General features: G+C 71.9%; 52 protein-coding genes and 2 pseudogenes (1 of these 54 running past the window's edge). 24 read left to right on the top strand and 30 right to left on the bottom strand.

Going from position 1 to position 52859, the window contains the following annotated elements:
• Positions 1 to 203 (bottom strand): DUF2637 domain-containing protein (locus tag ACZ4YY_RS21030; protein WP_468292123.1); only part of this gene is annotated, 203 nt, incomplete at its 3' end.
• Between the two features lie 238 nt (positions 204 to 441).
• Here ACZ4YY_RS21030 and ACZ4YY_RS21025 point away from each other — a divergent pair.
• Positions 442 to 1353 carry an NAD-dependent protein deacetylase gene (locus ACZ4YY_RS21025; protein WP_468292120.1) on the top strand — a complete coding sequence of 304 codons (912 nt, stop codon included), beginning with the start codon at positions 442 to 444 and terminating at the stop codon, positions 1351 to 1353.
• 1107 nt (positions 1354 to 2460) lie between these two features.
• Complete coding sequence (locus ACZ4YY_RS21020) at positions 2461 to 3546, top strand: GNAT family N-acetyltransferase (RefSeq protein ID WP_468292117.1); 1086 nt, start codon at positions 2461 to 2463, stop codon at positions 3544 to 3546.
• Between the two features lie 40 nt (positions 3547 to 3586).
• Here ACZ4YY_RS21020 and ACZ4YY_RS21015 read toward each other — a convergent pair whose 3' ends face one another.
• Complete coding sequence (locus ACZ4YY_RS21015) at positions 3587 to 4258, bottom strand: hypothetical protein (RefSeq protein ID WP_468292114.1); 672 nt, start codon at positions 4256 to 4258, stop codon at positions 3587 to 3589.
• A 393-nt stretch (positions 4259 to 4651) separates the two neighbouring features.
• Here ACZ4YY_RS21015 and ACZ4YY_RS21010 point away from each other — a divergent pair.
• Positions 4652 to 4846, top strand: a pseudogene (locus ACZ4YY_RS21010) (ABC transporter substrate-binding protein); the annotation flags it as partial.
• A 208-nt stretch (positions 4847 to 5054) separates the two neighbouring features.
• Here ACZ4YY_RS21010 and ACZ4YY_RS21005 read toward each other — a convergent pair.
• The gene (locus tag ACZ4YY_RS21005; protein ID WP_468292111.1) at positions 5055 to 6035 is read right to left on the bottom strand and encodes a phage baseplate protein; all 981 of its coding nucleotides are present in this window, start codon (positions 6033 to 6035) and stop codon (positions 5055 to 5057) included.
• Between the two features lie 658 nt (positions 6036 to 6693).
• Here ACZ4YY_RS21005 and ACZ4YY_RS21000 point away from each other — a divergent pair.
• On the top strand, positions 6694 to 7668 hold the full coding sequence (locus ACZ4YY_RS21000) for a phage baseplate protein (protein ID WP_468292108.1): 975 nt from the start codon (positions 6694 to 6696) through the stop codon (positions 7666 to 7668).
• 198 nt (positions 7669 to 7866) lie between these two features.
• Here the strand turns inward: ACZ4YY_RS21000 and ACZ4YY_RS20995 are convergent, their stop codons facing one another.
• Positions 7867 to 9279, bottom strand: a complete 1413-nt coding sequence (locus tag ACZ4YY_RS20995; RefSeq protein ID WP_468292105.1) for an amino acid permease — start codon at positions 9277 to 9279, stop codon at positions 7867 to 7869.
• Positions 9280 to 9562: 283 nt separating this feature from the next.
• Here ACZ4YY_RS20995 and ACZ4YY_RS20990 point away from each other — a divergent pair, with 283 nt between their 5' ends.
• Complete coding sequence (locus tag ACZ4YY_RS20990) at positions 9563 to 10372, top strand: alpha/beta fold hydrolase (RefSeq protein WP_468292102.1); 810 nt, start codon at positions 9563 to 9565, stop codon at positions 10370 to 10372.
• A gap of 196 nt (positions 10373 to 10568) precedes the next feature.
• Here ACZ4YY_RS20990 and ACZ4YY_RS20985 read toward each other — a convergent pair whose 3' ends face one another.
• The 6 genes from ACZ4YY_RS20985 to ACZ4YY_RS20960 all read right to left on the bottom strand — a co-directional run bounded on the left by ACZ4YY_RS20985 (position 10569) and on the right by ACZ4YY_RS20960 (position 16153).
• On the bottom strand, positions 10569 to 11954 hold the full coding sequence (locus ACZ4YY_RS20985) for a DUF5933 domain-containing protein (protein WP_468292099.1): 1386 nt from the start codon (positions 11952 to 11954) through the stop codon (positions 10569 to 10571).
• Positions 11955 to 12478: 524 nt separating this feature from the next.
• Positions 12479 to 13060: a maltokinase N-terminal cap-like domain-containing protein gene (locus tag ACZ4YY_RS20980; protein WP_468292096.1), complete on the bottom strand. Its 582-nt coding sequence runs from the start codon at positions 13058 to 13060 to the stop codon at positions 12479 to 12481.
• Positions 13061 to 13138: 78 nt separating this feature from the next.
• A complete protein-coding gene (locus tag ACZ4YY_RS20975; protein WP_468292153.1) occupies positions 13139 to 13444 on the bottom strand; it encodes a GatB/YqeY domain-containing protein in 306 nt (101 codons plus the stop codon).
• Between the two features lie 157 nt (positions 13445 to 13601).
• Positions 13602 to 14219, bottom strand: coding sequence for a hypothetical protein (locus ACZ4YY_RS20970; RefSeq protein ID WP_468292093.1), 618 nt, complete (start codon positions 14217 to 14219; stop codon positions 13602 to 13604).
• Between the two features lie 63 nt (positions 14220 to 14282).
• Positions 14283 to 15200 (bottom strand): pyridoxamine 5'-phosphate oxidase family protein, encoded by a 918-nt coding sequence (locus tag ACZ4YY_RS20965; RefSeq protein WP_468292090.1) that lies wholly within the window; start codon positions 15198 to 15200, stop codon positions 14283 to 14285.
• Positions 15201 to 15544: 344 nt separating this feature from the next.
• Positions 15545 to 16153 carry an Rv1733c family protein gene (locus ACZ4YY_RS20960; RefSeq protein WP_468292087.1) on the bottom strand — a complete coding sequence of 203 codons (609 nt, stop codon included), beginning with the start codon at positions 16151 to 16153 and terminating at the stop codon, positions 15545 to 15547.
• 330 nt (positions 16154 to 16483) lie between these two features.
• Between ACZ4YY_RS20960 and ACZ4YY_RS20955 the strand changes: the two genes are divergently transcribed.
• A complete protein-coding gene (locus tag ACZ4YY_RS20955; protein WP_468292084.1) occupies positions 16484 to 16765 on the top strand; it encodes a hypothetical protein in 282 nt (93 codons plus the stop codon).
• A complete protein-coding gene (locus ACZ4YY_RS20950) occupies positions 16753 to 17415 on the top strand; it encodes a DUF4389 domain-containing protein (protein WP_468292081.1) in 663 nt (220 codons plus the stop codon). Before ACZ4YY_RS20955 ends, ACZ4YY_RS20950 begins: the two co-directional genes overlap by 13 nt.
• 245 nt (positions 17416 to 17660) lie before the next feature.
• Here the strand turns inward: ACZ4YY_RS20950 and ACZ4YY_RS20945 are convergent, their stop codons facing one another.
• From ACZ4YY_RS20945 to ACZ4YY_RS20930, 4 genes are all read right to left on the bottom strand, one after another.
• Entirely contained in the window at positions 17661 to 18731 is a 1071-nt protein-coding gene (locus ACZ4YY_RS20945; protein WP_468292078.1) for a zinc-dependent alcohol dehydrogenase family protein, read from the bottom strand.
• Positions 18732 to 18966: 235 nt separating this feature from the next.
• Positions 18967 to 19449, bottom strand: a complete 483-nt coding sequence (locus tag ACZ4YY_RS20940) for a hypothetical protein (protein WP_468292075.1) — start codon at positions 19447 to 19449, stop codon at positions 18967 to 18969.
• The gene (locus tag ACZ4YY_RS20935; RefSeq protein WP_468292073.1) at positions 19443 to 21299 is read right to left on the bottom strand and encodes a glycoside hydrolase family 15 protein; all 1857 of its coding nucleotides are present in this window, start codon (positions 21297 to 21299) and stop codon (positions 19443 to 19445) included. The genes ACZ4YY_RS20940 and ACZ4YY_RS20935 overlap by 7 nt, the downstream gene beginning before the upstream one ends.
• A gap of 165 nt (positions 21300 to 21464) precedes the next feature.
• Positions 21465 to 21902, bottom strand: a complete 438-nt coding sequence (locus ACZ4YY_RS20930) for a hypothetical protein (protein WP_468292070.1) — start codon at positions 21900 to 21902, stop codon at positions 21465 to 21467.
• An 89-nt stretch (positions 21903 to 21991) separates the two neighbouring features.
• Between ACZ4YY_RS20930 and ACZ4YY_RS20925 the strand changes: the two genes are divergently transcribed.
• Both ACZ4YY_RS20925 and ACZ4YY_RS20920 read left to right on the top strand, forming a co-directional pair.
• Positions 21992 to 22687: a helix-turn-helix transcriptional regulator gene (locus ACZ4YY_RS20925; protein WP_468292067.1), complete on the top strand. Its 696-nt coding sequence runs from the start codon at positions 21992 to 21994 to the stop codon at positions 22685 to 22687.
• Between the two features lie 223 nt (positions 22688 to 22910).
• A pseudogene (locus ACZ4YY_RS20920) lies at positions 22911 to 23036 on the top strand (pyridoxamine 5'-phosphate oxidase family protein); the annotation flags it as partial.
• A gap of 27 nt (positions 23037 to 23063) precedes the next feature.
• Here ACZ4YY_RS20920 and ACZ4YY_RS20915 read toward each other — a convergent pair.
• Complete coding sequence (locus ACZ4YY_RS20915) at positions 23064 to 23273, bottom strand: hypothetical protein (RefSeq protein WP_468292155.1); 210 nt, start codon at positions 23271 to 23273, stop codon at positions 23064 to 23066.
• A 776-nt stretch (positions 23274 to 24049) separates the two neighbouring features.
• Between ACZ4YY_RS20915 and chvE the strand changes: the two genes are divergently transcribed.
• A complete protein-coding gene (gene chvE / locus ACZ4YY_RS20910) occupies positions 24050 to 25126 on the top strand; it encodes a multiple monosaccharide ABC transporter substrate-binding protein (protein ID WP_468292065.1) in 1077 nt (358 codons plus the stop codon).
• Between the two features lie 298 nt (positions 25127 to 25424).
• On the opposite strand, the gene ACZ4YY_RS20905 is transcribed toward chvE, so the two are convergent.
• Positions 25425 to 26225 carry a thioesterase family protein gene (locus ACZ4YY_RS20905; protein ID WP_468292062.1) on the bottom strand — a complete coding sequence of 267 codons (801 nt, stop codon included), beginning with the start codon at positions 26223 to 26225 and terminating at the stop codon, positions 25425 to 25427.
• Between the two features lie 235 nt (positions 26226 to 26460).
• Positions 26461 to 26694 carry a twin-arginine translocase TatA/TatE family subunit gene (locus ACZ4YY_RS20900; RefSeq protein ID WP_468292060.1) on the bottom strand — a complete coding sequence of 78 codons (234 nt, stop codon included), beginning with the start codon at positions 26692 to 26694 and terminating at the stop codon, positions 26461 to 26463.
• A 148-nt stretch (positions 26695 to 26842) separates the two neighbouring features.
• Between ACZ4YY_RS20900 and ACZ4YY_RS20895 the strand changes: the two genes are divergently transcribed.
• The 3 genes from ACZ4YY_RS20895 to ACZ4YY_RS20885 all read left to right on the top strand — a co-directional run bounded on the left by ACZ4YY_RS20895 (position 26843) and on the right by ACZ4YY_RS20885 (position 29790).
• Positions 26843 to 27259 (top strand): BlaI/MecI/CopY family transcriptional regulator, encoded by a 417-nt coding sequence (locus ACZ4YY_RS20895; RefSeq protein WP_468292057.1) that lies wholly within the window; start codon positions 26843 to 26845, stop codon positions 27257 to 27259.
• A gap of 189 nt (positions 27260 to 27448) precedes the next feature.
• The gene (locus tag ACZ4YY_RS20890; protein ID WP_468292054.1) at positions 27449 to 28774 is read left to right on the top strand and encodes a hemolysin family protein; all 1326 of its coding nucleotides are present in this window, start codon (positions 27449 to 27451) and stop codon (positions 28772 to 28774) included.
• Positions 28771 to 29790, top strand: coding sequence for a hemolysin family protein (locus ACZ4YY_RS20885; RefSeq protein ID WP_468292051.1), 1020 nt, complete (start codon positions 28771 to 28773; stop codon positions 29788 to 29790). The genes ACZ4YY_RS20890 and ACZ4YY_RS20885 overlap by 4 nt, the downstream gene beginning before the upstream one ends.
• Positions 29791 to 30238: 448 nt before the next feature.
• Here ACZ4YY_RS20885 and ACZ4YY_RS20880 read toward each other — a convergent pair whose 3' ends face one another.
• Together ACZ4YY_RS20880 and ACZ4YY_RS20875 are read right to left on the bottom strand one after the other, a co-directional pair.
• Positions 30239 to 30808 (bottom strand): DM13 domain-containing protein, encoded by a 570-nt coding sequence (locus tag ACZ4YY_RS20880; RefSeq protein WP_468292048.1) that lies wholly within the window; start codon positions 30806 to 30808, stop codon positions 30239 to 30241.
• Positions 30809 to 30974: 166 nt separating this feature from the next.
• Positions 30975 to 31712: a flavodoxin family protein gene (locus ACZ4YY_RS20875; RefSeq protein WP_468292045.1), complete on the bottom strand. Its 738-nt coding sequence runs from the start codon at positions 31710 to 31712 to the stop codon at positions 30975 to 30977.
• Positions 31713 to 31937: 225 nt separating this feature from the next.
• Between ACZ4YY_RS20875 and ACZ4YY_RS20870 the strand changes: the two genes are divergently transcribed.
• Entirely contained in the window at positions 31938 to 32942 is a 1005-nt protein-coding gene (locus tag ACZ4YY_RS20870; RefSeq protein WP_468292042.1) for an NAD-dependent epimerase/dehydratase family protein, read from the top strand.
• Between the two features lie 5 nt (positions 32943 to 32947).
• On the opposite strand, the gene ACZ4YY_RS20865 is transcribed toward ACZ4YY_RS20870, so the two are convergent.
• Positions 32948 to 33756, bottom strand: a protein-coding gene (locus ACZ4YY_RS20865) for an IS5 family transposase (RefSeq protein WP_468292039.1) whose coding sequence is annotated in 2 segments (ribosomal slippage) — positions 32948 to 33408 and positions 33408 to 33756 — 810 coding nt in all. Because the reading frame shifts where the segments join, the coding sequence is not laid out codon by codon here.
• Between the two features lie 97 nt (positions 33757 to 33853).
• Positions 33854 to 35011: an FAD-dependent monooxygenase gene (locus ACZ4YY_RS20860; RefSeq protein WP_468292036.1), complete on the bottom strand. Its 1158-nt coding sequence runs from the start codon at positions 35009 to 35011 to the stop codon at positions 33854 to 33856.
• Positions 35012 to 35084: 73 nt separating this feature from the next.
• Between ACZ4YY_RS20860 and ACZ4YY_RS20855 the strand changes: the two genes are divergently transcribed.
• Positions 35085 to 35642, top strand: coding sequence for a TetR/AcrR family transcriptional regulator (locus ACZ4YY_RS20855; RefSeq protein ID WP_189594495.1), 558 nt, complete (start codon positions 35085 to 35087; stop codon positions 35640 to 35642).
• 202 nt (positions 35643 to 35844) lie between these two features.
• Here ACZ4YY_RS20855 and ACZ4YY_RS20850 read toward each other — a convergent pair whose 3' ends face one another.
• Positions 35845 to 36957 carry a sensor histidine kinase gene (locus ACZ4YY_RS20850; RefSeq protein ID WP_468292033.1) on the bottom strand — a complete coding sequence of 371 codons (1113 nt, stop codon included), beginning with the start codon at positions 36955 to 36957 and terminating at the stop codon, positions 35845 to 35847.
• Positions 36958 to 36959: 2 nt separating this feature from the next.
• Complete coding sequence (locus ACZ4YY_RS20845) at positions 36960 to 37715, bottom strand: response regulator transcription factor (protein ID WP_468292030.1); 756 nt, start codon at positions 37713 to 37715, stop codon at positions 36960 to 36962.
• Between the two features lie 126 nt (positions 37716 to 37841).
• Between ACZ4YY_RS20845 and ACZ4YY_RS20840 the strand changes: the two genes are divergently transcribed.
• Genes ACZ4YY_RS20840 through ACZ4YY_RS20830 form a run of 3 tightly spaced genes read left to right on the top strand, consistent with a single transcriptional unit; the run spans position 37842 to position 39984 of the window.
• Positions 37842 to 38555, top strand: coding sequence for a glycosyltransferase family 2 protein (locus ACZ4YY_RS20840; RefSeq protein ID WP_468292028.1), 714 nt, complete (start codon positions 37842 to 37844; stop codon positions 38553 to 38555).
• Positions 38552 to 39169 carry a TIGR04282 family arsenosugar biosynthesis glycosyltransferase gene (locus ACZ4YY_RS20835; protein WP_468292025.1) on the top strand — a complete coding sequence of 206 codons (618 nt, stop codon included), beginning with the start codon at positions 38552 to 38554 and terminating at the stop codon, positions 39167 to 39169. The genes ACZ4YY_RS20840 and ACZ4YY_RS20835 overlap by 4 nt, the downstream gene beginning before the upstream one ends.
• Positions 39166 to 39984 carry a class I SAM-dependent methyltransferase gene (locus tag ACZ4YY_RS20830; RefSeq protein ID WP_468292022.1) on the top strand — a complete coding sequence of 273 codons (819 nt, stop codon included), beginning with the start codon at positions 39166 to 39168 and terminating at the stop codon, positions 39982 to 39984. The genes ACZ4YY_RS20835 and ACZ4YY_RS20830 overlap by 4 nt, the downstream gene beginning before the upstream one ends.
• Positions 39985 to 40502: 518 nt before the next feature.
• On the opposite strand, the gene ACZ4YY_RS20825 is transcribed toward ACZ4YY_RS20830, so the two are convergent.
• On the bottom strand, positions 40503 to 41762 hold the full coding sequence (locus ACZ4YY_RS20825) for a molybdopterin-dependent oxidoreductase (RefSeq protein WP_468292019.1): 1260 nt from the start codon (positions 41760 to 41762) through the stop codon (positions 40503 to 40505).
• A 114-nt stretch (positions 41763 to 41876) separates the two neighbouring features.
• Here ACZ4YY_RS20825 and ACZ4YY_RS20820 point away from each other — a divergent pair, with 114 nt between their 5' ends.
• Entirely contained in the window at positions 41877 to 43346 is a 1470-nt protein-coding gene (locus ACZ4YY_RS20820; protein ID WP_468292017.1) for a hypothetical protein, read from the top strand.
• A 43-nt stretch (positions 43347 to 43389) separates the two neighbouring features.
• Here the strand turns inward: ACZ4YY_RS20820 and ACZ4YY_RS20815 are convergent, their stop codons facing one another.
• Both ACZ4YY_RS20815 and ACZ4YY_RS20810 read right to left on the bottom strand, forming a co-directional pair.
• Complete coding sequence (locus tag ACZ4YY_RS20815; protein ID WP_468292015.1) at positions 43390 to 44214, bottom strand: alpha/beta fold hydrolase; 825 nt, start codon at positions 44212 to 44214, stop codon at positions 43390 to 43392.
• Between the two features lie 32 nt (positions 44215 to 44246).
• Positions 44247 to 44855: a TetR/AcrR family transcriptional regulator gene (locus tag ACZ4YY_RS20810; RefSeq protein WP_468292012.1), complete on the bottom strand. Its 609-nt coding sequence runs from the start codon at positions 44853 to 44855 to the stop codon at positions 44247 to 44249.
• A 183-nt stretch (positions 44856 to 45038) separates the two neighbouring features.
• Here ACZ4YY_RS20810 and ACZ4YY_RS20805 point away from each other — a divergent pair, with 183 nt between their 5' ends.
• The 3 genes from ACZ4YY_RS20805 to ACZ4YY_RS20795 all read left to right on the top strand — a co-directional run bounded on the left by ACZ4YY_RS20805 (position 45039) and on the right by ACZ4YY_RS20795 (position 47370).
• On the top strand, positions 45039 to 45845 hold the full coding sequence (locus ACZ4YY_RS20805; RefSeq protein ID WP_468292009.1) for an alpha/beta fold hydrolase: 807 nt from the start codon (positions 45039 to 45041) through the stop codon (positions 45843 to 45845).
• An 80-nt stretch (positions 45846 to 45925) separates the two neighbouring features.
• A complete protein-coding gene (locus ACZ4YY_RS20800; protein ID WP_468292006.1) occupies positions 45926 to 46138 on the top strand; it encodes a DUF4287 domain-containing protein in 213 nt (70 codons plus the stop codon).
• A 404-nt stretch (positions 46139 to 46542) separates the two neighbouring features.
• Complete coding sequence (locus ACZ4YY_RS20795; RefSeq protein ID WP_468292003.1) at positions 46543 to 47370, top strand: MOSC domain-containing protein; 828 nt, start codon at positions 46543 to 46545, stop codon at positions 47368 to 47370.
• 76 nt (positions 47371 to 47446) lie between these two features.
• Here ACZ4YY_RS20795 and ACZ4YY_RS20790 read toward each other — a convergent pair whose 3' ends face one another.
• On the bottom strand, positions 47447 to 48331 hold the full coding sequence (locus ACZ4YY_RS20790) for an NAD(P)-dependent oxidoreductase (protein ID WP_468292000.1): 885 nt from the start codon (positions 48329 to 48331) through the stop codon (positions 47447 to 47449).
• Between the two features lie 49 nt (positions 48332 to 48380).
• On the opposite strand from ACZ4YY_RS20790, the gene ACZ4YY_RS20785 reads away from it, so the two are divergent.
• Positions 48381 to 48788, top strand: a complete 408-nt coding sequence (locus ACZ4YY_RS20785) for a MerR family transcriptional regulator (protein WP_468291997.1) — start codon at positions 48381 to 48383, stop codon at positions 48786 to 48788.
• 173 nt (positions 48789 to 48961) lie between these two features.
• The gene (locus tag ACZ4YY_RS20780; protein ID WP_468291994.1) at positions 48962 to 50422 is read left to right on the top strand and encodes a hypothetical protein; all 1461 of its coding nucleotides are present in this window, start codon (positions 48962 to 48964) and stop codon (positions 50420 to 50422) included.
• 14 nt (positions 50423 to 50436) lie between these two features.
• Here the strand turns inward: ACZ4YY_RS20780 and ACZ4YY_RS20775 are convergent, their stop codons facing one another.
• The 3 genes from ACZ4YY_RS20775 to ACZ4YY_RS20765 form a co-directional block, all read right to left on the bottom strand.
• Positions 50437 to 51480, bottom strand: a complete 1044-nt coding sequence (locus ACZ4YY_RS20775) for a hypothetical protein (protein WP_468291991.1) — start codon at positions 51478 to 51480, stop codon at positions 50437 to 50439.
• Positions 51481 to 51999: 519 nt separating this feature from the next.
• Positions 52000 to 52437, bottom strand: a complete 438-nt coding sequence (locus ACZ4YY_RS20770; RefSeq protein WP_468291988.1) for a DUF2809 domain-containing protein — start codon at positions 52435 to 52437, stop codon at positions 52000 to 52002.
• Positions 52438 to 52639: 202 nt separating this feature from the next.
• Positions 52640 to 52859, bottom strand: partial view of a hypothetical protein gene (locus tag ACZ4YY_RS20765; protein ID WP_468291985.1) — the 3' portion only. 122 nt of this gene lie beyond the right edge of the window; 220 of the gene's 342 nt are visible here — the last part of the coding sequence; its start codon lies off the right edge, out of view; its stop codon occupies positions 52640 to 52642.

Below are 52859 nucleotides of genomic sequence, written 5' to 3'. Positions count from 1 at the left end.
AGGACGCAGATGCCCGCGTCGATGCCGATCGGGAAGACGTAGGAGAAGTTCCCGAAGCCCTTCTGGATCGCCAGCTCGCGCACCGCCGCGTAGGAACCGGCGAAGCCGATGCCGGCGATGATCACGGCGCCGGTCACGATGACGCCGATGAGGACCCGATGTGTTCGGGTCAGCCGGGGTTTCTCGTTCTTCCCCGCAGCCACGTACCACTCCCCCGTTCCGAGCCTTACGACCGAGCAGCTCTCACACTGCCACGAGGAAGATCCGGTCGGGACAGCAGGGCGGGCCGCTCCTCAGATCATCGACGCGCATGGCGCACCTCCGGTTTCACGGACCTCGCCCGAGGCTGGTGCCGCGCCGAGGTCCGCACCTGCTCGAGGCCCCGCCGGAACGCATGTCGGTGCGCGCGCTCGCAGGCAGCCCGTTCCGTACCCTGACGGCATGCGCATGCGCCCCACCCTGAGCTGGACCCCCACTGAGGACCTGCCCCCGGGCACCACGGATCCGGAGCCGGTCGCCGCAGCCCTGAGGGCCGGCGGTGTGCTGGTGCTCAGCGGGGCGGGCCTCTCCACGGAGTCGGGCATCCCCGACTACCGGGGGCGGGGCGGCAGCCTGAGCCGGCACACTCCGATGACCTACCAGGACTTCACCGCCGACGCCCGGGCCCGACGCCGGTACTGGGCGCGCAGCCACCTCGGCTGGCGCACCTTCGGCCGCGCCCGCCCCAACGCCGGGCACCGGGCCGTGGCCGCGTTCGGGCGGCACGGTCTGCTCTCGGGTGTGATCACTCAGAACGTCGACGGTTTGCACCAGGCCGCTGGCAGTGAGGGTGTCGTGGAGCTCCACGGGAGCCTGGCCCGCGTCGTCTGTCTGTCCTGCGGCGCCCGCAGCCCACGCCGTGAACTCGCTCAGCGGCTGGAGGAGGCCAATCCCGGCTTCGAGCCGGTGGCCGCGGACATCAACCCGGACGGCGACGCCGACCTCACCGACGAGCAGGTCGGGGACTTCCAAGTGGTGCCCTGCGCGCTCTGCGGCGGCATCCTCAAACCGGACGTGGTGTTCTTCGGCGAATCCGTCCCGCCGCAGCGGGTCGAGCTCTGCCGCGAGCTGGTCCGTGAGGCGGACTCGCTGCTGGTCCTGGGCTCGTCGTTGACGGTGATGTCCGGGCTCCGGTTCGTACGCCAGGCGGCCGAGGCCGGCAAGCCGGTGCTGATCGTCAACCGGGACCCGACCCGGGGCGACAAACACGCCCTCACCCGGGTCGCGCTCCCCCTGGGCACAGCCCTCACCGACACGGCCGACCGGCTGGGCATCCCGGTCGACGGTCGGACGGGGGCCCGGATGCGCCGGTGAACTCCGTGGGTCGCCACCGGCGTTCGCCGGCCTTCCGCGTCGACGGAGAGCCGCAGCACCGAGCCGTCTCCACCGGTGAGCACCATCGCGGCCCTCGTGTCTCCGGGACCATGTTCACCCGGGCAACCCGCCGGTTCCTGGATGACCTCCCTGGACGCCGTGACCGAGCGGGAGGTCCGTGCCGCAGCTGTGTGTCCGACGAGCACCAGGCTGTGGGGGTGCACCGGTTCACCGGTCAGCCCCAGCCGCTGCGGAGGGGCACGCGTCTCTTCACCTTCGTCGGATACGACAAGCTTCGGTCGGCCACCTGAACCAGCGGGGTGCCTGCGGTACACCGGCCCGGACGTCGGCCAATGGGGCGCGAGGGGGTGTTTCGAAAGTCCCGCACAGCACCCACGGCGCCCGGCATGCCCTCTCGCCGCACCGGCCGAAAGCACGAGTACATCCAGTACGAGCGCTTTCGTCCGGCACGCCGAGAGCACGCGCCGGACACCTCGGGCACCGCACACAGGACTTTCGAAACACCCCCGAGGCCCGGGCCGGGCCGTGTCCGTGGTGCCGAACGCCCGTCCGCCCGGTGTCGGAGCCCCGCACCGGGAGCCGCCCCTGCGCCCCTGCGCCCGCCGCGCACACCCTCGACCGGAACTCGGCCGCCGGGACGTCGACGCCTGTGACGCGATCGGTTCACCCGTACATGTGAGTCTTCGGCTGAACGTTCATATGCAGCAGTTTCTCCGTTCAGGAACGCCGACGGGGCGTCTCACGGATCATGGACTGGCCATGATCCAGCGCGGATTCCCTCTCACCTCGTCGAGCCGTCCGACTTCGGGCACCACAGCCGTGTTCGCCACGGCGGAGAAAGCACGGCGTGCGGTCAGGCACCGATATGACCGTCCGATGATCACACGGAGGACGTCACATCCCGCCGCGGAGACGGATACGCGTCGGCCCGCTGGTGACGGTGACGACCACGACGGCGGCGGAAGAAACACCGCACCCGCGTCCGCCGAGGTGTCGACCGGCGTGGCCGCCCGTCGCCGCGGCCCTCCCCCTCCGCCGCACCTCCCGTAGCGAAGGACATGTCACCCTGCGAGACCAGGAGCTCCCATGACCACACCACGCATCGACGTCGTGCACCCCGACGACCTGACACCAGGGGACCTCGATCTGTGGAACGAGCTGCGCACCGCCACCGCGGACGTGGCCAACCCCTTCATGAGCGCGGAGTTCACCCGGGCGATCGGCCGCGTCCGCCCCGACACCCGGGTGGCGGTCCTGCACCGGAGGAGGGAGCCCGTCGGCTTCTTTCCCTACCAGCGCGGACGATGGGGGCACGGCCGGGCGGTCGGCCTGGGCGTGTCCGACTGCCAGGGCGCGGTCCTGCACCCGGACGTCCACCTGGACCCGCGTCACCTCATGCGCGCCTGCTCATTGAACGCCTGGGAGTTCAACCACCTCGAAAGCGGCCAGGACCTCTTCCTGCCCTACGCGACCGGTCGCTTCGCCTCCCCGGTCATCGACCTCACCCACGGCTTCGCGCAGTACGAGAACCACCTGCGGACGCACGCCCGCGGCTTCCTGAAGACCGCGCGCGCCCAGGAACGCCGTATGGGCCGACAACTCGGCCCGCTGCGCTTCGTCTACGACGAGCGGGAGCCCACCGCCCTGCGCGCCCTCATCGCCTGGAAGTCCGCCCACTACCGGCGCACGGGCCGTCGCGACCCCTTCACCCAGCCGTGGATCACCCAGCTCGTCGACCGGCTCGCCGACACGGCGTCACCGTCCTGCTCCGGGATCCTGTCCGTGCTCTACGCGGCCGACCGGCCCGTCGCCGCCCACTTCGGTCTGCGCTCACGAACCGTCTTCTCCTGCTGGTTCCCCTCCTACGACCGCAGCCTCGCCACCTACTCCCCCGGCCGCGTCCTGTACCTCCGCATGATCGAAGCCTCCGCCGCCTCGGGCATCCGCCTGTTCGACTTCGGAAGGGGCGACGCCGCCTACAAGGACTCCTTCAAGACCGGTGACCTCCCCGTCCACGAGGGGGCCTTGCGCACGGCCGGTCCCGGAGGCACTCTGCACTGGCTCCGTCACGAACCGGTACGGGCCGCACGACTGTTCGTGCGGGACCGTCCTGCGCTGAAGGCAGCGGCGGTGGGCATGCTCCGAGCCGTCGGCAGGATGCGGGAGCGTTGACGGGTGGTCCGCGCCCCGGCACCGGGGAACGTCGGCCGGTTCACCGGCCGGGCCGCCGGAAGTGGGCGTAGGGCGGGTACGGCTTGAAGCAGACCAGCACCTCGACCGGGTGTCCGCCGCCCGGCTGCTGGACCAGCGTCGGAAGTGCCGTCATCAGCGCCGAGCGTCCTTTCTCGACGCCCGCCCGGCGCGGTCCCCAACCCGCCGCCTCGGCGAGGTCGGTGGCCGTCTCGGCGAAGAAGCCGCGGCTTCCGAAGAGGAAGAACGTCCGCGCGTGGGTGGCGTGCCGCAGCTCGTCTCGGACATCCGCCCGCTGCCGGTGCCGGCTCCAGGAAGCGGCGTCCCGGGCCGTGCGGGCCTCGTCGGTGCGGACGGTCAGCGGAGTGCCGTTCACCAGTTTGCGCCGCAGCTCGGGCCACTTGCCGGCGCGCAGGCCGAGCGTGTGGTGGGCCAGGACGAGGTCGACGAGTTCGCCCGTGCCCTCGTCGGGAGGGACGCCGTCGCGCAGCGGTATGTGGACGATCGTGTGCCGGGAGTAGGCGGCGAAGGAGAACAGGCCGGCGAGCCGGCTCAGCCCGTCGTGGTCGCCGAGGAGCCAGCCGATGGGCTCGGGGGCACGCAGAGAGGTGTGGCGAAGGGGCTGCCGGGGCTGGACGATCCGGTGCTCGTACGGTCCCGTCCGGGGCCTGAACTGGCGCAGTCTCAGCCGCATGCGGAGCACCTCATGGCCACAGGATCACCGCCGGTGACCCCCTTGCGCAACGGAGTTTCCGCCCGGCCGTTCCCGCTGCGCGTCCTCGCCTCCTCCCCCTGCGCGAGTCCCTCCTGCGCGAGTCCCTCCTGCGCGAACCTGCCGAGCGCCCGCGCGGCCTCCGGTGCGCCCGAGGGGGACCTGGCCGGTGGCAGCGCGCGGCGGTCCGCCGGCGCGGCCGGCACCGCGTCGTCGATGCCGCGGCCGCGTTGCTCCCCCACCCCGACGGCGGCCGCGACCGCCGCCCCCACCCGCCCGGCGGTTCTCGACGCGCTCACCGAACAGCCCACGGAGCGAATCGCGCGTCCGGCCCCGCCGCAGTCCCGCGGCTGGCAGACCTTCGCGGACTTCCTTCTGCGTTGTCACGGCACGGACCGCTCGCGTGCTGCCGCGTCCCGGCCGCGCGTCACGGTCGAAGGCACCCGCGGGCGGATCCGGTTCTCCCGCGTGCCGGGCATCAGCCTCTGGCAGTGGGGTGGGGCGCCCGTCCAGGTCGTCGATCGCGATCCGGCCGCACCCGATCGCTTCCGGATCCTTAACGCCGGCTGAGAGACCCGCGAGCGGGTCCGCTCCGCACTCGGGTTGCCCCGTCCGACGCCGACGCGGTCGGGCCTCGGCCGGGTGAGGACCTCGGCGGGGTGGCACGGCCCGACGACGGGCCGCGACGACGACACACGGGCGTCCCCGTCGTCGACGCGGCGCCGGGACGTCGTCGGCGCCGCATCCTTCCTCACTCACGCGGGGCTCGCCGCCCGGGTCAGACCAGGGTGTTCTTGTAGAACAGGTTCGAGCGGCGGTCGCCCGACACACCCGAGGCGAAGCCGAGGAAGAGGCGGACCTCTCCGTCGACCGTCCGGTAGACGGCCAGGCCTTCGGGCTCGCGGAAGTCGAGGGTCTCGCCGGCCCTGGTCAGGACCGGCCCCTCCTTGATCCCGCCGGTGTTCATGTCGATGCTGGTGATCTCGGAGTCGACGACGTCGCCGTTCGCCTCGTACGACGTACCGGTCATCACGTAGAGGTACTGGCCGTACGCCGCGTACCCCTGGAAGGTCGACGACAGCGTGGGCAGGGTCGGCTGCTTGAAGTCCGCGAGCGGCGAGCTGAAGTCGCCGTTCGTCGCCGCCGCGAGGTCGTACACCGCTATGTGCTTGCCGTCGGTGAGGTGGTAACGGACGATCAGCCGGTCGTTGACCGGGTCGATGGAGCAGGTGTGCTCCGTCGCCGCCGACACCGGCGTGTACTTCGTCAGCGCCGACGACGTGTTGGACAGCGTCGTCCCGCTGGTGAACCTGAACCGGGCGAGCCGCTTGCCGTAGCCGCCCGAGTTCGCCTCCACCTCGGTCCACAGGTACGTCGACGAACCCACGCCCTGGGCGCCGAAGGCGACCCCGTGGCCGAAGCCCGTCAGGTACATGTGTCCGACGTAGTTGCCGGAGAAGTCGAGCTGCGTGATGCACAGGTCGCCGGCCGTGTCGGAGGTTCCGTTGCGGCGCTGCGCGACGAACAGCCGCCGGTTCACGTTGTCGAAAGCGAAGCCCTGCTGCACGGTCACGTCGCGCAGCGACTTGCCGCGGTACAGGTCGTACGAGCGCTGCGTCAGGTCGAAGCGCTGCGACGCCGGAACCGCGGCCGCGGCGGACCCCGCACCGTAGCCGAGGCCCAGGGCGGCGATCCCGACCCCGGTGCCCGCGCGCAGCAGTCCTCGCCTGGTCAGCACGGTCTTCGGCTCCTGTGTCATGGGTCCTCCTGTAGGGGCTGCTGCGCGAGCGGATCACCGTCGGGGAGGGCACGCTCCGCGCGAACGATCACGATGCGGCGACCCTACGCGAAGTGCGCCGGGCAGCGGTGGGGAGGTCCCGGCCCTCGGGGGTGGGCTACGCACCGGCGAACTCTGCGCGCCGACGGGGTCGTCGCCGTGGGCGCGCCCCCGCTCGGGTCGGGTGGAGGCGGGTTGCCTCGGCCTCCTCGGTGTCGGCGGGCTGACCGGCGGAGTGGGACCGCCGGTGGCCCCGACCCGTTCGCGGGTGGCGCACCGGCGGGCGCGGCAGCGGCGTTCCGGGCCGCTGTCGTTGTCCGGGTCCCTTGCGGGCGCCCTGGCCGCTCGTGGAGGCCGTCGCGGTCCTCGCCGCAGCGGCCTTCTTCGTCATCCCGCGACCGCCGACGACTCGTCCGGAGACCGTGCGCGGTCCGGTCGATCAGGACGTTTCGTCGGTGACCCGGCATCGGCTCCGTCTTCGCGTGCAGGGTGCAACGATGTGCCTCCCGGGTGCCCGCGCTGTGGAGGGGCAGGGGAAATGCCGGTGAGGCGGCCTTGGTGCGCACGGTTTCAACCGAGGTGCTGCGTAGGGTTTTTGGACTTCGTTTCACTGCTCGTCGCCCGATCCAGGAGTTGCGTGATGACCAAGGACCTCCGTTCGTCTTTCTCCCGCCGGGGACTTCTGCGCACCGGCGCCGGTGCCGGGCTTGCCGCGCTCGGGCTGGGTTACACCGCGCGGAGCGCGTCCGCGGCGGTGCCGACGAGTGCGCGGTTCGACCTGTCGCAGCCGTCCTACGACCTGTTCCGCAACAAGGTGCTGCACAGCAAGCGAGTCCAGCAGAGTTTCGCCTTCGACTCGGTCAACAAGCGTCTGTTCGTCGCCGCCAAGCGGGCCGGGAGCACCGAGGCGGACGGTGACCTGTGCATCACTCACCTCGACTTCCAGGGCAACTACGTCTCGTACATGCACCTCAACGGCTTCGGTCACGGTGTCGCGTTCGGTGTTCGCCCGGTGGGCGGTGCCAGCCACCTCTGGATCGAGTGCGAGGCCAACTCCAACGGCTACGGCACCAAGCTCGCCTACATCAAGTACAGCGCCGGCACCACGCTGGACGCCTCCTCCACCAGCTTCGGCAGGTTCCAGCCGGTTGCCGGCGCCACCGAGTACACCTGCTCCATCGACCCGGTGTACAACCGCATGATCGTCCGCTATCACAAGGACGGCGGCAAGCACATCGCCGTCTACAACGTCTCCGACACCGACAACGGCGACTTCAGCAAGCCGCTGGTCAAGTTCACCCCGCCGTCGATCTCCGGCACACCGCAGGGCTACACGCTCCACGGCTCGTACATGTACTTCCTCACCGGCAACGCCTACTCCGCCTCCAACCCCGACCCGGGCAACACCCGCCTGACGAGCATCAACGTCAACACCGGTGCCATCGCCCAGGGACCGACGCTCACCAAGGCGGGATCGACCCTGACCTACCGCGAGCCCGAGGGTCTGGCCGTCTACCGCACCGACGGCGGCGAGTCGCGCCTCTTCCTCGGTTTCGCCACCGGCGAGGAGGGCGACCGGCGCTCCAGCATCTTCTACAAGAACGCGCTGGTCTGACGCGGCGGGGCGACGCGGTCCGGGCGGTCGGGGGCGCCGCCCTGTGCAGCGCGGGCCGGCCGCGGCGTCCCCTGGCCGCCGATCGTGTCCCCGGTCCCTGCCGCCGCCGGGCGGTGCTGTTCACGTACCGCCCGGCGGCGGCCGGGCGGGCCGCTCGCCCAGCCTTTCGCGGTGGGGGCCGCCGGCGGTCACGGGCCCCTACCGCCTGGCCAGTTCCGACCGTCGGTAGGAGTAGCCGAAGTAGATGAGGAGCCCGACCGCGAACCACACGGCGAAACGCACCCAGGTCTGCCACTGGAGGAACGTGATCAGCCAGATCGAGAAGACGATGCCCAACGCCGGCACGAACGGCATCCACGGCGTCCGGAACGTGCGGGGCAGCTCCGGCTGGCGGTACCGCAGCACAATCACGGCCGCGCACACCACGACGAACGCCAGCAGGATGCCGATGTTGGTCAGCTCCGCCGCCTCGCCGATCGGCAGGAAGCCGGCGATGGCCGCCGAGGCGAACCCGACGATCCAGGTGACGCGGGTCGGGACGTGTCGCGTCGGATGCGTCTTGGCGAACCACTCGGGCAGCAGCCCGTCGCGGGACATCGCGAACCACACGCGGGTCACGCCCAGCATGAAGGTGAACATGACGGTCAGGATGCCGATGATGGCGCCCACCGCGATCACATTGGCCAGGCTGTCCAGCCCCACCGACTTGAACGCCGTCGAGAACCCGCTCTCCTTGTCGATGTCCTTGTAGTTCTGCATGCCCGTGAGGACCAGGCAGGCGGCCACGTACAGCACCATCGAGATCGCCAGCGAGTAGAGGATCGCCTTCGGCATGTGCCGCTGCGCGTCCTTCGACTCCTCGGCCGCCGTCGACATCGCGTCGTACCCGAAGACCGCGAAGAACACGGTCGCCGCACCGGTGAACGCGCCGCTGAGGCCGTAGGGGAAGAACGGGTCGTAGTTGGCCGTGTCGATGTGGAAGACGCCGACCGCGATGACGAGCAGCACGACCAGCACCTTCAGCACGACCACCGTGGTCTCGAAACGGGCCGCGTTCTTGATGCCGAGGGTCAGCAGGTAGGCGATCAGCAGACACAGCAGCGCGGCGAACAGGTCGATGCGGTGCCCGTCGCCGGTGCCGGGTGCGCCGAGCATCCAGTTCGGCAGGTCGGCGCCCATCTCGCCGACGAGGAAGCTGAAGTAGCCGGAGATGCCGATCGCCACCACCGCCACGATGGCCGTGTACTCCAGCAGCAGGTCCCACCCGATGAACCAGCCCGCGAGCTCGCCGAGCACCGCGTAGCCGTACGTGTACGCCGAACCCGCCTTCGGGATGAGCCCGGCGAACTCGGCGTACGACAGGGCCGCTGCGGCGCTGGCGACGCCGGCGATGAGAAAGGAGACGAGCACGGCGGGTCCCGCCGTACCGTTCGCCACGGTGCCGGCGAGGGTGAAGATGCCCGCGCCGATGATGCCGCCCACGCCGATCGCGGTGAGCTGCCACAGCCCGAGCGACCGTTCGAGCCGTGTGCCCTCGACGAGTTCCGTCTCCTCGATGTGCTCGATGGGTTTGCGACGGAGAATTCCCTCACCCATTCGGAGTCTGGCCATACGCCTCACCTCTTCACGACCGGCAACGGCTGACGGCGGCTCATGATGGCTCAGCGGCGGACGGGAGCGGAAGGCGCCACGCACGTGTCCGGCGGAGCTTTCGCGCCCGAGGGGTCACTCGGCCGCAGCGCGGGGAGACGTCCACCGGCCGAGTGGCAGGGACAGGGACCGCTCACCGCTCAGGGGTCCTTGCACGATGCCCGCCCGGTCCGGTGTGGCGGACCTTCGGGTGACGGCGGAGACTGGGCCGGGACGGACCACGGTGTGGAAAGGGCTCGGGGTGATGGGTGACTACGCGGACCTTCCCGGTGTGAGGACCTGGTACGAGACCGAGGGTGCCGGGGACCCGCTGCTCCTGCTGCACGGCGGCTTGTGCACCAACGAGACGTGGGGCGCGCAGCGAGCCGACCTCGCCGCCGAGTACCGGGTCTTCCTGCCGGAGCGGCGCGCCCACGGGCACACGCCCGACGTGGCCGGGCCGCTGTCGTACCAGGACATGGCCGAGGACACGGTGGCCTTCCTGGAGCGGGTGGTCGAGGGGCCGGCGCATCTGGTCGGGTGGAGCGACGGAGGCGTGGTGGCGCTGCTGGTCGCCATGGCCCGGCCCGAGCTGGTCCGCAAGGTCGTGGTGATCGGGGCGAACTTCCGTCCGTCCCCGGAATGCTTCGTCGAACCGGCGATGCTCGACGCGATGACGCCGGAGGGCCCCGCTCTCACGTCCCTGCGCGAGATGTACGCCGCCGTCGCGCCGGACGGCCCGGACCACTGGCCGGTGGTGGCGGACAAGACGCTCACCATGTGGCGTACCCAGCCGACGCTCACCCTCGAGGACCTGGCCCGGGTCCGGGCGCCCACCCTCGTCATGGTCGGCGACGACGACATGGTGACGCTGGAGCACACCGTCGCGCTCTACCGCGCGATCCCCGGGGCCCAGTTGGCCGTCGTCCCCGGCGCCTCCCATCTGGTCCCGCTGGAGAAGGCGGCTCAGGTCAACCGGATGGTCCTCGACCATCTCGCGCAGGACGCGGTGAAGACGATGATGCCCGTCCGGCGTGCCTCGCCGGCCGGGGGTGCTGACGGCGCCGCTGCCTGACCGCCCGCAGGAGCCGGCGGGCGGATCGTGCGGGCGGTCCTCGTCGTCTGGGCGGTCGCACGTTCGGCGGCGCGCACGCGAAGGCGCTTCGCACAGAAGCGGTGGTGCCGGACCGTGCGGGCCGGCACCGTCTCGTCGACCGCCGCGGCACCGGCTCCCGCGGGGAGGGCGCTCGGGCCTTCGGCGAAGGCGGGACTCACACCAGTTCGGGCTGCGGTTCCGGTTGCGGGGCGGGTGCGGCTTTCGGTTCCCAGTGTCCGGTGGTCCGTACGTATCCGTAGATCACCGAGGACATCGCCAGAAGGAGGAGGGGCCCGAACACCCATGGATATCGGGCCATTTCCACCGGCAGATAGCGGTACGACAGCAGGAGCGCGGCGAACACCGCGGCCCCGTGGGCGACCAGCTGAACTCCCGATCGGTCCCAGCCGCGGTCGAGCGAGCGCAGAGCCGCCTCGATCGTGATCGTGAACACCACGCCGGCGACGAGATCCGCGCCGTAGTGGTAGCCGAATCCCAGGGTTGCGGTGAGCGTGGCGACCAGCCAGAACGTGCCCGCCCACCGCAGAATCCGTGGGCCCTTGCGGGAATGGATGAAGATCGCGGTGGCCCATGCCGTGTGCAGGCTGGGCATGCAGTTGCGCGGGGTGATCTCGTCGAAGGGTATCGGGTGCGGGGTGGTGAGCGGCGGCGGTGTGCCGGGCCACAGGTCGGCCACCGCCCACTGCACGGTGGACGGCGTCTCCGGCCACAGGTGCGCCGACGCCCAGTGTTCGTTGCCTGCGCCGTAGGCGTAGAGCGGTCCGACCACGGGGAAGATCATGTAGATCGCGGGCCCGAGGAGGCCGATCACCAGGAAGGTGCGCACCAGATGGTGGCCCGGGAAGCGGCCCTCGACCGCCACATTGCGCAGTTGGTACAGCGCGACGACGACCGCGGCCACCGCGAGCTGAGCGTAGACGTAGTTGAGGACGTGGGCGCCGATCGTGCCGCTGGCGGTGAGGACCCGGCCCACCAGCCACGACGGATTGCCCAGCGCGTGGTCGGCGGTCGCCACGTACTGGTCGAGGACCTGGGGGCGGGTTTTCGAGGTGATCAGCAGCCAGGTGTCGCCGGTCTTGCGGCCGACGACCAGGAGGAGGCCCAGACCGGCACCCTTCAGCATCAGGGCACGTTCGCGGCCGGTGCGGCGTACGACGGCGAAGACCGCGCAGCCCAGCATCACCCACAGAGCGCCGTTGCCGAAGGGGTGACCGCCGGTCATCCTGGCGCCGACCGCCCACCGCACCGCCAGGAAGGCGACGTCGACGCCGATCGCGGCTCCCACCGCGACGAACCGTTGTCTCCGGGTGAGTACCACCAGCATCAACGCCATGGCTGCGTACAACGCGAAGCCCGACTTGGGCGGGAACATCATCTCTCGTGCCAAGGCCGTGACGGGTCCCAGCACTTCGAGGCGACGCGCGACGATCTCCAGCACGGTGAGGAATCCGAGGACCGCCACCCCTGCCGCGGCCCACAGTATGACCCGTGGTTGACGCCACGCGGAGAGCGTGAGTATGCCGTTTCTGCGCGAAAACATCCGCGGTGCTCTAGGTATCAATTGTTTGGCCGATGTGTGAGTCGTTGGTCGGGTGAGGCCGCTCATCGTGCCGGATGGCATGTCTTTCCGGTACAGGACGGGCGATGGGGGGCGTTCGTCGTGGGTCGAACATGCTATCGGAGCGCCTCGGGGACACTGCTCGGGCGTCCGGACGGCATGCCGGGACGACCTCACCCCTCCGACCAACAGGACTTCGTCCGGCACCGTTGCGACATCGCCGTGCGGGACGAACGAGCCGCTCGAAGGAGCGATCCTGGATCGCACGACGGGAGTCCGGTGGCGGCGGAGGCCCGCTGGAGAGTGGCACGGCCCGGACCGCGCCGTCCCCGTCCTCGTCGAGCACGAGAGTGCCGTCGACCCGGCGTACGGCGCCTGCGCGGAACAGCTCGCGTCCCCTTGCACGCACCGGGGGATGTCGTCGGCTCAGGGGTCCTTGCCCTATGAGCGCCTGCCGCGTCCCCGAACCCCCGGCCCCAACCGGACGGGTGACGTTCGCGCGGCCCCTACCGCGGCGCTACGACGGCGAGGACTCCCCGTGCAGCCGTTCCGTCCGGCCAGGTCCATCCGGCGACGAGGCGTCCGGACGACCCGTGCACGGCGGCCCGCGCCGGCTGCGGAACGCGGACGATCCGGACGTCGAACCCGTCCCCAGGGCCCGTTCCGTCGACGGTGACGGTCGGGTCGGGGGTGTCACTCTCGTTCTGGTGCTGCGGTACGGCCTCACCCCGCAGGAGGGCCCGCAACTGCGCCATCACCACCGGGTCGTGGACACCGTCGTAGATCCACCGGGTGCCGAGCACCCCGTGCTCGGCGGTGCCGATCAACGCCTCCTCCGGGACGCCGTCCAGCGCCGCGCCGCGGTAGCCCATCGGCACCAGGTAGGCGACCGGCTCCTGCGCGCCGGCGTCCACCACGACCATGAACTCGATCCCGACCGCGCCCTCCGGATCGTCCAGACGGAACCCACCGGCCCTGACCAGGTCCGGCGTTCCCTCGCCGCCCACGTACCAGCTCTGCTTGGGCAGCCAGCCGGTGAGCAGCTCCAGTTTGCCGGGGGTCATGGTGGTGCGGTGGATGGAGGCCATGCGAGCTCCCTCGCGCGTAGGTTCGTGCCCGTCTCCGACGGGATGTGATCGAACCTATAGGAACCCTGTGACAGGCACCTACGGCAGGAACCGGAACAGCACCGCGGCCTCCGCGCGCAGACGCGCGACTCGGTCGGCATGCGCGGGCGCGGTCAGCCGCGCCGCGACCTCCAGCCGCTCGGTGGCCTCGGCGCGCACGATCTCCGCCACGCTGCGCTCGCTCAGCTCACGCCTCACCGCCTCGGTGGTGCCGGCACCGACCGGCGACTGCTCGAGGGCGCAGCCACGTCGTGCGGCCTCGTCCACGGGCACCGCCTCGGCGTTGTCCACCGCGCCGAGCGTCGCGCGCAGTGCGCTCACCGCTGTTTTGTCGCGGGCGCGCATCGCTTCCGACAGGGCCTGACGCATCTGCAGACGCAGGGACATGCCGCAGACCCTACGGCCGGCGCAACGGAACCGCCAACGCTGGCCCGTGCCGACCGGACAACGGGCAGGTGACGAGCGTCACGCGCACCCAGCCGTCCGTCACGGGTGTTGTCCGTCACTGGTGCCGTCCCCCGTCGGGAGGGGGGGGCCGGAGCGGCTCCTCACGCGGGCGTACCGCGTGCGGCGGTCGAGCACGTCGACCGTGGCCTGTCCGCCTCCGGTGGATCCCGGGGGACGACCGTGCCTGCCGGAGGTGCCACGAGGCGGGGAACGTCAGCGTCGCCCCCTCGGCCTGAGCGGCCACGCCGAGTGCCTCGCGCACAGCCTCGGGGATCTCCCTCTCCTCGAAGGGATAGCGGCTGCTGTGGCGCTGGTGAACGGCCGTGTACAGCGCGCCGAGGTGGCCCTCACCGGTTGCGCGGCTGGTCAACCGTACGCTCGCGAGGTGGGCCCGGTCGGTGGGGTCGGGCAGCAGCAGGGTCTCCGGGGACCAGCCCTCATGGGCCGCCGCGGCCCTCAGGTTCAACAGGGCGGCGCCGCAGCCGAGATGCAGGGCGCGGGTGTCGGGGTCGGAGTGCGGCATGACGCGCTCGAAGTCGGCGTACAGCTCGATGGTGCGGCTGTGCCGCAGATAACGGAAGCGCCAGGACTGCGTGTTGTGCACCGACGGTGCGGCGGTGGCGGACCGGACCAGGGCCGCCACCCGCTCGTCGGACGGTGCTCGTCGGCTCACTGGAGCCTCCCTCGCGAGTCGTCGGCGCTCCGGACGGGTCTCGAAAGCCCCGCCCGGGGCGGCCTACCGATCAGTTGCGGTGATCCTGCGGCCGGTGAGGCTCGTGGGCCGGATCGACACCCACATCTGGCGTTCACCGCCCGACCAGGGCATGGTGTGGGCCCGCTCGCGGAGTCTGCGCACGGCCCCGGGTTCGGTGACGACGCTCGCGGGGCCGACCGCGAGCACGCTCCAGCCCTGGCTGAGGGCGTCGTCGACGTGGTCGACCTCGAAGGCGACCTCCCTTCCGACGGCCGCCGCCGGCAGCGCGTCGGGTGCGGTGCGGAAGACGATGGTGTCGTCGACGACCTCGTAGTTGACCGGGACGACCGCCGGGCGGCCGTCGTCGGACGACACCGCGACACGTCCCACGCCGTGGGTGGACAGCAGTGTGCGGCATTCCTCCTCGCCGAGGTCCCGCAGCCGAGGACGCAGCATCGCCCGGCCCTGGCCGGGAGGCAGGTCGATCCCTCCGCCGCGCAGCGCGGCGGTGGTGGTGCCCAGGGCGTCGGCCAGCCGGATCAGAGCCGCCACACTCGGTTCTGCGGGCCGCTCCTCCAGGTACGACAGGTAGCCGGGCGACATTCGGGCCCGGCGGGCGGTCTCCTCGCGGCTGAGTCCCTGCCTGCGGCGTTCGACGGCCACGCGCCGGCCGATGTCGCCCGGGTTGGACGTCCCGGGCGGTGCGGCGGCTGCGGATCCGGTCGCCGCCCCGCCCGCCCTGGAGGGCTCGTCGGCGGTCTCGGGCCGTCCGTGTTCGAGAGGGTGGACGTGCGCGTCAGGGCCGGGGAACACGAGGGTCACCTCGTCCGTGTCCGACCAGCGCACGTCGTACGGAGGGGTTCCGTCCGCGTGGTGGAGTCCCACGATCTCGCCGTCGCGCCGGGTGGCGCCGGACCTCGTGCTTTCGATGACGAGCTGGTCGCCCAGGTGAGCTCGCATGACGGCCGCCTTTCTCTCACGGTGCGTCCGGACTCAGCCGGATCTGGTCGAATACGTGCCTCTCCGCCGGAACCACGCCCTGGGCCGGGGGGCGGCTGATCAACGCCGGCCGAGCCCTCGACGGCGGCCGTCGAGGGCTCGGTCCCGCACGGAGGTGCCACGACTGTGGCCGGGGGGCGCTGATCGACGCCGGAACCACGCCCGGGGCCGGGGGGCGGCTGATCGGCGCCGTGGTGGTCCTCCCCTCCCGCAGGCAGGGCATGGTCGCCGTCGCTTCGCACAGCTCGGTCGTTGTCACGTTCGACATCGGTGTCACCTCCCGGGCACCGGGCCGGTCCTCGCCGTCACCGGCGGAACCGCGCGGACCACTGCGGCTCCACGACGTCCCACTCGGCGTCCCAGCGCGCGTACCTTCTCCTGTCCAGCACCAGGCGCATGCCCGCCCACGCGCCGTAGGACCCGGCGGACACGCCGACGGCCGCCATGCCGCCCACCAGCCAGCCTGCGGTCCTCGCGTCGAACGAGGTCGTCGGCGGCGTGGTGACGGTTCCGTTCCGGTCCACCCACACGCGCACCGCGGCCCCCTTCCGCGCCCCCGGCTCCACGAGGGCGGCGCCCGTCCGCACGACGCCGTCGCGGTCGGTCCAGCGGACCCGCGCCGACTGCTTCGCCGCATCGACTTCGTCGGCCTCGACGTCCGCCGTCAGTCGGGCGGTGACCTCCTGGCGTTCCGCCGCCTGGGCCCGCGCGGTGCGCATCGAGGCCTCGTACGCCGTCAGCCCCGCGCCCAGCGCGGCGAACGGCAACCCGAGCGCCAGGACGACCATCAGGACACGGCGGAACCAGCACTCGAACGTGTCGGACGGACGGCGGAGCGGATTCGGGCCCTTCCGCGTGTTCTCACCGCGCGGCGAGGGCGGACCGGACGTGTCCGGCGATCCCTGTGCGTTCATGGGCCGGCCTCCAGCAGGTCGCTGGTCGTTTCCCCCACCATGGGTCCCAGCATCCTTCATCGACGGGCTTCGGTCACGGGGCCGAAGGTCCCTGTGGGAGCGACCTTCGGCCCTGAGCGGCAGCCGGGGCCCGTGCGCGCCGGTCGCGGTCGTCTCCGGCCCGTGCCCGACCGGGTTTCGAGGCAGTGCTGATCGCGCTCACCGCCGGCAGGCCGGCGCGGCGTGCCTCGCGGCCAGCGGCGGCCCGGCCGGAGCCGGCCGGGCCGTGCGGCTCCTGCCTGTCGGGCGGACAGTGGAAGGGGGAACGCAGCGCACGAGGAGGCGGAAGCCATGAGGCACCGGATGCTGAGCGACCTCATGACCACACCGGTGGTCCGGGAGCACCGCGTCACCGGCTTGAAGGGGATGGCCGAGCACGACGTCACCGCCGTACCGGGCGTCGTCGACGACGAACGCGTCGTCGGCAAGGTCTCGGAAGCGGACCCGCCGCGTAACGAGGCGGCCCCGCCGGGTAGGGCCGGCCTGCCGCACCGCCACGGTGACGGAGTGCGAGACGTCGGTCCGCGCCGGGCCGGCCGCGTGGGCGGGGGGTGCTCGCCATGGGTGCTCTGAGAGCCGTGTCCGACCGTCCGGTCCGGGTCACCGCGCGGCTCGACGCGCCCCTGTCGCGATGGCTGTGGCTGGTGAAGTGGCTCCTGGTCGTCCCGCACGTCGTAGTGCTGTTCCTGCTGTGGATCGCCTTCAGCGTCGTCACCGTGATCGCGTTCTTCGCCATCCTCTTCACCGAGCGCTACCCGCGTGCCTTGTTCGACTTCAACCTGGGTGTGCTGCGCTGGAGTTGGCGGGTCTCCTACTACTCGTACGGCGCCCTGGCCACGGACCGCTACCCGCCGTTCAGCCTGGGTGAGAAGCCCGACCACCCGGCCCGTCTGGACGTCGCCTTCCCCGAGCGCCTCTCCCGGGGACTGGTCCTGGTGAAGTGGTGGCTGCTGGCCATCCCGCACTACCTCGTCATCGCCTTCTTCGTCGGCGGCTGGCACCTCGGGTGGAGCGGTGGACTGCTGACCGTCCTGACACTGATCGCCGCCGTGATCCTGGCCTTCACCGGGAAGTACCCCAGGGACCTGTTCGACCTGGTCATGGGCCTGAACCGCTGGGTGTTGCGGGTCGCCGCCTACGCTGCCCTGATGACGGACGCCTACCCCCCGTTCCGCCTCGACATGGGCGCCGGCGAACCCGACGCCCCCGAGCGGTCGCCATGACCTGACGACGCGGGACGAGCCGGCCGGAAGCGACCAGGACCGCGCCGGGCGGACCCGTGCCGGGACCTCCTCGGTCCGGGCCGTGTGGCGGAGCGGATGCCCGGCCCGGCCCCTGCCCGCTCAGCCCCTGTGCCCCTGCGGTCCCCCGGGGTGGCGCGGTGTCCCTCCTCGGGCGTCGGTGGTTTCTCCTCAGGCGTCGGGGCCGGGGCGCCATCGGTCCCCGGCCCCGGGGGACAAGCCCGTGTTCAGGCGGCCCGGACGGCGACCTCGTCATGCGGCTGCCCGCCGAGCACCACCTTGAGGGCGCCGGTGTCGGCGGCCCGGGAGAAGACGTCGTACGCCTCCTCCATGTGGTCCAGCGGGAAGGTGTGGGTGACCAGCTGTGCGGTGGGCAGGCTGCCGGCGGCGGCCATGCGCAGCAGGGTGGGTGTGGAACGGGTGTCCACCAGGCCGGTCGTGATGGTCACGTTCTTGATCCACAGGTCTTCGAGGTGGAGCGTGGCGGGTTTGCCGTGGACGCCGACGTTGGCGACGTGACCGCCGGGGCGCACCGTGCGCGTGCACAGTTCGAAGCTCTCCGGTTCGCCGACCGCCTCGATGACCACGTCCGCGCCGAGCCCGTCGGTGAGGTCGGCGATCAACTGCTCCGGTTCCTCACGGGCGTCGGCCACGGCGTCCGCGCCGAGCCGCCGGGCGGCCTCGAGCCGGGACGCGGCCGGGTCGACGGCGACGATCCGCTCGGGCGTGAACAGGCGCGCGGTGGCGATCGCCGCGAGGCCGATCGGACCGGCGCCGACGACGGCCACGGTGTCGCCCGGGCGTACCCGCCCGTTGAGGACGCCCACCTCGTACGACGTGGGAAAGATGTCCGCGAGCAGGACGGCGTCGTTGCTCTCCACCGCGCCGGGCAGCGCGTGCACGGACAGGTCGGCGTACGGGACGCGCACGAACTCGGCCTGGGTGCCGTCGATCAGGTGGCCGAGGATCCAGCCCCCGCCGCCCCGGCACTGGCCGTAGGCGGCCTCACGGCAGAAGCGGCAGCGGCCGCAGGCACTGATGCAGGAGACCAGCACCCGGTCGCCCGGACGCACGGTCCGGACGTCGCTGCCGACCTCCATGATCTCGCCCACGGCTTCGTGGCCCAGGACCGTGCCCGGGCGCACCTCGGGGACGTCGCCCTTGAGGATGTGCAGGTCCGTGCCGCAGATGGTGACGGCGCCGACCCGCACGATGGCGTCGGTGGGTTCCTTGACGGCGGGGTCCGGGACGTCCTCCCAGGCGGACTGTCCGGGGCCGTGGAAGACGAAGCCTTTCATGACGCTCCTCACCAGCCTTGGCTCGCATGTCCGGGTTGCTCCACAGGTCCAGTTTCTCCGGTATTCGCCGGCTCCGCTCGGGCCGTCCGGCCCACCCCTCTCTCCGGCCGACCCCGCCGGCCGGACGGGCCCGCACGGTCGGCCGGAACGGGCCCGCACGGTCGTCGGCGGGGGCCTCGGGAGCGGTGCGCTCCTGGTGCGCCCTGCATCGCGGCCGACCGTCCGGCCGCCGACGTCAGGGTGCCTGGGTGAAGCCTCCGACGATCGCTCCGTAGCCGATGTGGGCGAGCAGCGTGACCACCGGGGTGCCGGGGCCGTAGTTGCGCATCAGGAAGCCGGGGGGCTCCAGCAGCGCCACCTGGGGGGCGCTGGTCAGGGGGCTGCCCATGCGCGGGTGGACGAGGGGCAGCAGGACGTTGACCAGTGCGGTGCCGGCGAACAGGCCGTGGGCGAGTCCGAACAGGGCGCCCCGCCACCAGCCCGCGGCGTCGATGGCGGTGAAGACGGCGAAGTAGACGAACGCGAAGATCTGGCCGTTGAGGAAGTGCATCAGGTAGCCGATGGCCTTGGCGCGGGTGCGGTTGACGGTCACCGCCGTGCCGAGGAGGAACGGCAGGTCCATGCGGGTCAGTCGCAGCTCGCCGGCGGCGCGCAGCGCGGTCGTCAGCGCCAGTGTGCCGACGAACGCTCCCGCGGCGGTTCCCCAGGCGCTCAGCATGTAGCGCCCCTGCTCGCGTCGGTGATGGCGCAGGCGGCGCTGATCAGTGCCAGGTGGCTGAGGCCCTGGGGCAGGTTGCCCAGGAAGGCACCGGTGGCGGGGTCGATCTCCTCGCTGTAGAGGCCGACGTCGTTGGCCAGGCCGACCAGCTCGTCCATGAGCTCGATGGCCTGGGCGGGGCGGCCGGCGCGGGCGAGGGACTCGGCGAGCCAGAAGGAGCAGGCGAGGAAGGCGCCTTCGCCGCCGGCGAGGCCGTCCTCGCCCGAGTACCGGTCGACGTGGGGGCCGTGTCGCAGATGCCGGTCCAGGGTGTCGATGGTGGCCTGCATGCGGTGACCGCCGCCGTATCCGTGGAGGTGGCCCACCAGGACGGCGGCGTCCAGGTCGTCACCGTCGGCGGCGCGCACATAGCTGTGGCGCCGGTGCGAGAAGCAGCGGGTCTCGACGAAGTCGGCGATCTCTTCGCGTGCGCCGTGCCAGCGATCGAGATGCCGGTCGGGGATCAGGCCGCGTTCGGCGAGGTCGGCGGCGCGGTCGAGGGCGACCCAGCACATCATCTTCGACTGGGTGAAGTGCCGGGGCCGGCTGCGGACCTCCCAGATGCCCGAGTCCGGCTGCTGCCAGGCCGTGCAGACGAGGTCGGCCAGCTCGGCGAGCCGACGTGCGACGTCCGCGTCGAGACGACCGGTGGCCCGCGCGTACTGCCAGGCCGTCTGCATCAGCTCCCCGTAGGTGTCCAGCTGGACCTGCGCGGCCGCGGCGTTGCCGACGCGGACCGGCCCGGAGCCGCGGTAGCCCTCCCAGGGGAGGGTCTTCTCCGGGGCGCGGTGCCCGCCGTCCAGCCGGTACAGCACGTTCAGGGCCGGGTGGGTGAGCTGGGAGGCGTGCATCAGCCACCAGAAGTAGGCGTGCGCCTCCGCCGGACAGCCCAGCCGCAGGAATGCGGCCAGGGTGAAGGCGGAGTCGCGCACCCAGGAGAAGCGGTAGTCCCAGTTGCGCTCGCCGCCGATCTCCTCCGGCAGCGACGTCGTCGCCGCGGCCGCGACCGCACCGGAAGGGGCGTGGACCAGCAGTTTCAGCAACAGCAGGCTGCGCATCACCGCCTCGTGCCACCGCCCCGCGTACAGGCGGTCGTGCGCCCAGCTCCGCCAGGCGGCACACGTGGCGTCCAGGCGCGCCTCGCACTCCGGGCGGGTCGGCAGGACGAGGGGTTCCTGATGGGCGAACGGCATGGCGATCAGCGCCCGCCGGCCCTGGCCGAGTGCGAAGCGGGCGCTGATCGTCGCGTTGTCGCACTCGGGCTCCCCGGCGTCCCACGCGCAGACCGCGAGCGCGTCCCTTCCGGCTGTCGCCACCGGGACACCCGCGCGCAGGGCGATCCGGGTGCGGCGAGTGCCGTAGCCGAAGCGAGGGGTGACGCTCCACCGGAGTGGCACGGTTCCCCCCAGCCCCTCCACGCGTCGCAGCAGCTCGCGCATCGGCGCCAGGGCCGTGTCGTCGTACAGGGTGAGGGCGTCGGTGACCCGTACCGTGCCTGTGCCGGTGCGGAAGGTCGTCTCCAGGACGTTGGTACCGGGCAGGTAGCGGCGCTCCACCCGGTAGGGCACGGACGGTTCGAGCGCGCACCGGCCACCGCGGGCCGCGTCCAGCACGGCGCCGAACACGGCGGGCGAGTCCAGGTCGGGATGGCCCAGCCAGTCCACCGACCCGTCCCGCGCGACCAGGGCGGCGGTTCGGCCGTCGCCGAGGACCGCGTACGCCCGCAGCGGGGCGTAGCCGCCGGTGCGGAAGCCTTCGGTCGAGGGGACCGGACCGCTCCCTGTCTCCGAGGAACCCCCGATGGTTCCCATCACTCCACCATCCCATCCGCTCCGGTGTGCCGCCCGCACACCAGGGGCGGCGCGGCCGCCGGCCGGGGAGAGTGGGGCGCCGGCAAGGCGGGTGAGCGTGCGGATCTCACCCGCCTCGTCGGCGCCGCCGGTCCCGGGGGTGGCCCGTGCCCGCCGCGGCGGCGGTCAGCGCCGCTGCGGCGTGCCGCGGTAGCGCTGGGCGAGCCGGGCCAGTGCCACCGCGCCGAGGAGGAGACCGAAGTCGCGCAGCGCGATGTCGTAGTGGCCGGGGACGGTCAGCAGGTTGACGATGATGCCCGCCAGCCATCCGGCGACCAGCCAGCCGCCGAAGCGGGGGGCGAGGGCGACGACGAGGCCGGCGACGATCTCGACGACACCCACGGCGTACATGGCCGCCTGGGCGCTGCCGGGTACGACGTCGTCGATCCACGGCGCGAGGTAGGTGGGCCAGTCCACGAGCAGGTTGGCGAACTTGTCCAGCCCGAAGAGGATCGGCGCCACCGTGAACCCGGTGCGCAGGATGGCGAACGCCTGGTAGCCGGGGTCGGCGAGCGCGGCCCGCCGGGAGGTGGTGGACGGGATGGTGGTGGTTGCGGACGACATGACGCGCTTCCTTCTATCGGCAACTCTCACTGACAATAGAAGCGCGCCTCCTCTCTTTAGTCAATGGCCGTGGGTTTTACACTGGTGTCGTGAACCGCCCGAAGGAAGCACCCGACCCCGACGTCTCCGCCGTCGCCGCGCTCGACGAGCCGACCCGCCGCAGGCTCTACGACCATGTCGTGCGCCAGCCCGGACCGGTCAGTCGCGACGAAGCCGCCGAGGCCCTGGGCCTGGCTCGCAAGACAGCGGCGTTCCACCTGGACCGCCTGGCGGACGAAGCACTGCTCGACGTCGTCTACGAGCGGCGCAGTGGCCGCACCGGACCGGGAGCGGGCAGGCCGGCCAAGCTCTACAGACGCTCCGCCACGCAGGTCAGCGTCAGCCTGCCCGAGCGGCACTACGAGCTGGCCGGCCGGCTCCTCGCCCGGGCGCTGGAGGAATCCGAAGCCACCGGCGAACCCGTCCGCGCCGTCCTGCACCGAAAGGCCCACGACCTCGGCGCCCAGCTGGGCGCCGAGGGACACACGAGCCTGTTCGCCCTGCTGGAAGGCAACGGTTTCGAGCCCCGCCACGACGGTGCCGCCCTGGTGCTGGCCAACTGCCCCTTCCATGCGCTCGCCCGCGAACACACGCAGACGGTGTGCGGCATGAACCTCCATTTGCTCCGCGGCGTCCTGGAAGGGCTCGACGAGAGCGGCTTCCGGGCATGTCTGTCACCCGGTCCCGGCCGCTGCTGCGTCCGCCTCGAACCGGCCTCCTCCGCACCCGCCCCCGCGATCTCCTGAAAGGGCTCCCCACCGGGCAGCCGCTTGTCCCCGTTCGGTGGGACACCGGAAGCGCCGTCGACGGCCCGTTCTGCGGAGCCGCCGCGCTTCGACTTCGACGGCTGGACCACGGGGAGCGGCTCCGGCGCTCCCCGGCAGCCCAGGGGGATCAGGGCCGGGCAGCCCATGGAATCAGGGCCGGTCGGCCCTGCTCGCGCGCTCCGCGCTCGAGGACGACGGGGGAATGTTCCACAACGACGGCATTCGCGCACTCGACCGGCAGGAGTGCCTCCGCCTGCTCGCCGAGGTGCCGGTCGGCCGCGTGGTGTACACCCGGCAGGCACTGCCCGCGGTGCTCCCCGTCAGCTTCGTTTCCCGCAGGCACCCCACGTCACGGTCACACCGGAAGCGTGCCGGCACGGCCGGCCGACGTGGCGTGGCCGGTGGGCCGGAGGCGCTCGATACGGTCCAGGTCGCCGGCGAGGAGGTCGCGGTGACTGATGGTGAAGTCGCCGTTGACCAGGGCTTGTCCCCGGCCGTGGTAGCGGCCCATGACGCGGGCGGGGAGGAACCTGCGCAGGCTGTGGCGCATGGCTCCCCTCGTCACACGCTGAGCGTGCGGGCCCCCGGAGAACCGTCGTCGGGCCGCTGACCAGCGCCGTGGCCCCGGCGGCGATGGTCGGGGGGCCCGTCTCCCGCTGCCGTCACATCTGAGCGCTTCGCATCTTTCTGTAACCGTTCCTGTCCGGACCGTTGACACCTCGCACACTCCCTCCTAATCTCGCGCCAACTTTCCGCACATGCGACGAAATTTCGAACAACGAAAGGCAGTGCCCTGCGCATCACCGGATTCAGCACACCCGTGACCGGAATGCCGGGGCGCAGCCTGACGCACGGAGAGGTGCACATCGTCGGAGCGGTCGCGGGAGTCGGCGAGGGCCGGCCGCCGGGCCGCGCTGACGCGCTGGTCCCCGGCGTGCCGGTCACGGTGGCGGCGCCTGGGCATCCGCCGAGGCGATGCGCCGGCCGAGCCGACCCCGGCCGTCTCAGCGCGACCCGCCGCCGGATGTTCACCTGTTCCGGACCATGTGCGCCCAGGCCTCCGACGACCTCGGCCGCCATGTGCGGACCGCCCAGGTCGCCGAGCTGATCCGCCCCGGCGTCCCGCCGACCTGACACCCCGGTCGGTGCAGGGCGCCCGGGGAACCACCCGTACGGCTACGGGCCTTCGGACCTGACTCGGCCACCGACAGCAGCCGTACCGCGCGTCGGACTCCCCCGCGGCGCCTGCTCTCCCGAACGCCCGGCACGCCCGACCGCTTCCGCACCGACGTGTGAGGGGCCGTCGCCCCCTCAACGAGACACACACAAGGAACCCCCACCATGTTCAACCGAAGAGCCGCCCTCGCCGCAGCCGCCTCCCTCGCTCTCACCTTGTCCGCCTGCGGCGGCGAGACCACCAAGGCCGGCTCCGCAGGCGGCACCATCGGCATCGCCATGCCGACCCAGGCCTCCGAGCGCTGGCTCACCGACGGCAAGAGCGTCGTCGAGGACCTGCAGGCCAAGGGATACAAGACGAAGCTGGTCTACGGCGAGGACGACCCGAAGACCCAGGTCTCACAGATCGAGAACCTGATCAAGGAGGGCGTCTCCGCGCTGATCATCGCGGCCATCGACAACAAGTCGATGAACAACGTGCTCCAACAGGCGGCCGACGCGGACATCCCGGTGATCTCCTACGACCGGCTCATCCTCGGCACCAAGAACGTCGACTACTACGTCTCCTTCGACAACGAGATGGTGGGCCTGGTCCAGGCCGACTACATCATCGACAAGCTCGGCCTCGAGAAGGGCAAGGGCCCGTTCAACATCGAGCTGTTCGCCGGCTCCCCGGACGACAACAACACGAAGTACTTCTTCGACGGCTCGATGCAACTCCTGCAGCCCTACCTGGACAGCAAGCAGTTGGTCGTCCGGTCCGGCCAGCTCAAACTCGAGCAGGTCACCACCCTGCGCTGGGACGGGCCCACGGCCAAGAAGCGCATGAGCTCCCTCCTGGCCGAGTCGTACGAGAGCCGGAAGGTCGACGCGGTCCTGTCGCCGTACGACGGCATCTCCCTCGGCGTCCTGGCCGCGCTGAAGGCCGACGGCTACGGCTCCGACGGCAAGCCCATTCCGGTCATCACCGGTCAGGACGCCGAACTCCCGTCGATCAGGTCGATCATCGCCGGCCAGCAGTCGCAGACCGTCTACAAGGACGTCCGCCAGCTCGCCGGGGTCGCCGCCGACATGGTCCACGACATACTCAACGACAGAAGGCCGCGGGTGAACAACAGGACGGACTACGACAACGGCGTCAAGACCGTCCCCGCCTACCTGCTGCAGCCGGTGAGCATCGACAAGACCAACTACGACGTGCTGGTCCAGGACGACTACTACACCGAAGAGGAACTCGAGTAGCCGCACGGTCCGACCGCGGACGCCCAAGACCCGCCACCGGCGACCGCCGTACGCTCCTCACCCGTTCCGCGGTGCGGGCTCCGGTGTGCCGCGCCCCGGAGGGGTACCGGCCGGCGCGGCCGATCGGGAACGCGACTCCGGAGGGAGGGCTGGCACTCCGGGACGGCCTTCCTGCATGCCCCGCCGTCGTCACCGAGCGGCACGTGGACGTCGGCGAGGCGGCGCCGCGGATCGGCGTGCACCCCGTCTCCGGCCAGGATCGTGTCGTACGACGGGCCGGGGCGGGGAAGTCCGGCGATCAGCCGCGCGCGGCCACGTACAGGCTCTGGGTGCCGCGACCGAGCGGGCCCTTCTCGTCGTGCAGAGCGGACTCGGCGAGGCCGATGCCGGCGCCGTCCACCATCGTCCGGGCGTCCAGGCAGACCCACTCGGCCACGGGGTGGCGGTGCAGGCTCACCGTCAGGTCGGTGTTGACGAAGACGAAACGGCGGAAGTCCAGCGCGGCACTGACGCCGTTGCCCGAGTCGGCAGCCGTCAGCACCCTGCTCAACGGCGCGATCGCCTCACCCGCGACCAGGGGGACCCGCATGCGCATCCACGCCGTGGCCGGACCGGGCTCGAGGAAGGAACCCGCGGCGAAGCGCACGTCCATGGCGGTGTGGTAGCCGCGCTCCCACGGGACCGGGAAGAACGCCTCCGAGGACGCGGACGCGGGCCCGGGCACCTGCCGGCGGGGCGACACCTCGGGTACCGAGTCAGGTGCCGTCTTCAACAGCAACACCGTCGCCCGCATCACCTCCTCGCCGCCGTCGGGTGTCAGAGCGGCCTCGACGAGCTCGGTGCTGCGACCGGCGCGCAGCACGCGCGTGGCCACGGTCAGCGGCCTGATCGGAACCCGGCGCATGATCTCGTAGGTCAGCCGGGCGATCCTCAGGTCGGGCCGGGCGCCCGGCCGTTGCTCGACGGCCAGCCCGAGCAGCGCGGCGGGCGGGCCGGCGTGCTGGGAGTCGGCGTCCCACGGCCCCCTGGTGCAGTCGGTGGGCAGGAACCGGCCGTCGTCCTCCCTCTCGTAGAAGGCCTCGGCCCGCGACACCGGCATGGCGTCTCCTCCCTGTCCACGCGCCTGACCACGCGCCTGTCCGGCCTGTCCCCGAACGGGTCTCGCACGGTCCGCCCCCCATGCTACTAAGCGCTTGCTCAGCATGTTCCTCGGCGCGACCGCGTCAACCCCCGGACTCGCCGACGCCGGCGGAGCGCCCCGACCGTCGGTCCGGCTTCAGTGCTCCGAACAAAAAGGGAGCCCGGCTCGCGGCGTCCCTTCCCGGTCGGAGCCCTCAGTCCCGCGGCCGGTGCTGACCGGGGATGACGGTCTCTCCCCGGATCACTCGCGGCGCGGCGGAGTGGTCCTGCCGGCCCGTCGCCTTCCTCCCGGCCTTCACGGCTCCGGCCTCGGCCTTGAGGATGCGGGCCGACTTGCCGGCCGTCCGAGCCAGCTCCGGCCCCTTCTTGGCGGCGATCACGGCTATGACGACGATGAGAACGATCGCGAGCTCGCTCAGTCCGAACACTGCGTCCCTCTTCGGTGGTGCGGTCCGGGCCCGCGGCACGGACCCCGCACAGAATCTACAGTAATGTAGAACTTCTCGGGAGTGGCTCCCCCGCCGCGCTCACGATGAACCGCACGTGACGTGGGCGGCAACAGAAGAGAGGCAGGACGTGACGGATCAGCGGCGGCGCTCCCGGCGGCGGGGGCAGGGCGAGCTGGAGGCCCAGGTCCTGTCGGCGCTGCGGGAGGCGGAGGGCCCGGCGACGGCCGGATGGGTGCGGGAGCGGCTCGGCGAGGGGCTCGCCTACACGACCGTGGTCACGATCCTGACCCGGCTGCTGGCCAAGGGCGCCGTCACCCGGGAGCGGACGGGCAGATCGTTCGCCTGGACGCCGACGGCGGACGAGGCGGGGCTCGCCGCCCGCAGGATGCGCAGGTTGCTGGACGGCGAGAGTGACCGCGAGGCGGTGCTGGCGAGCTTCGTCACGGGTCTGGACGCGGACGACGAGCGCCTGTTGCGCGACCTGTTGGGCGGCGCGAAGGGCGAGGCCTCAGGCGACGAAGAGCCGGGCGAAGGGGAAAACTGAAGCCTCATGGGGGAAGACTGAAGCCTCCGATGAGGCCGGGAACAAGGTTCCGGTCGGCGTCGTTGTCCGGGTACACATCCAGAAGAGGAGTTCCTACTTGTCCGCCAGATCGACGGACCCCTCGGGGCACAGTCCCCGACCGCCCCGCCAGACGGTTCCTGAGCACGGCACGCGGCGTGGTGGTGTTCGATGAGTGCCGTGCAGGCCTGGCTGGGCGTGCTGGCCGTGTTCGTGCTGACCGCCGGCACCGGCTACTTCGTCGCCCAGGAGTTCGCGTACGTCTCCGCCGACCGGCTCGCCCTCGCCCGTGAGGCGGAGGCGGGCGACCGCAGGGCCGCCCGCGCCCTGAAGGTGCTCGAGCGCCTGTCGTTCATGCTCTCGGGCGCCCAGCTCGGCATCACCGTCACCGGCCTGGTCGTCGGCTTCGTCGCCGAGCCGTCGGCGTCCGCGCTGCTGGGCCCGGCCCTGTCCGGCCTCGGCATCCCGGACGCGGCGGTGAGCGGCATCTCCGTCGTCCTCGGCTTCGTGCTGGCCACGGTCGTCCAGATGGTGCTGGGCGAGCTGGCCCCGAAGAACCTCGCCATCGCCGTCCCGGAACGGCTGGCGAAGTCGCTGGCCGCCTCCACGCTGGCGTACCTGAAGGTCGTCGGCCCCCTCGTGCGCGTCTTCGACGGCGCGGCGAACAGGCTGCTCCGCAAGGTCGGCATCGAACCCGTGGAGGAACTGCACCACGGTGCCACCCTGGAGGAGCTGGGGCACCTGATCGGCGAGTCCCACGAGCAGGGCCACCTGCCGCGCGAGACCGCCGACCTGCTCGACCACGCCCTGGAGTTCTCCGACCGGACGCTCGACGAGGTGATGGTGCCGCGCGCCGACGCGGTCTTCGTCCGCCAGGACGCCACCGCCGCCGAGGCCGTCGACCTGATCGCCAAGCACGGCCACTCCAACTACCCCGTCCTCGGCGACCACCCGGACGACATCGTCGGCGTGGTCAGCGTGCGGGAACTGGTGGCTCTGCCGGCCGAGCGGCACGCCGACACCGCCGGTGCCGTGGCCCGCCGGCCGCTGCTGCTGCCCGACACCCTGCCGCTGCCGGACGCGGTGGAGCAGATGCGGAAGCGCGACGACGAGTTCGCCGTCGTCCTCGACGAACACGGCGGTGTGGCCGGCATCGTCACCTACGAGGACATCGCCGAAGAGCTCGTGGGCGACATCGCCGACGAGTCGGACACCGTCACCGAACTCGCGGTCGCGGACGGCGACGGCTGGCTGGTGGACGCCGGGCGCCGTCTGGACGAGGTCGCCGAGGCGACCGGCGTGAAGCTGCCCGAGGAAGAGGACTACGACACCGTGGCCGGCCTGATCATCGACCGGCTGGGCCGCTTCCCCGCCATCGGGGACCGGGTCGCGGTCGCGCTGCCCGACGGCGGCAGCGCGGTGATCGACGTGCGCGCGCTCGACCGCCACGTGCCCGAGCGGGTGCGCATGCACCGAGTGGTGGAGGAGCAGGCATGAGTTTCCCGATGGCGCTGTGCGTCACCCTGCTGCTCCTGATCGGCAGCGGCTTCTTCGTCGCCGCCGAGTTCGCGCTCGTCGCCGCCAAGCGGCACCGGCTGGAGAAGGCGGCGGCCGAGGGGCGGAGCGGGGCCGGCGCGGCACTGGCCGGCATGCGCGAACTGTCGCTGATGCTGGCCGGCGCCCAGTTGGGCATCACCGTGTGCACGCTGGGGCTGGGTTCGGTGTCCAAGCCGGCGATCTCGCACGAACTCGACCCGCTGCTGCACGGGCTGGGCCTGCCCGGCGCGGTCAGCTACGGCGTGGCGTTCGCCGTCGCGATGATCGTGGTCGTGTTCCTGCACATGGTGGTCGGCGAGATGGCGCCCAAGTCGTGGGCCATCGCCCATCCGGAGCGCTCCGCGATGCTGCTCTCGCCGCCCTTCCGCGCGGTGGTGAGGGCCGTACGCCCGCTGATCTCGGTGCTGAACCGGATGAGCAACGCCCTGGTACGGCTGTGCCGGGTCGCTCCGCGAGACGAGCTGGCCGCGGTCCACAACCGCGAGCAGCTCGCCCATCTGGTCACGGAGTCCGAGCGGCTCGGCCTGATCAGCGAGACGGACTCGGAGCTGCTGACGCGTTCCCTGACCGAGCCGGAGACCCCCGTACGGGACCTGCTGGTACCCATGGCCGAGATCTCCTCGGTGGACGGCGGCGCCGACGCCGAGGAGATCCTGCGCCTGGCCGCTGCCGGCGACCTCACCCGCCTGCTGGTGCGCGAACGGGGCGCGGTCGTCGGCTCGGTGCACGCCCGCGACGCCCTGGTCGCCCGCGCCCGGGGACGGACCACCAGCGCCCGTTCCCTGGCCCGCCCGGTGCCCGAGCTGACCGAGGAGAGCACGGTCGCCGACGCGATCGAACTGCTGCGCCGCCGCCGTGCCTCGCTCGCCGTCGTCCGCGACGACTTCGGCCGGCTCACCGGGATGGTGAGCCTGGACGACCTGCTCGCCCGCTACCTGCAGCCACAGACGGTGTGAGGCCCCTGCGTCGGTCGAGCGCCCCGGTCCGGCCGGGGCGCTCGACCGCCGGGGAACGGGCGCTCGAGCGCGTCCGCGATGTCCCCGATGTCCCCGAGCCGCCATGGGCCGCTCGTGCCGGCTGTCCGGCGGTGCGCCCCCGGAGAAGGGATGGCTGCGGGACATCACGGTCGTCGACACACCCTTCGCCGGCTTCCAGCAGGCCGTGGCGTACCGGATCCGGCAGGTGCCCGGCGAGGCGGGTGAGGCGGTCGACCGGACGGCTCCCAGGGCGCTGCTCATCCCGCCGGGCTTTCCCGACTTCATGTCCCGGACCCGGGTGGCCGCGCCGGGTCCGGTCAGACTGGAGGGCCGGGCCTGGTCGGGACACGTTCTGCCCCGACCCCGCCGACGCCGGGTGACCGCACCGGGCGCGGCGGCCCGGGCCGCGGCGGACCGGGCCTCGCCGTCAGCTGCGGGCGAGTTCGGCCGCGCCGAACGACACGTCGAAGCGGTCGCACCAGATGGTCAGGCTACGGTAGTCCGACGGATTCACGTCGCCGGGGACAGCGTAGTTCTGGCTCCCCTTGTTCCCTTTGAGCTTGCCGAGGCTGACGTACGCGCCGTCGTCGAAGACGTGCCATCCGGCCGTCCCCCGCTTCACCGGCGCGTCGGTCAGCCAGACCCGCAGGTCCGGTCCGTTGCTGGTGTCGAGGTTCTCCAGCCGGACGACGTGGGACCCGTCGGCCAGCCGGACGAGCTTCACCGTGCCCGACGTGGCGTGCTCGTGGCTGATCAGCTCGCCACTCGCCAGCGTCTGCGGCGCGGGGGCCGGGGAGGGCGGCGCGGCGGACGCGTCCGGGCGTGCCGCGGCCGGAGGAGCCGCGGGCGCCACGACGCCGGGCAGGGCCTCGTGGACGGTCTCGTCCTGCCACAGTTTCCACGGCTGGAACCAGTACAGGCCGAAGCCCACACCGGTCGCCGCCACCCCCACCACGACGGCCAACGGTCCGGTCAGTTTCGTCCGTACGCGTCCCATCCTCGCCCGCCTCCTGAGTTCGACTGTCGCTCCCCATTCAACGGGTCCGGGCGGCCCTCGGGCCCCCGCGGCTGATGACGGAATCCTTACGGAGCTCTCAGGGGTCCTTGCACGGTGCCCGCCCGGGCCGCACGCCCTGATCAGGCGCTCACAGTGCAAGGACCCCTCAGCGGTGCTCGGGGTTGTCCGCCCCGGGCCGGCAGCCGGCGTCCCACTCCGTGCGCCGGTTGCCGTGGGCCGGAACGCCTCCGGCACGTTTGAGCAGGGCGGCCAGATGCATCAGGTTCCAGGTCATGAAGCTGGTGTTGCGGTTGGTGAAGTCGTTCTCCGGGCCACCGGAGCCGGGGTCCAGGTAGGAGGGGCCGGGCCCGGCCGCGCCGATCCAGCCCGCGTCCGCCTGCGGAGGGATGGTGTAGCCGAGGTGCTGGAGGCTGTAGAGGAGGTTCATGGCGCAGTGCTTGACACCGTCCTCGTTGCCGGTGATCAGGCATCCGCCGACACGTCCGTAGTAGGCGTACTGCCCCTGGGGGTTGAGCAGGCTGGAGCAGCTGTACAGGCGCTCGACGACCTTCTTGGTGACCGAGCTGTTGTCGCCCAGCCAGACGGGCCCGGCCAGGACGAGGATGTCCGCGGCCATGACCTGCTCGTACAGCGTGGGCCAGGCGTCCGTCGCGAAGCCGTGTTCGGTCATGTCCGGGTAGACGCCGGGAGCGATGTCCTCGTCGACCGCGCGGACGAGTTCCGTGGTCACCCCGCAGGTGTCCATGATCGCCCGGCTCTTGTCGATGAGTCCCTGGGTGTGGCTGAGCTGTGGGGAGGGCTTGAGCGTGCAGTTGACGAACAGGGCGCGCAGGTCGTCGAAGCGGTGGACGTCCTCGGTGGACGGGGTGGACGGTGCTGCCATGGTGGGCTCCGGGGAGGGGGGCGGAAGAGACAACGGTCGGTGCCGCTGGCAGCGTCTCGCGGAAGGCACGTGTGGTCCCGCTGCGACGCACCGGCCACACGGTGGGTTGCGGGGCCCTGCGATGCCGTGTCGTGCGCCGCGGTCAGGTCGGCGCGTGTCTTACGAAGTCGTGACGTGGCGGGCTCGGTCCGGCTGCGGGCGGGTGCGCGGCTCTAGCGTGAGCGCATGCGTGTACTGGTCACCGGCGGTGCCGGGTTCATCGGATCCCAGGTCGTGGAGTCGCTCCGGGAGCGCGGGCACGAGCCCGTCGTGTTCGACGTGCGGGACGACCCGGGCGCGGACGTGCGGGACGGGGCGGCCGTGACGCGGGCCCTGTCGGGTGTGGACGCGGTGTGCCACCAGGCGGCGAGGGTCGGGCTGGGGAGCGGTTTCGCCGACGCGGCGGAGTACGTCTCCTGCAACGACCTGGGCACCGCCGTGCTGCTCACGGCCATGGCGGACGAGGGCGTACGGCGGCTGGTCATGGCCGGGTCGATGGTGGTCTACGGCGAGGGGCGGTACGTCTGCGGACGGCACGGGGTGGTGCGGCCGGGCCCCCGGTCCGTCGCCGACCTCTCGGCCGGGCGTTTCGAGCCGCGGTGCCCGCAGTGCGGTCAGCAGTTGGCGGCGGGGACGGTCGCCGAGGACGCGCCGGTGGACCCGCGCAACGTGTACGCCACCACCAAGCTCGCCCAGGAACACCTGGCCGCCGCGTGGGCACGGTCGACGGACGGGACGGCGGTGTCGTTGCGCTATCACAACGTGTACGGGCCGGGCATGCCGCGCGACACGCCCTACGCGGGCGTCGCGTCGTTCTTCCGGTCCGCGCTGGCCCGGGGTGAGGCGCCGCGCGTGTACGAGGACGGTGGGCAGCGGCGGGACTTCGTGCACGTACGGGACGTGGCGGCGGCCAACGTCGTCGCCCTGGAAGCGGACGCGGCCGCCGGCGTGCTCACCGCGTACAACACCGGGAGCGGCGAGCCGCACACCGTGGGAGAGATGGCGTGGGCGCTGGCCGCGGCGTACGGCGGGCCCGAACCGGTCGTGACCGGGGAGTACCGGCTCGGGGACGTACGGCACATCACGGCGGACTCCTCCCGGCTGCGCTCTGAGCTCGGGTGGAAACCGGAGACCGGGTTCGCCGAGGGCGTGCGGGAGTTCGCGCGGGCCGGGATGCGCGAGGCTTACTGATCGTTTCAGAATGAGGCTCGTAGGCGGCGCAGACAGATGAGGCTGCAGGCTAGTTCGAGCAGACCCTGGTGAAGATCGGCGCGTCGCTCGTAGCGGATGCGGAGTCGCTTGAACTGGTGCAGCCAGGCGAACGCGCGCTCGACCACCCAGCGGACCTTGCCCAGTCCAGAGCCGTGGGCGACGCCGCGTCGGGCGATCATGGGTTTGATGCCGCGCTTGCACAACAGGCGGCGGTACTTGTCGAAGTCGTAGCCCCGGTCCGCGTACAGGCGCCGGGGCTTGCGGCGGGGCCGTCCTCGCAGGCCCCGGATCGGTGGGACCGACTCCAGCAGCGGCATGAGCTGGGTGACGTCATGGCGGTTGCCGCCGGTGAGTGTGACGGCGAGTGGGGTCCCGTGGCGGTCGACGATCAGATGGTGCTTGGAGCCGGCACGAGCGCGGTCGACGGGTGATGGGCCGACGTGGCCCCCCCTTTGAGGGCCCGGACGTGCGACCCGTCCACGGCACAGTCGTCCAGGTCCAGCAGGTCGGTGCTCCGCAACTCGGCCAGTAGAGCCGCGTGCAGACGCGGCCAGACGCCGGCCTCGGTCCAGTCCCGCAGTCGGCGCCACGCCGTCACCCCGGAACAGCCCACAGTCTCCATCGGGACATCGCGCCATGCGACACCAGTCCGCAGCACGTACAAGACGCCAGCGAGGGCCACCCGGTCGGGAACACGCAGTCGCCCGGGATAGCGGTAACTGCGCTCGGGAGCACGCGGCAACAGCGGAGCCACGCGCTCCCACAGGTCGTCTGGAACAAGATCAGCACGCACCCGGACACCCTGCCCACCGTGACCGCCAAGGCAAGACCCGCAGCTCGACTTCGTCTCGGGAGGCGTCTGGTGGTGAGTTGGCGGGGTGCGAACCGGATCAGCTCAGTTGTGGTGGGACCCAGGCGTGGTGCCGAAGGATCATGTGCGTTGCGGCGCGGGAGGGTGTCAGCCGCATCGCCGTGTTCCGCAGGGCGACGGCCAGCGGGTGGGAGAGCTGCTGGCCCATCCGCCCGGCCTGCCGGGCGGCCCGCGCGACGGCCTGGCTGCGCGGTCGGCGCTCGGCGTCGTAGCGAGCGAGCGCGGCCTTCACGGTGGCCTCGGTGGCCAGCGCGGCGGCCAGAGTGACCGCGTCCTCCAGCGCCTGGCAGGCACCCTGTCCGAGATTGGGGGTCATCGCGTGTGCCGCGTCGCCGAGCAGCGCGGTCCGACCGACCGTGTAGCAGGGGAGCGGTGTGCGGAGTTCGTTGACGTCGTGGTGCAGCACGGCGGCGGGCCGAGTCGCGTCGAGCAGGGCGGGGACCGGGTCGTGCCAGGTATGAAACCGTCTGCGCAGTTCGTCCAATGGGTCGGCGAACCGCGTCCCGGCAGGGAGGCTGAGGACGGCGTGCCACTCGGCCCGCCCGTCGTGGAAGGCGATGTGGCCGAACTCGGCGCCGTGCCCCCAGGTCAGCTCGAAGTCGGTGCGCAGGTCGACCGCCTGCTCGGTGATGGCACGCAGCACCGTCGAGCCGCTATAGACCGGACCGGGGTGGGCTGGGAAGAGATGGCTGCGCACTTTGCTCCAGATGCCGTCGGCCGCCACTACAAGATCGGCGTCCAGGACCGTCTCGCCGCAGCTCACTCGAACCGTCCCGGGGCCGGGCTGCTCGACCGAGTCCGCCTCGGAACCGATCAGCAGCGCCTCGGCGGGCAGACATTCGCGAAGCAGTCGGTGCAAGGTGGAGCGGGGGATGCCCATGATCGGTGTGCCCACCGCCTTCTCCAGCGCCGAGCCGTCCATCCGGGCCAGCCAACCGCCCTGCGGTGTGCGAGTGCCGCCGTTGTACTGGCCTCGCGAGGCATCCCGTACCGCGTCGCCGACGCCGAGTTCGTCCAGTGCCCGCAGGCCGTTGGCGGCCAGTGAGATGCCCGCCCCCGCGTCCTCGGGCATGGAGGCACGCTCGATGACTGTTACTTCCCATCCGATGCGGCGCAGTCCGATCGCGGCGGCCAGCCCGCCGATGCCCCCTCCGACCACCACTGCCGTGTTGCCCATGCCGAAGCCCCCACCCTTCTACAGCTGTAGAAGGGTGACTCTATCTGAGGCTCTACAGGTGTAGAAAGGAGCCATGGTTTCGGATCGGCGCACCCTCCTCGCGGACGCGGCTCTCGACGTACTTGCCGACGAAGGAGTCCGCGGCCTGACTCACCGTGCCGTCGACCGCAAAGCGGCCATGCCGCCCGGCACCACGTCGGCGTACTTCCGCACCCGGGCCGCGCTGCTCACCGGTCTGGTCACACGCCTGGTCCAACTCGACCAGGCAGAACTGCAAACGATGGCCGAAGAACTGCCACCTCTGCGCACCGCCGAGGAACTGGTGGACGGCATGGTGCTGCTCGCCCGACAGCGACTCACCGGCGAGGGCCGCCGCCGCTCGCTGGCTCGCTACGCGTGTGCCGTCGAGAGCGTGCGTGACCGTGAGCTGCGCGAGATCCTCGTACCCCGCGACAACGCCGGCCGTGATGCTGTCCGGCTGTTCCTCGCCGCGCACGGCGTGACGGACGTCGAGAATCGCAGTCACATCCTGCTGACCTGCATCGACGGACTGGTCTTCGACCGGCTGGTGAGCGGCGGCGAAGTACCGCGCGAGGCCCTCGAAGGCCTGGTCGCCGCCGCCCTACGTTAGGACCCGGGCGTCCAGGGCCGCCTCGAACTGGCCTGCAGCCTCATCTGTCTCCGCCACCCACGCGCTCATTCTGAAACGATCAGTTTAGAGCTCCGAACAAAAAGGGAGGCCGATCAGCTCGCGGCGTCCCCTTCTGTGCGGAGCTCCTGGGCCCGCCGGAGACCGGTGGTTCTGCCCCCCGAGACCGGTGGTGCTGCCCGTTTCAGAAAGCGGCAGCTGGCAGCACCACCTCGAAACGGCAGCCGCCCGGGATGTTGCGGACCGTGGCGCGGCCCTGGTGGGCCTCCACGATGCCGCGGACGATGGCCAGGCCCAGGCCGGCGCCGGCGGGCGGGGTGCGGGCGTGGGTACCGCGCCAGCCGGTGTCGAAGACACGCGACAGGTCCTCCTCCGGGATGCCGCCGCAGCCGTCCGTGACGGACAGCACCACGCCGTCGGGCGAGCGTTCGGCGGCCACCATGACGGTCCCGTCGGCCGGGGTACGCCGGATCGCGTTGACCAGGAGGTTCCCCAGGACACGGCTCATCTCCCTGCCGTCGACCTCCACCGGTACCGGCTCGACACGGTCACCGACCAGCCGCACCCCGTGCTCGTGCGCCAGCGGATACACGCCGGCGAGGGCGTCGCCGACCAGGTCGTAGAGGGACATCCGGGACGGCGACAGAGCCAGGGCGCCGGCATGGATGCGGGAGAGTTCGAAGAGGTCGCCGACCATGTCGTTGAGGCGTTCGACCTCGGTGCGGATCTGCTTCAGGTAGCGGGCGGGATCGGCGGCGACGCCGTCCTCCAGCGCCTCGGACATCGCACGCAGGCCCGCGAGCGGGGTGCGCAGGTCGTGGGAGATCCAGGCGACGAGTTCCCGCCGGGAGGACTCCAGGGCGCGCTCACGGTCCCGAGATTCGGCCAGCCTGGCGCTGGTGGCGGCCAACTCCCGGCTGAGCGCGGCCAGTTCCGCGGTGGCCGGTCCGTCGGGCGCCCTGAAGTCACCTCCGTCGCCGAAGGAGCGGGCGGCGAGGGCGAGTTCCCGGCTGCGGGCGACCACCCAGCGGCCCAGCACCAGTGCGGTGGCCAGGGAGACCACGGCCGCCATCGCCACGACCGTCGTGACCACCGTCAGATCGTGGGGGGACAGGAACATCGCCTGGGCCACGGCCAGGGTGCCCGCGAGCATCGCCGTCACGGCGACGGCGGCCACCACGGTGAGCGAGGCGGTCAGCGAACGGCGGCGCAGCAGCCACAGGGTCGCAGCGCCGAGCAGTCCGGCGCCGACGGCGCCGAGGAACGCGAACAGGGCGATCAGGAGGTTGTCGCGCATGCTCATCCCCCGCCTTCGCCGACGGGGCCGGCCGGGTCGAAGCGGTATCCGACGCCCCACACCGTCTGGATCAGACGGGGCCTGGCGGGGTCGTCCTCGACCTTGTTGCGCAGCCGTCGGACGTGGACCGTGACGGTCGACAGATCGCCGAAGTCCCACCCCCACACCTCACGCATGAGGTCCTCGCGGCCGTACGCCCGCCCCGGATGACGCAGGAAGAACGCGAGGAGGTCGAACTCGCGCAGGGTGAGCGCCAGTTCGCTGCCGTCCTTGGTGGCGCGGCGGGCCGCCGGATCGACGGTGAGTCCGGCGGCGCCCAGGGATGGCGCGCCGGCGGCGGGCCGGGTGCGGCGCAGTACCGACTGCACCCTCAGCACCAGCTCCCGTGGGCTGAACGGCTTGGTGACGTAGTCGTCCGCGCCCACTTCCAGGCCCATGATCCGGTCGTCCTCGTCACCGCGGGCGGTGAGCATGACGACCGGGACGGGGCCGCGCTCACGCAGTCGCCCGCACACCTCCAGGCCGTCCATGCCGGGCAGCATCAGATCGAGGACCACCAGGTCCGGCCAGTGCGCCGCGGCGCTGACGAGTGCGGCCGGCCCGTCCGCCGCACGGTCCACCAGGTAGCCGGCGTGGTCGAGGTATCCGGAGACCACCTCCGCGACCGTGGGGTCGTCGTCGACGACGAGGACTCGGGCGGGTTCGCCCCCTCGCCGGGGGGAGGGGTCCGCCATCGGTTCGTACGGCTGATGTTCCATGCGGCCAGGCTCGCACCGCGTGCTCTCCCGCGTCGCCCTCCGGTGGTCCGCGAGCTCGGACGTCCGTGTTTCGTAAGGAGCCGCGGTCCGTTATGCCCGGTTCGCGTTCGTAGGGTGAGAGCCGTGATGACCTCTTCCGCACCCGAGGACGTCGATGTCGTCCTCCCCTGTCTGAACGAGGCCGAGGCGCTTCCCTGGGTACTCGCCCGCATTCCGCCCGGCTGGCGTGCGCTCGTCGTCGACAACGGCTCCACCGACGGCTCGGCGGACATCGCCCGGGCCCTCGGCGCCGACGTCGTCCACGAGGGCCGCCGCGGCTTCGGCGCCGCCTGCCACGCGGGGCTGACCGCCGCGACGGCCGAGATCGTGTGCTTCTGCGACTGCGACGCCTCGCTCGACCCGGCCCTGCTCGCGCCGTTCGTGCGCGACGTGCGGCTCGGCGCGGCCGACCTGGTGCTCGGGCGACGACGTCCGCAGGGCCGGGGCGCCTGGCCGGTGCACGCCCGGGTCGGCAACATCGCGCTCGCCCGGATGCTGCGCCGCCGCACCGGCCTGCGCCTGCACGACCTCGGTCCCCTGCGTGCCGCCCGCCGCGAGGCGCTGCTCGGCCTCGGCCTGACGGACCGGCGCAGCGGCTACCCCCTGCAGATGGTCGTGCGCGCCTCCGACGCGGGATGGCACGTCACGGAGCACGACGTCCCGTACCTGCCGCGGTCCGGCGCCTCGAAGGTGACGGGCACCTGGCGCGGCACCTGGCAGGCGGTGCGGGACATGCGCCACGTGCTGGCCGAGCCACCCGCGGCGACCGCGGCACAGGTGCGAGGAGGGGCCCGCCGATGACCACCCTGCTCGTCATCGCCAAGGAACCGCGGCCCGGGCGGGTGAAGACCCGCCTCACCCCGCCGTTCACACCGCGGGAGGCCGCGGCGCTGGCCGAAGCGGCCCTGGTGGACACCCTGCGGACGGTCGCGGTGACCCCGGCCCGGCGCCGTGTCCTCGTCCTCGACGGGGAGGCGGGCCCCTGGCTGCCGCCCGGCTTCGACGTCGAGGCGCAGGGTACGGGGGGTCTCGACGAGCGGCTGGCCGCCGCCTTCGCCGGCTGCGACGGCCCGGCCCTGCTGATCGGGATGGACACGCCGCAGGTGACACCGGAACTGCTCACCGTGGACTTCGACGGGTGCGACGCCTGCTTCGGTCCTGCGGAGGACGGCGGGTTCTGGGCGCTGGGGCTGGCGGAGCCGGCTCCGGAACTGCTGCGCGGGGTCCCCATGTCCACGCCCGTCACGGGTGCCGTGCAACGCGCCCGGCTCGTGGAGGCCGGCCTGCGGGTGCGCGACCTGCCGCGCCTGCGGGACGTGGACACGGCCGCCGACGCCGAGGAGGTCGCCGCCGCGGCACCGCACGGCCGCTTCGCCGCGGAACTGGCCCGACTCCGGGCGGTCGAGGGCCGATGAGCACCGCGCACGAGGTGACGGCCCGGGACGCGACGGAACCCGGCTGGTCCACCGACCCCTACGCGGACGCCCTGCGGGCCGGGCGTGGACCGCTCTTCCTGCGCCGCGGCGACGGCTGGCTGCTGCCACTGGACGTGGAGCGCTGGTGTGCGCGCGCCGATGCCGTGGACCGGCAGGTCCTGGACCGCTGCGAGGGTGCCGTGCTCGATGTGGGGTGCGGGCCGGGAAGGCTGGTCGCGGAGCTGGCCGCCCGGGGCCGCACGGCCCTCGGCATCGACGTCAGCGCGGCCGCCGTCCGGCACACGGTGCGGCGGCTGGGCGCCACTCGGCCCGAGGACGGCCTGGCCGTCGGGGACGGGCGTGCGCTGCTGCACTCCGTCTTCGACCCGCTGCCGGGCGAGGGCCGGTGGGGCACCGCCCTCCTCGTCGACGGGAACGTCGGCATCGGTGGCGACCCGTCCGCTCTGCTCGCACGGCTGGCGGAGCTGCTCGTGCCGGGCGGCCTGCTGATCGCCGAGACGGTTCCGGTGGACGTCGACGAACGCGCCGGCGTCCACCTCGTCCGCTTCCCCGGCGGCATCCCCTGTGCCGGCGCCCCGTTCCCCTGGGCCCGGCTCGGCACCGAGGCACTGCTGCGGTACGCCCGCCCGGCGGGCTGGCGCACCGTCGGTCAGTGGGCGACCGGGGGCCGCTGCTTCGTCGCCCTGCGCAGCCGCAGCACGAGCAGCAGGGCGGAGCCGCCGAACAGCACGGCGGTGATCAGCAGCCAGCGGGTGAGGAAGCCGTCCGGGGACAGGCCGGTGGCGCGTCCGTAACCTCCCGCCACCCGGCCGCTGATCAGCGGGAACCACACCAGCAGCAGGAGCCCGGAGAGGGCCGCCGGCACCCGGACGTACGGCGTCCACTCCCGGCGGCCGACGGCTCCGAACACGCCGGTGACGGCCCGGTCCGCTGCCGCGTACGCCGGCAGCAGGACCAGGTCGTGCAGGACCGCGGCACCCACGAACCACACCACCACCCCGAGCCGGTCACCGGACAGCAGGCGCAGCCCCGCGTACGCCGCGAGCGCGAACGAACAGGCCAGGAGCAGGAGATGCAGGGGGCTTCCCGGCAGGGGGAGTCTTCTCATCACAGGGCCTCTCTCATCACAGGGCTCTCCTCGGCACAGGACTCTCCTCGGCACAGGTCGCCCGTCGCGCGGGCTCCTGCCGTCGCGGGTCGCCCACCGCGCGGGCCCCTCTCGTCACAGGTCGCCCGTCGCGGGCTCTTCTCGTCACAGGTCGCCCGTCGTGGGCACTTGTCGTCACGGATCGCCCCCGTGTGGCGGGTCGCGTCACAGGTCCGTGAACGTCATGCGGGACACCCACTTGGTGTTGAGCACGCCGGGCGCGGCGGGCACGATGATCCGGGCCGGGTAGCCGTGGTCGGGGGTGAGCGGCTCTCCGTTGACGTCGAGGGCCAGCAGGGAGCGCGGGTCGCGCACCTGGTTGGCGCGCAGGGCGGCCGCCCGGAAGGCGCCGCGCCGCTGGAGGGATTCCACCAGGACGTCGGGGGCCGGGTCCGCGCCGTGTCCGACGAGCGCGGCGAGATCCCGCAGCCGCACGCCCCGCCACCACTGGTCGGAGGTCGACCACCCCTCCACGCAGGCGATGGGCAGGGCCGCACTGTGCAACGGAAGTTGCCGCAGTTCCGCCCGGCTGAGCCGGACGGTCCCCGAGGGGCCGGTGACGACCAGCCGCCACACCTCGTCATCCGTCTCCCGGGTGCTGATGCCCCGGGAAGCGGCCGTCTTGTTGATCTGGAACCCGCCGGGGCCCCGGCCCGGGTCGGCACCGCCGTGCGGCGCGAGGAGCGCCGTCCGTCGCAGCAGACCGTCGAAGTTCTGCCCCACGGTGGTCGCGAACAGCAGCAGCGAACCACCTCCGACCAGCCCCAGCGCCCCGCGCCGGGACACCGTGGCCACGGCGGGCCGCGGGGAGACCAGCGGGACGTCCGGCTCGCCTCCCGCCTCCTCCTGGGGACCCGTGCCCTGGCGCATGCGCCGCACGTTGCGTACGGCGGCCGGCGCCCGGAGCGCCACGTGCACCACGAACGCGGCGACGAACACCCAGGCCCCGTAGAAGTGGAGCGGGTAGAAGGAGCCCGGGAAGACGTAGTCCAACTGGATGTTGAGCACACCCGTCACGAACTCGAAGAGCGCACCGCCGACCAGCAGGAGCAGGGAGATCCGCTCCAGGGCGTGGGCGAGCGACCGGGCCGGCGGCAGGGCGAACAGCTTCGGCACGACCGACCAGAGCTTGGCGAGCAGGACGGGGACGAGCGCGACGCCGAGGGTGACGTGGACTCCCTGGGTGAGCCGGTACAGCCAGTGCGGATCGGTCGGCCAGGGGAAGAGGTAGAAGCCGAGGAGGCCCTTGTCCGGGGTCTTGTCGTTCACCGGCGACAGGTCCGGGTTGTAGGCGGCGTACGACAGCAGCCCGGTCACGAACAGCACCGTGATGCCCGCCAGCAGCACCACACCGAGCACCGAGGTGAACCACGGGCCGCGCACCGGACTGCGCCAGAAGCCGGGAGAGGAGGGAAACCGTGCCATGTCCCGACCGTAGGCGGGGGCGGCCCCGCCCAGGGGCGCACCACCCATGACGAAACTCTGACGTCAGCGTCGTGGGCTACCTCTTCCGCCGTCCTCCGGCCCTAGCGTTCCGGTGTGACCCGCACTGCTCTGCGTGACCTCGCCGCCGTCCTGGCCGCCGCCGTCCTCGTCGTGCTGGCCGTCGTGGTGGGCCGCCATCTCCAGGACACCTACGGCACCCTCCTCGTCGGCAACGCCCCGCTGTACGGGCGGTGGGGCCCGCACGCCGGCCCGGGCACCCCGGCCGCCGTGGCGGTGGCGGCCGCCGTCATCGCCTACGGTCCCGCCCTCGCCGTGCGACTGCCGTGGCGCGCCCTGCTCGCCACCGCATGGGCCACCGCCACGGCGTGGACCGTCTCCCTGGCCCTGATCGACGGCTGGGAGCGGGGCATCGCGCAACGGCTCACCACCCGGCACGAGTACCTCCAGGTCATCGACCGCTTCCATGACATTCCGGCCGCCCTGCGCGACTTCGACCACCACATCCTGCTGAACGCGCCGGACAACTGGCCCGCGCACGTGGCCGGTCATCCGCCGGGGGCCACGCTCACCTTCGTCCTCCTCGACCGGATCGGCCTGGGCGGCGGGGGCTGGGCCGGGATGTGGTGCATCGCGGTCGGCGCCCTGGGCTGCGTCGGCGTGCTGGTGACGGTGCGTGTGCTGGCCGGGGAGGACCTCGCGCGGCGGGCCGCTCCGTTCCTGGTGATGACGCCGGCGGCGGTGTGGATGGGGACGTCCGCGGACGGGTACTTCGCGGCGGTGGCCGCCTGGTCCGTCGCGTTCCTCGCCCTCGCCGTGACCGGACACCGGCCACGGACGACCGGCTTCGCCTCCGGGCTCCTGTTCGGTCTGACCTGCTACCTCTCCTACGGCCTCACGCTGTTCGCCGTGGTCGCCGGTGCCGTCCTGCTGCTCGGCCCCCGCCGTGTCCGGCCCCTCCCCCACGCCCTCGCCGGACTCCTCGTCGTCCCGCTCGCCTTCACCCTGGCCGGGTTCAACTGGTGGGAGGCGTACCGGCTGCTCGTCGAGCGCTACTACCAGGGGGCCGCCGGCATCCGCCCCTACGGCTACTGGGTGTGGGCCAACCTCGCCTGCACGGTCCTGCTCGTGGGGCCGGCGACGGTGGCGGCCCTGCGGCGGACCGGTGCCACGCTCCTCGTCGGCCCCGCGCGAGCCGGGGCGCCCCCCGCCCCCGGCGCTCCCCCGCGGGTGCCGGCGCCCGACCGCCGCGGTGTGTCGCTGCGCGTGCGGGTAGCGGAGCCCGACCGCCGCGGCGTCTCGCTGCGCGTGCGGGATCTGTCGCGCGTGGGCGCGCCCGACGCCTCCGCGGACCTGCGCCTGTGCCTGCTGGTGGCCGCCGTGTTCACCGCGTTGCTCGTCGCCGACCTGTCCGGGATGAGCAAGGCGGAGACCGAGCGCATCTGGCTGCCATTCGCGCTCTGGCTGCCGGCGGCGTGCGCGTTCCTGACCCGGCCCCGCGTCTGGCTCGCCGCCCAGGCCGTCCTCGCCCTGCTCCTCAACCATCTGGCGCTGACCGGCTGGTGACGCGACCCGGAGGCTCCGGGGCACGAGGCACGCGCACCACCGGTCAGCCGCCCTCGGGGGCGACGGGCTCGGGGAGCCCGTCGAGGAAGTCCTCGATCCGCTGTCGCAGCACCTCGCTCCGTTCGAGGTGGAGGTCGTGGCCCGTGCCGGGGATGCTCACGGCTGCGGCGTCGGGCCGCAGACGGAGCATCTCGTCTATCTCCCGTGGCGCGAGGATGCCGGACCGGCCGAGCACGACCAGCGTGGGGCAGGTGATCTCCGTCCATTCCCGCCAGGAGGAACGCCGTGCGTTCTCGTCCAGCGAGCGGACCATGACGTCGCGGTCGAAGCGGGGCCACCAGCCGCCGTCGCGCTCCTCCAGCCCGGCCGCCCACCCCTCTCCGACCGCCCCGCCGCCGAGGAAGCGCACGGCGGCCTCCCGCGAGGGGAACGGTGTGGGCCACGCGTCGAACCACGCCCCGATCTCCTCCTGCACCTGGGGGTCGGACCCGCCGGGCCCGGCTTCGACCAGGACGAGTGCGTGGACGAGGTCGGGGTGCGCGGCGGCGGTGAGCAGGGCGGTGTGGCCGCCCAGCGACTGGCCCACGACCACGGGCGCGCGCAGTCCGAGCTGGTCCAGTACGGCGACGACGTCGGCGACGTAGGCGGCGCGTGACACGTCGGCGGGGCGGCGTTCGCTGGCGCCGTGGCCGCGCTGGTCGACCGCCACGACCCGGTGCCGGGCGCTCAGCCGCCGGGCGACGGCGTCCCATTCGCCCGCGTGGCCCGCCAGTCCGTGCAGGAGGACGACGGGCCGTCCGGGGCCTGCCCAGTCACGGCAGGAGATGCGGACGCCGTCGCGTGTGACGGTGCGTTCGGTCCAGGGCATGGGGCGTGTTCTCCGGGCTTGTGAGGGGTCGGTCAGCGGTAGGCGGCGAGGAAGGCGCGGACGCCGCCCGTGGCGTAGCGGTCGAGGTCGGCCTCGCCGGCGTGGGCGCTGCCGTGGAACATCGCCCGGTTCACCGGGATCCACAGCAGCAGACCGGCGAAGTGGTGGGCGGCCAGCATCGGGTCGTCGGTCTTCAGCAGCCCCTGGTCTGTCAGGCGCCGGAAGGTGGCGGCCAGGGTGGTCAGGACGCGTTCGAAGCCCCGCTCGTACCAGGTGGCACCGAGTTCGGGGAACGTGTCGGCGTTGGAGATGATCAGACGGCGCAACTGGATCACCTGGGGCTGGGTGAGGGTTTCCAGGAACCGGCGCGCCAGGCGGGTCAGGTTCTCCTCCAGGCCGTCGGCGTTGGCAGGGACGTCGGCCACCAGGTCGATCATGTCGTCGATGCGGTCGGTGGTGGCCAGGACGATCTCCCCGAACAGCTTCTCCTTGTCGGCGAAGTGCTTGTAGACGGTCTGCTTGGACACCGCGGCCAGCCTGGCGATGTCGTCCATGCTCGTCCCCGAGTACCCCTTGTTCAGGAACACGGTGGTCGCGGCCTCCAGGATCGCCTGGTGCTTGCGCTCGGAACGGCTGTCCATCATGGGCTCCCTGTCGTCATCCCCGGTCCCCCTCCCGGCCCGAAGAGTACTGGACTGACCAGTACTCGGGTGAGTACTGTACCGTCCAGTTCCACAGCCGGGGGAACCCGGCTTTCGTGGCCGGGTGTCGAGGGGCTGCGGCGCGCATCGACATGTCCGCCTATCGACGTGGAGGGGTATCGCATGGACAAGGTGTTCTCGTCCGACGGCACGGTCATCGCCTACGAGGAGCAGGGGGCGGGTGCCGCCGTGGTGCTCGTCGGCGGCGCCTTCATGACCCGCGGCGCCTTCGGGGAACTCGCCGCCCTGCTGTCCGAGCACTTCACCGTGATCACGTACGACCGCCGGGGCCGCGGCGACAGCGGGGACGCTGCCGTCTATGACGTGCAGCGCGAGGTGGAGGACCTGGACGCGCTGATCGAACACGCCGGCGGTACGGCGAAGGTCTTCGGCATGTCCTCCGGTGCCGTGCTGGCGCTGGAGGCCGCGGCCCGGGGCAGCGCGGTCTCCCGGCTGGCCCTCTACGAACCGCCCTTCGTCACCGACGCCAGCCGCCCGCCGCTGCCCGCCGACTACGTCGCCCGCATGGAGGAACTCGTGGCACGGGAGGCGTACGGCGACGCCGTGGCCTACTTCATGACCGCCGCCGTGGGCATGCCCGCCGAGGCGGTCGCGGGGATGCGGCAGGCTCCCTTCTGGGCCGAGATGGAGGCGACCGCCCGCACCCTCCCCTACGACGGACGGGTCATGGGCGACACCATGTCCGGCCGACCGCTGCCCCCCGACCGCTGGCAGTCCGTCACGATCCCGGTCCTCGTCGGCAGCGGCGACGCCGGCGCACCGCACATGCTCACCGGCGCGCGCGAACTGGCCTCCCTCGCCGACAACTTCACCCTGCACACCTTCCCGGGCCAGGAGCACGCCATCGATGCCAGCCTCCTCGCCCCCGTCCTGACGGACTTCTTCTCCGGCCCCTCCCTCACGGGGTGACCCACGGCCGCCGAAGGACGGCCGACGAAGTACCGACGGAGCGACATCCACCCGAGATCACACCCAGGAAAGGCAGCGACATGACCGCACCGGTGAAAGGCCCCGCCGTCTACTTCCCCTCGATCGAGAAGAAGTACGGCCGTCCGATCGCGGAATGGCAGGAGTTCATCCGCTCCTCCCCCTTGACCAGGCACATGGAAGTCGTCGCCTGGCTCAAGGCCGAGCACGGTCTGGGTCACGGGCACGCCAACGCCCTCGTCGCCCACACCCTGGCCGAGGACAGCGCCGGGTGAACCATCGGGAACTCACCGTGTCCCAGCTGACGTGGACCGCGGTCGACGACTGCTTCAACGGGCTGCCCGTCGAGGAGGGCGCCGCCCCGCTCGACGCGGCCGTGGACAGCGGGCGCAAGGGCTGCCGCCCCATCAGGTGGCGCCCGACCAGGGTAAGTTTGCTGCACCTGCTCGCTCACGTTCGGGGTTGCTCGCACCGTCCTGGAGACCGGCCCTCGACGGCTACAGCACGATCGGGCGTCACGAGCCGCGCTCCCCTTTCTGTTCGGAGCTCCAAGGGGTCCTTGCACCATGCCCGCCCGGGCAGCGCGGCCTGATCAGGCGCTCATGGTGCAAGGACCCTCAGGGCTACGACGGCTTCACCCCTGCCCTCGTCACCGCACAGCGGAACAGAACGGAACACCATGGCCCGCGTCGTCGCACTGTCGTACTACCCGGTCAAGGGATGCGCCGGTACCTCGGCGCACGAGGCGCCGCTGACCCCCGCCGGGCTCGCCCACGACCGCAGCTTCATGGTCGTCGACGACAAGGGTGTGGGACGCACCCAGCGCCGGGATCCCGGACTGGCCCTGATTCGCCCCGTCGTCAGCGCCGACGGCGGACGGCTCACACTGCACGCGCCGGGAGCCGAGCCGCTCGACCTCCCCGTGGACACCTGCGGGGTCCGGCGGGAGGTGGACCTGTTCGGGACCGTCTACCAGGGCATCGACCAGGGCGGTGCGGCAGGTGACTGGCTCTCGGAGGTGCTCGGCGCGCGCAGTCGGCTGGTGCGCGTGCCGCCGGAACACGACCGGGTGACCGACGGCGTGACGCCCGGCACCTCCGGATACGCCGACAGCTGCGCCGTGCACGTCCTCTCGCGCGCCACGCTCGACCTGCTCGACCGCAAGCTCGTCGAACGTGGAGCCCGACCACTGCCCCTGGACCGCTTCCGCCCCAACATCGTGATCGACGGCTGGGCCGAACCGCACACCGAGGACCGCGCCCGTCGCCTCCGGATCGGCGGGGCCGAACTGGGCTACGCCAAGCTCGCCCTGCGGTGCGCCGTCACCCTGGTCGACCAGGTGTCCGGGGCCAAGGCCGGCCCGGAGCCGCTGCGCACCCTGGCCGGCTACCGGCGGGCGGCCGGGGGCGGCGTCGCCTTCGGCACGAAGTTCGCCGTGCTGCGGCCCGGCAGGGTGTCGGTCGGCGACGCGGTGGACGTCGACGCGTGGGCCGGGTCGGAGCCGTGAGAACGGGAAGCGTCCGCCGCGCCCCGGGGCGGGGGACGGACGGAGCCCGCGCCCGCGGCGGGAGCGCGGCCACCGGTCAGTCCCTGCCCGGTCTGCCGAACTCCTCGATCAGCACGGGATACTGCTCGCCACCGTGTCCGGCGGCGATCGAGCGGTCGGCCATCGCCTTGAACAGCCGGGGCAGTTCGGCGTTGACACCGACCGCCTCGCTCTCCTCGATCAGGTGTGCCATGGCCCGTGCGTCGGTCTCCAGGGCCGAGACGTCGGCCGGGAAGGAGCCGCTGTCGATCTGCTCGGCGTACCCGGGCAGCCATGTGGCCACAACGGTGGCGATCTGCTGGGCGAACGGCGCGTACGTCGCGGCGTCGACACCGGCCGTCCGCAGCAGGGCGGTGCCCTGGAGCCAGGCGTTCAGCACGCTCCACATCATGGCCAGGCCGGCCACGTCGTACAGGGACGCCAGCCCCGGGTCCGCGCCGAGGTGGGTGACGGTACCGAGCGCGTCGAGCGTCGACCTGTGCGCCTCGAAGTCCGACGGCGGCCCGCTGTGCAGGATCACCGCCTCGGCGGTCCCGATCGTCCCCGGGACGGCCATGACGGCACCGTCCAGGTAGCGGGCGCCCCGCTGCTCGGCCCAGCGGGCGGCTTCCCGGGCCTGGGCCGAGTCGCCCGAGGTCAGGTTGACCAGCATCGCGCCGTCCAGGTCGGCTTCGCTCGGGTCGAGCAGTTCGTACACGGCCTGGTAGTCGGTGACGCAGATGACCGTCAGGTCTCCCGCCTCGAGCGCGGCACCGACCGTCGGCGCCCACCGTGCGCCGTCGGCGACCAGCCGGTCGGCCTTGGAGGCCGTACGGTTCCACACGGTCGTGGGATGACCGGCCTTCAGAAACGCGCCGGCGAGGGCCCGGCCCATCAGTCCGAGTCCGATGACCGTCACGGGTGTAAGGGGTGTGTCGTTCATGGCAGCATCGTCGACGTTGACACCGGTGTGAAGGTCAAGCGAGGTTTTGATGCGGATCGGGGAACTGAGTCGTCGGACGGGCGTCAACGCCCGTCAGCTGCGCTACTACGAGGCGCAGGGCCTGCTGGAGGCGGACCGCCGCGCGAACGGATACCGCGAGTACGACGAGGACACCGTGCTGCGGGTGAAACAGATCCGGCACCTGCTCGGTGCCGGTCTGTCCTCCGAGGACATCGCGTACCTGTTGCCCTGCGCGACCGGCGAGGCTCCGGAACTGGTCGGGTGTCCCGAGTTACTGGCCGCGATGCGGTCACGGTTGCAGCGGCTGGACGACCAGATGGCCAGGCTCGCTCAGTCCCGCACCGCTCTCGCCGAGTACATCGATGCGGCCGAGCGGACGGGCCGCGAGAGCTACCCGCCCTTCGGCGGTGCGGGCCTGACGCCCGTTCCCGCCTGAGACAGCGCCTTGGAGCCGTCCCGGTCGCGCCGGGCCACGGGGGCACCGCGCCGCCGGCGGTGGAGGCGGACCGAGCGCTCCGGAGGCCTGAGCGCTGCCGGAGCGTCCCGCCGGTGCACCCTGGCGGGGTATCACAGCGTGCACACCACCGGTTCAGGTTCGAGCCTGGTTCCATGAGCATCCGACCATGGATCGTCGTCGAGGCACCGGACAGCCGCGGGCTCCGTCACGTCACCATGGGCGGCGAGACGGTGGGCAGTGCCTGGTCGTCGCAGGGCCTGCGCAAGATCCTCGGGCGCCTCGGCTACCCGGACGACATGGATCTGGAGGACACGACATCCATATGCTGGCGCGGAGGCGACAGCAGGACATGGCCCGACCGCGCCGGGAGAAGACGCGCCACCCTCGTGCTCATGATGACGGGACTGCTGGCGTCCACCGCCCTGAACGCGGCCGTGGGGTGGCCGGACGCCCTGGGGGCCCTGACGTTCGCGCAGCGGATCAGCGGCCTTCTGTTCGTCCTGTCCGGTGCGGTGCAGGCGGCGGCCGCGCTGATGGCGCTCGACCACTGGGGGAGGCGGCAGTTCAGGACGTCCGGGGCGATCGTGCTCCTGGGGGCTCTCATCGCCCTGGCCACCGACAGCATTCTCCTTTTCATGTGGCTCGAGGAAAGGGAGTACACGCACTACACGCCGGCGTTCACCTCTCTTTGGTGCTGGTCCGTCTGGGCAGTCTGGGTGCTCGTCCGCGAGAAATCATGGCAGGGAGTTCCACAGCCCAGGACCTTCGCGGCCGGAGTGGCGGCCTCCGCGCTCCTCACCGGTCTGAGTCTGGCCTACTCCACCATGTACCAGCCCGCGGCCGCTCCGATGCACTTCCATCTGAAGGTGGAATTCGGGAAGTCGCGGGCGGATCGCACGCTCCCGTTCGTCCATGTCCCACTGACCCTTTACATGAAGAACACCGGCGGAATCCCGGTGTACATCATCAATGACATCTACACGGTTCGCGGCAGGGCCGCCGAGTACGCGATGCGTCCCCGGGACAGGGATCTGGTGCGGGAGTGGAGGGAGAGCGCGGGACGGCGCGGGGAGCACGACGGGGAGGCGGACCTCCACGTCGGCCACCTCGTGTACACCACGATCAGCAGCGGCCACTTCTACGGCCCCGGCAACCGGCTCGAGACCGGCCAGGAATACTCTCTCCAACGTGTGTTCCAGCTGCCCAACGACGCCGCGTACGACACCGTCGGCGTCGAACTGCGCATCTCGTACATGCGGAAGGACCGGGGCAGGATCGAGGTGGAGGAGTTCACGACCCCCCACTATTCATGGGACAAGGGCGCCGGCCGCTATTACTGTCCTCCGGAGGAGGGGTGCGGCCAGCAGATCTTCTACCACGGCAGGGTCTGGCACAACAACAACCTGATCAACGTCACGCGCAGGCCGCGCTATGTGACCGCGATCTGGTCCCCGGGACGCGATCCGCTGTCGTCGATCTCCTCGTTCGACTTCAGAGGGGAGTCCGGCTTCCTCCAGGAGGAGAGGAGGGAACTGGAGAGATACGGGGCCGCGAAGGTGCGCGCCAGTGCGGAGGTGCCCCTCTCGGAACTGCTGGGGCCTTCCGGTTCCTGACCGGGACGCCCGCGCTACCGGTCGCGGCCCTCTGCCAGCCAGGTCCCCGCCGTGACCCCCTCCTCGTCGAGGTACGCGGCCGTCGACTGGCAGTAGAGGGCATCGGTGCCCAGGGTGGCGAACAGCTTGTTCCTCGGGACGATGTCGGCGAGTTCCGTGATGAGCGGTGCGAGGTCGAAGGGCGCGTGAACGTTCTCGTCGTTCCTCAACTGAGCGAGCACGTCCAGCAGGTCGTCGCCCTGGTCCACCGCCTTCCAGAAATCCTTCACCCCTTCGGTGTCCCAGGTCTCGGGAACCAGACTCTTCAGCCCCTGGGCGAGCGTGCGTTCAGGAACCGAATCGAATATGGCGTTGGTGCAGACCGCGGCGGCCTTGCCGACGGGTTCGTCCGGACGGCCCTGAGCCGAGGCGGCGTCCTCCTGCTGCTCGCTCATGCGCGCCGTCCGGTCTCGCATCTCCTTCTCGGCGCCTGCCCTGTCCTGCGGTGACGTCTTCGGGTCGCTGAACCTCTTCAGCGTCTCGCTCTGCTCATGTGCGGTCTTCCGGAGCTGTGCCGCCTTGTCGTCCGGCGTCCTCGGGTCTGCGGCCGCAGCCGTCGCGGCGCCCGTCTGCAGCGCTGCCGCCATGATCTGTTGCGAGCTGGGCCGCACCGCCACGGCGAAGTTCAGGTTCCCCACGGTCGACATCAGTTCTTCTCGTGCCGGCGCCGGAGTGGCGGGGTCGCAGATCACGGGCAGCGTGGACGTCGTTCGCTTCACCACCAGGAGGAGACGGGAACGCTCCTCGGGCGGCACCTGCGCGTCGCGGCTCACCTGCAGAGTGGCGGACACCTGTTGCACGAGCCCGATCAGCTCGTCCCGCAGCTCGCCGGGTGTGCTGTCGTCGCCGATGGTCTCCAGCGCAGTGGTCAGGTGCTGCGCGCTCTCGATGACCCCCTGCCTGTCCTGCGGCGACGTCTGCGGTTCCGACACCGCTTGGAGGATGGTGGTCAATTCGTCGACCGTCGGCGCGACATCCCCGGGGACGCTCTCCCGCGTCGCGGACAGGCTCGCCGTCACCTCGTCGATCTGCTCCGTCTGTTCCGCCGGGGGCTCGGCCGTCGTCGGGTCGGTGCCGTCGGAGGTCGGCGGCGGGTCAGTGTCCCGAGACCCGCCCGGATCCGACGTATCGGTCGGTGCGGGCGTCGTGGGCTCGGGGGGCGGCGGCTCGACCGTGTTCGGCGGGGGAGGTGGCGTGGGCGTCGGAGGGGGCGTGGGCGTGGGCACGGGAGGCGGTGTCGTCCCGGCCGGTGCGCCGGTCGGACTCAGAGGGGGTGCCTGACCTGCTGCCGCGACGCCCGTCGGTCCCGCGGGACATGCGAGCGCCGCAGTGATGAGGGACGCGCTGATCGTGCGGAAGGCGTATCGCCGGAAGGTGGCCATGACGGTTCCAGATGCGCTTCGCGTCGTGGTGGGTTCGTCCGATTGCCGGCCCCGGCCCCCTGCACCCACTCTTCACCCGGTCGGCGCAGACCGCAACGGGAACTCCGGTCCCCTCGCGCCCACGGTGCGGGGCGCGGCGGCTCGGAAGGGCTCAACTCAGGCTGTCGGTCGGCGCGTCGGCAACGCGCGCGCCCCGGTGTGGACCAGGAAGCCCACCGCCGCGCCGACCACGTACCAGAACAGGTCGGGTGCGTTGAAAGTGGAACCGAGTACGAGACGGGCGACGACGCTGTCCTGGGAGAGGCGCGCGGGAACACCGCTGAGCTGAAGGAACTCGATCGCCCAACTGGCGCCCAACGCTCCCGCGGCGGCGGTCAGCGGCTTCACCCGGGGCACCGCCACAACGACGAGCGTCAGCAGCAGGACGGTGTAGAGCGCGTCTCCGCCGTACTTGGCCACGCTCCCCGCCGCTACGGCCCTGAGCCCCAGCGCCGCGACGACCGTGACGGCCGCGGCCCCGGCCGCCGCCGTTCGGGTCCGGGCCGGAGGGGCGGCGCCGGCGGTTCCGTCAGAGGTTTCGCGGGTGTAGGTCATGGGGCCCATGGTGCCGGAACGACGTGCCGGCCATCGGCGCTGCTTGATCAGGTGACGCCAGCCGGTGTCGCCTGATCACGTGCCGGGAGCCGGTGCTGCTTCATCACGTGCCGGGAGCCGGCGTTTGCTTCATCACGTGCCGGGAGTGGTGCCCCTTGCTCACGCGCCGGGAGCCGAGTTGCTTGATCACGTGCCGGGGCGGCTACTTGATCACGTGCCTGCCGTCGAGGATCTTGCTGACGTAGCGGGTGGCGTGCGCCTGGGCCCCGTGTCGGCTCAGCGCGTACCCGGTCTTCTGGAGCCGGCCGGTGGCCGAGTCCGTGACCGTGTACCGGTACCTGAGCAGCCGATGCGTGCCGAGACCCGCCGTGTCCACGTGCTCGCGGACGTCCGCGACGAAGCGCTCGCGGGTGACCGGCACG

Source organism: Streptomyces sp. NPDC030143 (assembly GCF_055573695.1).
This window is presented reverse-complemented; position numbering and strand designations above follow the sequence as displayed.

What these genes read in the sequence shown, in the direction of transcription:
- ACZ4YY_RS21025 (WP_468292120.1), top strand. Translation starts at nt 442, where the DNA reads ATGCGCATGCGCCCCACCCTGAGCTGGACCCCCACTGAGGACCTGCCC.
- ACZ4YY_RS21020 (WP_468292117.1), top strand. Translation starts at nt 2,461, where the DNA reads ATGACCACACCACGCATCGACGTCGTGCACCCCGACGACCTGACACCA.
- ACZ4YY_RS21015 (WP_468292114.1), bottom strand. Translation starts at nt 4,258, where the DNA reads ATGCGGCTGAGACTGCGCCAGTTCAGGCCCCGGACGGGACCGTACGAG.
- ACZ4YY_RS21005 (WP_468292111.1), bottom strand. Translation starts at nt 6,035, where the DNA reads ATGACACAGGAGCCGAAGACCGTGCTGACCAGGCGAGGACTGCTGCGC.
- ACZ4YY_RS21000 (WP_468292108.1), top strand. Translation starts at nt 6,694, where the DNA reads ATGACCAAGGACCTCCGTTCGTCTTTCTCCCGCCGGGGACTTCTGCGC.
- ACZ4YY_RS20995 (WP_468292105.1), bottom strand. Translation starts at nt 9,279, where the DNA reads ATGGCCAGACTCCGAATGGGTGAGGGAATTCTCCGTCGCAAACCCATC.
- ACZ4YY_RS20990 (WP_468292102.1), top strand. Translation starts at nt 9,563, where the DNA reads ATGGGTGACTACGCGGACCTTCCCGGTGTGAGGACCTGGTACGAGACC.
- ACZ4YY_RS20985 (WP_468292099.1), bottom strand. Translation starts at nt 11,954, where the DNA reads ATGTTTTCGCGCAGAAACGGCATACTCACGCTCTCCGCGTGGCGTCAA.
- ACZ4YY_RS20980 (WP_468292096.1), bottom strand. Translation starts at nt 13,060, where the DNA reads ATGGCCTCCATCCACCGCACCACCATGACCCCCGGCAAACTGGAGCTG.
- ACZ4YY_RS20975 (WP_468292153.1), bottom strand. Translation starts at nt 13,444, where the DNA reads ATGCGCGCCCGCGACAAAACAGCGGTGAGCGCACTGCGCGCGACGCTC.
- ACZ4YY_RS20965 (WP_468292090.1), bottom strand. Translation starts at nt 15,200, where the DNA reads ATGCGAGCTCACCTGGGCGACCAGCTCGTCATCGAAAGCACGAGGTCC.
- ACZ4YY_RS20960 (WP_468292087.1), bottom strand. Translation starts at nt 16,153, where the DNA reads ATGAACGCACAGGGATCGCCGGACACGTCCGGTCCGCCCTCGCCGCGC.
- ACZ4YY_RS20955 (WP_468292084.1), top strand. Translation starts at nt 16,484, where the DNA reads ATGAGGCACCGGATGCTGAGCGACCTCATGACCACACCGGTGGTCCGG.
- ACZ4YY_RS20950 (WP_468292081.1), top strand. Translation starts at nt 16,753, where the DNA reads ATGGGTGCTCTGAGAGCCGTGTCCGACCGTCCGGTCCGGGTCACCGCG.
- ACZ4YY_RS20945 (WP_468292078.1), bottom strand. Translation starts at nt 18,731, where the DNA reads ATGAAAGGCTTCGTCTTCCACGGCCCCGGACAGTCCGCCTGGGAGGAC.
- ACZ4YY_RS20940 (WP_468292075.1), bottom strand. Translation starts at nt 19,449, where the DNA reads ATGCTGAGCGCCTGGGGAACCGCCGCGGGAGCGTTCGTCGGCACACTG.
- ACZ4YY_RS20935 (WP_468292073.1), bottom strand. Translation starts at nt 21,299, where the DNA reads ATGGGAACCATCGGGGGTTCCTCGGAGACAGGGAGCGGTCCGGTCCCC.
- ACZ4YY_RS20930 (WP_468292070.1), bottom strand. Translation starts at nt 21,902, where the DNA reads ATGTCGTCCGCAACCACCACCATCCCGTCCACCACCTCCCGGCGGGCC.
- chvE (WP_468292065.1), top strand. Translation starts at nt 24,050, where the DNA reads ATGTTCAACCGAAGAGCCGCCCTCGCCGCAGCCGCCTCCCTCGCTCTC.
- ACZ4YY_RS20905 (WP_468292062.1), bottom strand. Translation starts at nt 26,225, where the DNA reads ATGCCGGTGTCGCGGGCCGAGGCCTTCTACGAGAGGGAGGACGACGGC.
- ACZ4YY_RS20890 (WP_468292054.1), top strand. Translation starts at nt 27,449, where the DNA reads ATGAGTGCCGTGCAGGCCTGGCTGGGCGTGCTGGCCGTGTTCGTGCTG.
- ACZ4YY_RS20885 (WP_468292051.1), top strand. Translation starts at nt 28,771, where the DNA reads ATGAGTTTCCCGATGGCGCTGTGCGTCACCCTGCTGCTCCTGATCGGC.
- ACZ4YY_RS20880 (WP_468292048.1), bottom strand. Translation starts at nt 30,808, where the DNA reads ATGGGACGCGTACGGACGAAACTGACCGGACCGTTGGCCGTCGTGGTG.
- ACZ4YY_RS20875 (WP_468292045.1), bottom strand. Translation starts at nt 31,712, where the DNA reads ATGGCAGCACCGTCCACCCCGTCCACCGAGGACGTCCACCGCTTCGAC.
- ACZ4YY_RS20870 (WP_468292042.1), top strand. Translation starts at nt 31,938, where the DNA reads ATGCGTGTACTGGTCACCGGCGGTGCCGGGTTCATCGGATCCCAGGTC.
- ACZ4YY_RS20860 (WP_468292036.1), bottom strand. Translation starts at nt 35,011, where the DNA reads ATGGGCAACACGGCAGTGGTGGTCGGAGGGGGCATCGGCGGGCTGGCC.
- ACZ4YY_RS20855 (WP_189594495.1), top strand. Translation starts at nt 35,085, where the DNA reads ATGGTTTCGGATCGGCGCACCCTCCTCGCGGACGCGGCTCTCGACGTA.
- ACZ4YY_RS20850 (WP_468292033.1), bottom strand. Translation starts at nt 36,957, where the DNA reads ATGCGCGACAACCTCCTGATCGCCCTGTTCGCGTTCCTCGGCGCCGTC.
- ACZ4YY_RS20845 (WP_468292030.1), bottom strand. Translation starts at nt 37,715, where the DNA reads ATGGAACATCAGCCGTACGAACCGATGGCGGACCCCTCCCCCCGGCGA.
- ACZ4YY_RS20840 (WP_468292028.1), top strand. Translation starts at nt 37,842, where the DNA reads ATGACCTCTTCCGCACCCGAGGACGTCGATGTCGTCCTCCCCTGTCTG.
- ACZ4YY_RS20835 (WP_468292025.1), top strand. Translation starts at nt 38,552, where the DNA reads ATGACCACCCTGCTCGTCATCGCCAAGGAACCGCGGCCCGGGCGGGTG.
- ACZ4YY_RS20830 (WP_468292022.1), top strand. Translation starts at nt 39,166, where the DNA reads ATGAGCACCGCGCACGAGGTGACGGCCCGGGACGCGACGGAACCCGGC.
- ACZ4YY_RS20825 (WP_468292019.1), bottom strand. Translation starts at nt 41,762, where the DNA reads ATGGCACGGTTTCCCTCCTCTCCCGGCTTCTGGCGCAGTCCGGTGCGC.
- ACZ4YY_RS20815 (WP_468292015.1), bottom strand. Translation starts at nt 44,214, where the DNA reads ATGCCCTGGACCGAACGCACCGTCACACGCGACGGCGTCCGCATCTCC.
- ACZ4YY_RS20810 (WP_468292012.1), bottom strand. Translation starts at nt 44,855, where the DNA reads ATGGACAGCCGTTCCGAGCGCAAGCACCAGGCGATCCTGGAGGCCGCG.
- ACZ4YY_RS20805 (WP_468292009.1), top strand. Translation starts at nt 45,039, where the DNA reads ATGGACAAGGTGTTCTCGTCCGACGGCACGGTCATCGCCTACGAGGAG.
- ACZ4YY_RS20800 (WP_468292006.1), top strand. Translation starts at nt 45,926, where the DNA reads ATGACCGCACCGGTGAAAGGCCCCGCCGTCTACTTCCCCTCGATCGAG.
- ACZ4YY_RS20795 (WP_468292003.1), top strand. Translation starts at nt 46,543, where the DNA reads ATGGCCCGCGTCGTCGCACTGTCGTACTACCCGGTCAAGGGATGCGCC.
- ACZ4YY_RS20790 (WP_468292000.1), bottom strand. Translation starts at nt 48,331, where the DNA reads ATGAACGACACACCCCTTACACCCGTGACGGTCATCGGACTCGGACTG.
- ACZ4YY_RS20785 (WP_468291997.1), top strand. Translation starts at nt 48,381, where the DNA reads ATGCGGATCGGGGAACTGAGTCGTCGGACGGGCGTCAACGCCCGTCAG.
- ACZ4YY_RS20780 (WP_468291994.1), top strand. Translation starts at nt 48,962, where the DNA reads ATGAGCATCCGACCATGGATCGTCGTCGAGGCACCGGACAGCCGCGGG.
- ACZ4YY_RS20770 (WP_468291988.1), bottom strand. Translation starts at nt 52,437, where the DNA reads ATGACCTACACCCGCGAAACCTCTGACGGAACCGCCGGCGCCGCCCCT.